This is a genomic window from Mycobacterium sp. NAZ190054 (assembly GCF_001545925.1).
Taxonomy (GTDB): Bacteria; Actinomycetota; Actinomycetes; order Mycobacteriales; family Mycobacteriaceae; genus Mycobacterium.
The window spans coordinates 1-53,286 of record NZ_LMVQ01000445.1 but is presented as its reverse complement, the minus strand read 5'-3'; the positions used below and the strand labels follow the sequence as shown (position 1 = coordinate 53,286).

Genomic DNA, 53,286 nt, shown 5'->3' with positions numbered 1-53,286 from the left:
TCGCGCGACGCGGACCCGGTGGCCGCCGACGTCGACGACGCGCTGGCCGAGGCCGGGCGCCGGCTGCGTGCCATCGTCGACGAGCACGGACCCGATGCGGTGGCGCTCTACGTCTCGGGCCAGATGTCGATCGAATCGCAGTATCTGGCGACCAAGCTGACCAAGGGCTTCCTGCGCACCGTCCACATCGAGTCGAACTCGCGGCTGTGCATGGCGAGCGCCGGCACCGGTTACAAGCAGTCGCTCGGCTCCGACGGGCCGCCGGGCTCCTACACCGACTTCGACCGCACGAACCTGTTCTTCGTGATCGGGTCGAACATGGCCGACTGCCATCCCATCCTGTTCCTGCGGATGGCCGACCGGCTCAAGGCGGGCGCCAAGCTCATCGTCGTGGACCCGCGCCGGACCACCACCGCGGACAAGGCCGACCTGTACCTGCAGATCCGGCCCGGCACGGATCTGGCGCTGTTGAACGGGATCCTGCATCTGCTCGTCGCCGACGGCGTCATCGACGAGGACTTCATCGCCGAGCACACCGAGGGCTGGGAGGCGATGCCGGAGTTCCTGGCCGACTATCCGCCCGATCGGGTCGCAGCCGTCACCGGGCTGGACGAAGGCGACATCCGCACCGCCGCAATGATGATCGCCGAGGCGGGGGACTGGATGACGTGCTGGACGGTCGGGCTCAACCAGAGCACCCACGGCACCTGGAATACCAACGCCATCTGCAATCTGCATCTGGCCACCGGAGCCATCTGCCGCCCGGGCAGCGGACCGATGTCGCTGACCGGTCAGCCCAACGCGATGGGCGGACGGGAGATGGGCTACATGGGGCCGGGTCTGCCGGGTCAGCGGGCGGTGCTGTCCGCCGAGGACAGGGCATTCGTCGAGCAGCAGTGGGGTCTGGAGCCGGGTACCGTTCGCAGCGACGTCGGACCGGGCACCATCGAGATGTTCCGGCGACTGAAAAGCGGTGACATCAAAGCGGTGTGGATCATCTGCACCAATCCCGTCGCCACCATGGCCAACCGCGACACCGTGATCGACGGGCTGCAGGCCGCGGAACTGGTGATCACCCAGGACGCCTATGCCGACACCGCCACCAACCGCTACGCCGACATCATGCTTCCCGCCACGCTGTGGGCCGAATCCGACCTGGTGATGGTCAACTCCGACCGCAACCTCACGCTGTTGCAGCAGGCCGTCCCGCCGTGCGGGGACGCGCGACCGGACTGGGAGCTGATCTGCGGAGTGGCCCGCCATCTCGGGTTCGGTGACGCGTTCGACTACAAGTCGAGTGAACAGATCTTCGACGAGATCCGGCGATTCAGCAATCCCCGCACCGGATACGACCTGCGCGGCGTCACCTACGAGCGGCTGCGCGAGACCCCGGTGCAGTGGCCGTGCCCGCCGGAGGACAGCCCCGGCGGCTCCAGCGACCGCAACCCGATCCGCTACCTCAACGACGGGGTCTCCCAGGACCTGTTCGTCGACGCCGACGGCCACCGCCCCCGGCTGGCCTTCGCGACCCCGTCACGGCGGGCCGTGTTCCACCCCCGGCCGCACATGGACGCCGCCGAGCTGCCCGACGACGAGTACCCGATGATCCTCAACACCGGCCGGCTGCAGCATCAATGGCACACCATGACCAAGACCGGCAAGGTCGCCAAACTCAACAAGCTCAACCCGGGCCCGTTCGTCGAGATCCACCCCGACGACGCCGCCGCGCTGGCGATCCGCGACGGCGGTGACGTCGAGCTGGTGACCAGGCGCGGCCGGGCCGTGCTGCCCGCGGTGGTCACCGACCGGGTGCGCCCGGGCAACACCTGGGTGCCGTTCCACTGGAACGACGAGCACGGCGAACACCTCACGGTCAACGCGCTGACCAACGACGCCGTCGACCCCGACTCGCTGCAGCCGGAGTTCAAAGTCTGCGCGGTGCGGCTGACACCGGTGCCGGCGGCGGGATCCCCGGTGCTGCCGGAGCAGACGCCTGACCTCACCGACGACGAAAAGCTCTATCTGACAGGGTTTCTCACCGGAATCCAGCAGGGCCTCCCGGGAGTACCGGTGCTGCCGGCCGGCGCCCCGCTCCGGCCCGGTACCCGGTTGTGGGTCGACGGTCTGCTGGCCGGGCGGTACTCGCGGACCGACGGCGCAGCGCCGCCGGTGGACGCGGCCACCGGTACCGACGGCGGCCCGCTGGTGCTGTGGGCCTCGCAGACCGGCAACGCCGAGGAGTTCGCCGGCAAGCTGGGCGAGCGGCTCCCGGGAGCCCGGCTGCGGGCCATGGACGACGTCGACCTCGCCGACCTGTCGAAGGCCGGGGAGGTCGTGATCGTCACCAGCACGTTCGGCGACGGCGGGCCGCCGGACAACGGGGCGCGCTTCTGGGAACGCCTGGAATCGCCGGAGGCGCCGTCGCTGGACGGGCTGCGCTACACGGTGCTCGGCATCGGCGACCGCGCCTACGACAACTTCTGCGGCCACGCCAGATCGCTGGACACCCGGTTGACCGACCTCGGCGCGTCCCGGGTACTCGAGCGGGCCGAATGCGAGGCCTACGACGACGAACCGCTGGAGCGCTGGGCGGACTCGGTCGTCGACCTGATGGCGCCGTCCGGCCCGCGAGGTGATGTAGCCGGCGATCTCGTCGACGAGCTCCTTGACCTCCTCGGGACTGCGGGCTTCGACGTTGAGTCTGAGCAACGGCTCGGTGTTCGACATGCGCAGGTTGAACCAGCGGCCGTCACCGAGGTCGACGGTCACCCCGTCGAGATGGTCGATCGCGTGGACGCGGCTGCCGAACGCCTGCAGCACGACGTCGACGACCGCGGGCGCGTCGGTGACGGTGTAGTTGATCTCGCCGGAGGATTCGTAGCGCTGGTAGTCGGCCATCATCTCCGACAGCGGGCGGTCCTGTTCGCCGAGCGCGGCGAGCACGTGCAGCGCGGCCAGCATGCCGGAGTCGGCGCCCCAGAAGTCGCGGAAGTAGTAGTGCGCGGAGTGTTCGCCGCCGAAGATCGCGCCCGTCTCGGCCATCAGTCCCTTGATATAGGAGTGGCCGACCCGGGAGCGCACCGGCGTGCCGCCGCGCTCGGACACCAGCTCGGGCACCGCGCGGGAGGTGATGAGGTTGTGGATGATGGTCGCGCCGATCTCGCGCTGCAGTTCGCGCGCGGCCACCAGCGCGGTCACCGCCGACGGCGACACGGCCCGGCCGGTCTCGTCGACGACGAAACACCGGTCGGCGTCCCCGTCGAAGGCCAGCCCGATGTCGGCGCCGACGGCGCTGACGTGGTTCTGTAGGTCGACGAGGTTGGCCGGATCGAGCGGGTTGGCCTCGTGGTTGGGGAACTCGCCGTCGAGCTCGAAGTACAGCGGCGACACCTTGACCGACGAGATCGGCCCCAGCACGGCCGGGGTGGTGTGGCCGGCCATCCCGTTGCCGGCGTCGACGGCCACGTGCAGCGGCCGCAGCGCGGCGATGTCGACGAGCGAACGCAGGAACTCGCCGTAGGCGGCGAGCACGTCGCGGTCGGAGGCGGTGCCGCGGCGACCGTCGTACTCCGGAACCCCGGCGATCACCTCGTCGCTGATCGTGGTCAGGCCGGTGTCCTTGCCGACGGGTTTGGCGCCCGCGCGGCAGAGTTTGATGCCGTTGTAGGCGGCGGGGTTGTGGCTGGCGGTGAACATCGCGCCGGGGCAGTCCAGCAGGCCCGAGGCGAAGTACAGCTGATCGGTGGACGCCAGCCCGATGCGGACGACGTCGAGCCCCTGCGCGGTGACTCCGTCGGCGAAGGCCTCGGACAGGACCGGCGAACTGGCCCTCATGTCGTGCCCGATGACGACCTGCGAGGCGGGCTCGGCCCCGTCGCGGACCAGCCGTGCGAACGCCGCCCCGACGTCGCGCACGAAACCTTCGTCGATCTCCTCGCCGACGAGTCCGCGCACGTCATAGGCCTTGATGACGCGCTGCACCGCCGCGGCGGGACGAGACATGAAGCTCCTTGGGACGAAGAGACTGTTGGTGATCAGCCTAGCCGTCGCGGGCCGTCCTCACGGCGACTCACCCGGGGATGATTCGCGGCGCGGGGCCGCTCAGTCCGTCGGGTCGGGCAGCACGCGCAGATGCCCGCGGCGACGCCCGTTGGTCTCGGGGCGGCGGGCCGGCGGGGCCATCAACGCGCCGCCGTGCACACCGGTGACCGGGTCGCTGAATCCAGGCGTGAAGCCCGCGGCAGGCGCGGTCGCCTCCCGGCCTTCTCGGACCGCGTCAGCCAACGCCACCAGATCGTCGTCGTCGGGATGCGACGGCAGCGGGCCGGCGTGACGGACCAGCTCCCACCCGCGGGGCGCGGTGATCCGGCCGGCATGCATCACGCACAGATCCCACGAGTGCGGTTCGGACACGGTGGCCAACGGGCCGACGACAGCCGTGGAGTCCGAATAGACGAAGGTGAGCGTCGCGACCGCATAATGCGGGCACCCAGGCCGGCAGCAGCGACGGGGAACATTCACAGGCGAAGGTTATCGTGCGCGATCGTCCCGGCTGCGGCGGACACGCGCAGCCGCGGGGCGCCCGAAGCCCAACCGTTACGATCTTTTTCGTGACGAGGCGCCACCATCGCGGGTCGCGGCGGGGCCGGGAGATGCGCGGGCCGCTGCTGCCGCCGACCGTTCCGGGTTGGCGCAGCCGCGCCGAGCGCTTCGACATGGCGGTGCTGGAGGCTTACGAACCGATCGAGCGGCGGTGGCACGAGAGGGTGTCGACGCTCGACGTGGCGGTCGACGAGATCCCGCGCATCGCGCCGAAGGATCCCGACAGTGTGCAGTGGCCGCCGGAGGTGGTCGCCGACGGCCCGATTGCGCTGGCCCGGCTGATCCCGGCGGGGGTGGACGTGCGAGGTAACTCCACTCGCGCGCGAATTGTGTTGTTCCGCAAGCCTATCGAGCGTCGGGCGAAGGACACCGACGAGCTGACCGAGCTGCTGCATGAATTGCTGGTGGCGCAGGTCGCCACCTACCTGGGGGTGGAACCGTCAGTCATCGACCCGACCCTGGACGACGACTAGCGACGGACGTCAGATGATGCCGCGCTTGAGGCGCCGGCGCTCACGTTCGGACAGACCGCCCCAGATGCCGAAGCGCTCGTCGTTGGCCAGCGCGTACTCCAGGCACGCGTCCTTGACCTCGCAGCCCTGGCAGATGCGCTTGGCCTCGCGGGTGGAGCCGCCCTTCTCCGGGAAGAAGGCCTCCGGATCGGTCTGGGCGCACAGTGCGCGCTCCTGCCACTGATCCTCGTCGGCCGGCTCGGTGTCGTCGCCGAAGTGATCGATGTGCTCGGGCACCAGGCTCAGCTGGGGACGCCCGTTGACTCCGCTTGACACCGGTCCGGTCTGGATGTGCGGCGCACTTCCCACCGAGCCGAGGAGCCTGTTGTCGAACCGCATCGGATCACCGAAGTCGGCCTGTTCAAATGCCATGTTCCCCTCCTCCACAGGTCTCGTAGATCCGTATTTGCCAGCCCCACTGTCGAACGTGCGGCCATCCCATTCGAACAAGTGATCGAATCTCGGTCTGCGACACCGGAACCGGCCGGAGAACCGCGAAATGACACTGGTGTGATTACACACGCGTTCGCTGCGCCGGTCAAGCGGTAGAACAGGAATTCATACCATTCCGTGACATGTTTCCGGCGCGTCGCGCTGTGGCGTGTCTATCACGTCCCGCCCGAGGCGCAGTTCCCGCTTCTGAAGGCCTAGTCTCGATCGTTGTGAAGGTCACGGTTCTTGTCGGTGGCGTGGGTGGTGCGCGATTCCTGCTCGGTGTCCAACATCTTTTGGGCTTGGGACAGTTCGGCACTCACGATACCAGTGAGCATGAAGTGACGGCTGTGGTGAACATCGGTGACGACGCGTGGATGTTCGGTGTGCGCATCTGCCCCGACCTGGACACCTGCATGTACACCCTCGGCGGCGGCATCGATCCCGAACGTGGTTGGGGCCACAAGAACGAAACCTGGAATGCCAAGGAGGAACTCGCGGCCTACGGGGTGCAGCCGGACTGGTTCGGCCTCGGCGACCGCGACCTGGCCACCCATCTGGTGCGCAGTCAGATGCTGCGCGCGGGCTATCCGCTCTCCGACGTCACCGAGGCCCTGTGCCGGCGCTGGTCCCCGGGTGCGCGGCTGTTGCCCGCCAGCGACGACCGCTGCGAAACCCACGTCGTGGTCACCGATCCGGCGGACGGTGAGAAGCGCGCGATCCACTTCCAGGAATGGTGGGTGCGCCACCGCGCCCAGATACCCACGGAGAGTTTCGCATTCGTCGGCGCCGATAAGGCCACCGCCGCACCCGGTGTCACCGACGCGATCGAGAACGCCGACATCGTGTTGATCGCCCCGTCGAATCCGGTGGTCAGCGTCGGCGCCATCCTCACCGTCGGCGGTATCCGCGGCGCGCTGCGCTCGACGAAGGCGCCGGTGATCGGCTACTCCCCCATCATCGCGGGGAAGCCGTTGCGCGGCATGGCCGACGCCTGCCTGTCGGTGATCGGGGTGCCGAGCACTTCCGAGGCGGTCGGCAACCACTTCGGTGCCCGGTCGGCGACCGGCATCCTCGACGGCTGGCTGGTGCACACCGGTGATCAGGCCTCGGTCGACGGGGTGCAGGTGCGTTCGGTGCCGCTGCTGATGTCCGATCCGGCCGCGACCGCCGAAATGGTGCGCGCGGGAATGGAACTGGCCGGGGTGTCGTGGTGAACGATCACGGTACCTCGGCACGGGTGGAGCTGCTGCCGGTCCCCGGGCTTCCGGAGTTCCGGCCCGGCGATGATCTGGCCGCGGCGATCGCCGAGGCGGCGCCGTGGCTGCAGGACGACGACGTCCTCGTCGTCACCAGCAAGGTGCTGTCCAAGACCGAGGGCCGCATGGTCGCCGCGCCGTCGGACCCAGAGGAGCGGGATGCGCTGCGCCGCAAGCTGATCGACAGCGAGGCGGTGCGGGTGTTGGCCCGCAAGGGCCGCACGCTGATCACCGAGAACGCGCTGGGCTTGGTGCAGGCCGCCGCCGGGGTGGATGGCTCCAACGTCGACTCCAACGAATTGGCGCTGCTGCCCGTGGATCCCGACGGCAGCGCGCTGCGGTTGGCGACGGCGCTGCGGGAGCGTCTCGGGGTGCGGGTCGGGGTCGTCGTCACCGACACGATGGGACGGGCGTGGCGCACGGGCCAGACCGACGTCGCGATCGGCGCGGCCGGCCTGACGGTGTTGCACGCGTACGCCGGCGAGCGCGATCAGCACGGCAACGAGTTGATCGTCACCGAGATCGCCGTCGCCGACGAGATCGCCGCCGCCGCAGATCTGGTCAAGGGCAAGCTGACCGCGGTCCCGGTGGCGGTGGTGCGCGGCCTGACGTTGCGTGACGACGGGTCCTCGGCGCGGAACCTGGTGCGCGCCGGTGAGGAGGACCTGTTCTGGTTGGGCACCGAGGAGGCCCTGGCGCTGGGCCGCTCGCAGGCCCAGCTGTTGCGACGCTCGGTGCGCGCGTTCAGCGACGAACCGGTCCCCGGGGAGCTGATCGAGGCGGCTGTCGGGGAGGCGCTCACCGCTCCGGCGCCGCATCACACGCGGCCGGTGCGCTTCGTGTGGGTACAGGACAGCGCGGTGCGGGTCGGTTTGCTGGACAAGATGAAGGACCGCTGGCGCGCCGACCTCAGCGGCGACGGCCGCGACCCCGATTCCGTCGAGCGTCGGGTCGGCCGCGGGCAGATCCTCTACGACGCCCCCGAGCTCGTGATCCCGTTCATGGTGCCCGACGGAGCCCACTCCTATCCCGATGCACAGCGCACCGCGGCCGAGCACACGATGTTCACGGTGGCCGCCGGCGCGGCGGTGCAGGGCCTGCTGGTGGCGCTGGCCGTGCGGTCGGTGGGCAGCTGCTGGATCGGCTCGACGATCTTCGCCCCCGATCTGGTGCGCGCGGAGCTGGGCCTGCCCGACGATTGGGAGCCGTTGGGCGCCATCGCGATCGGCTATCCCACCGAGCCGTTGGCGCCCCGCGGACCGGTGCCGACCGACACCCTGCTGGTGCGCCGATGACCTACCCCGCGAGCAGACACAAACCCACCCAATTTCGGCCTCCGCTGTGCGAGTTTGCGTCTGCTCGCCAGAAGAGTCGGGCACGCACGTGAGCCTGCACCAGTCGACGGTCGACGTGCTGACCGCATGGACTGCGCCCGACCCCGCGCAGGACTCGCTGCGGCACGCGGTGCTGGCGTTCCTGGCCGCGCGTACCGACGGCTGCCTGCGCGAGTGCGTGCCCGGCCACATCACCGGGTCGGCCCTGGTGCTCGACCACAGCGGGCGGCACGCGTTGCTGACGCTGCATCCGCGGATCGGGCGCTGGTTGCAGCTCGGCGGGCACTGCGAGCCCGAGGACGAGACGATCACGGCGGCGGCGCTGCGTGAGGCGGCCGAGGAGTCGGGCATCGACGGGCTCACGATCGATCCGGAACCGGCTGCGCTGCATGTGCATCCGGTGACGTGCTCGCTGGGCGTGCCGACCCGTCACCTCGACGTGCAGTTCGTGGTGCGCGCGCCCGAGGGCGCGGAGGCGGTGCGCAGCGACGAGTCGCTGGATCTGCGGTGGTGGCCGCTGGACGCGCTGCCGCAGGACTGCGATTTCGGCCTCACCCAGCTGGCCGCCGCCGCGAGCATGCGCCCGCGGTAGCCCGCACGCGCACCGCTACCGGGAATGCACGGGCACGATCCCGGGCACCTCTAGATGTCGGTCGAGAACCGGATGCCGCCGTCGGGAATCGAGATGCCCGGCCACACCCGGGCGCCGCGCAGCAGCTCACAGCGTGCGCCGATGTCCGCGCCGTCGCCGATCACGCCGTCGCGGATCAACGCCCGCGGCCCGATGTGCGCGCCGAAGCCGATGATCGACCGCTCGATCACCGCGCCCGCACCGACTTTCACGCCGTCGAAGATCACCGCGCCGTCCAGCCGGGCCCCGCCGGCGACCTCCGCGCCGCGGCCGACCACCGTGCCGCCGATCAGCAGCGCACCAGGCGCCACCGAAGCTCCGTCGTGCACAAGACTTTCCCCGCGATGGCCCTTCAACGCCGGTGACGGTGCGATACCGCGCACCAGGTCCGCCGAGCCGCGCACGAAATCCTCCGGCGTGCCCATGTCACGCCAGTACGTCGCGTCGACGTAGCCGCACACCCGCAGCCCGTCGGAGAGCAGCTGCGGGAAGATCTCCCGTTCCACCGACAGCGCACGGCCTTTCGGGATCGCGTCGATCACCGACCGCTTGAACACGTAGCAGCCCGCGTTGATCTGATCGGTCGGCGGGTCCTGCGTCTTCTCCAGGAACGCGGTCACCACGCCGTCCGAATCGGTTGGCACACAACCGAATGCGCGTGGATCGCCGACACGCACCAGGTGCAGCGTGACGTCGGCGTCGCGGGCGGCGTGCGAGTCCAGCAGCGCGCCCAGGTCGCAGCCGGACAGCACGTCGCCGTTGAACACCACCGCGGTGTCGTGGCGCAGCTTCGACGCGACGTTGGCGATGCCGCCGCCGGTGCCCAGCGGTTCGTCCTCGACGACGTAGTCGATCTGCAGACCGAACTTGGAGCCGTCGCCGAACTCCGACTCGAACACGCCGGCCTTGTACGAGGTGCCCATCACGACGTGCTCGATGCCGGCGTCGGCGATCCGCGACAGCAGATGGGTCAGGAACGGCAGCCCGGCCGTCGGCAGCATCGGCTTGGGCGCCGACAGCGTCAACGGGCGCAGGCGGGTGCCCATGCCGCCCACCAGCACGACCGCGTCGACCTCAGCAGGATTGACCATCAGCGCCGCCCTTTCGCGTGTGCCCGACTACGTCCCACGAGACTTCCGGCGGGAATTGCGCACGACCACGCTCGCGCGCGCTCCCAGAGCCCCCCGAAAGGCCCAGCGTAGCGGCGCCTGCCACCACTTCGGGTACCGATCTGCGAGAAAAGTGTAGGTGCTGACGTGGTGCGCGGCCAGGTTGCGGGCGGGGTCGCGGCCGGTGGCATGGCCCTTGGCGTGCAACACCTCCGCCGACGGCACGTACACGTTCTGCCACCCGGCCCGGCCGAGCCGGTCCCCCAGGTCGACGTCCTCCATGTACATGAAGTACCGCTCGTCGAAGCCGGAGATCTCGGCGAACGCCGAACTGCGCAGCAACAGGCACGATCCGGACAGCCATCCGACGATGCGTTCGCTGGGTTCGGCGCGATCCTGGCGGTAGGCCGCCGTCCACGGATTCGACGGCCACACCGGCCCGACCACGGCGTGCATGCCGCCCCGGATCACCGACGGCAGCTCGCGGGCCGACGGATACACCGCGCCGTCGGGATCGCGGATCAGCGGGCCCAGCGACCCGGCCCGCGGCCAGCGCGCGGCGGCCTCGAGCAGCAGGTCGATGCTGTTCGGCCCCCACTGCACGTCGGGGTTGGCGACGATGAAGAGGTCCGAGCTGGACGTCAGCCCGTATTCGGCGACGGCCCGGTTGACGGCGGTGCCGTACCCGAGGTTGGCGCCGGTGCGGAACAGCTTGGCGTACGGGTAGCGCTCGACGGCCTCCTCAGGTGCGCCGTCGGTGGACCCGTTGTCGGCCATGATCACGGTCACAGGGCGGTCGGTGGCGTGCGACAGCGTGGCCAGGAACCGGTTCAGGTGCGGGCCCGGCGAGTACGTCACCGTCACGACAAACAGTTCGTCGCTCACGGACGCACCACCGGTTCCACGGCGTAGAGAGTAACTACCGCGCCAGCGCGTCGGCCAACGCGTCACGCCACGGCCGCAGCGGTGTGAGCCCCGCCGCGGCCGACTTCGCCGATGACAGCGCCGAGTAGGCCGGACGCGGCGCGGGTCGCGGATGCCTGTCGCTGCCGACGGGCCGCACCCGGGACGGGTCCTGGCCGAGCTCGGCGAAGACGGCCTGCGCCTGCTCGAAGCGGCTGACCGCGCCGGCGTTGGCGGCGTGCAGCACCGGCGCGCGGATCGCGCCGTCGGCGATCTGCAGCAGCGCCTGACACAGATCCCCGACGTAGGTCGGCGACCCGATCTGGTCCGCGACCACGTCGACCGTGCCGTCCCCGAGTGCGGCCCGGCGCATCACCGCGGCGAAATCGGCGCCGTCGCCGCCCTGGTAGATCCAGGCGGTGCGCACGACGTGCGCGTCGGGCAACGCCGCCAGCACGGCCTGCTCACCGGCGAGTTTGGTGCGGCCGTACACCGACAGCGGCCCGGTCTCGTCGTCGATGTCGTAGGGACGCGACTGGGCGCCGCTGAAGACGTAGTCGGTGGACAGGTGGATCAACGACGCGCCGACCCGCGCGCAGGCGTGCGCGACGTTTCCGGCGCCGACGGCGTTGACCGCCCGGGCGCGCTCGGGTTCGGACTCGGCGACGTCGACCTTGGTGAACGCCGCGCAGTTGACGACGACGTCGCCGGCGGCGATGACACGCTCGGCGGCGGCGGAATCGGTGATGTCCCACTGCGCGGATGTGAGCGCCACCACGTCGCGGCCGGCCTGACGTGCCTGACCTGCCAACACGCGGCCCACCAGGCCGGCTGCTCCTGAAATCACGATTCGGCCGGTCACGTCACGAGTTTGGCACGCCGGTTCCAGCTGCACGGAATGCGGGCCGCTCGCCAGTAGCCTGGACAAATGCCTGCTGCTCACCTGGTCCGTGCCATTTCCGTGGCCGTGGCAGTCATCGTCGTCATCGGCACCGGCGTCGCGTGGGGCAAGATCCGCTCGTTCGAGTCGGGCATCAATCACATCAACCCGATCGCCCTCGGCGAGGGCGGCGACGACGGCGCGATCGACATCCTGCTGGTCGGTTCCGACAGCCGCACCGACGCGCACGGCAACCCGCTCAGCGACGAAGAGCGCGCCATGCTGCGCGCCGGGGACGAGGTGTCGACCAACACCGACACGATCATCCTGATCCGCATCCCGAACAACGGGGAGTCCGCGACGGCCATCTCGATCCCGCGCGACTCCTACGTCGAGGCGCCCGGCATCGGGAAGATGAAGATCAACGGGGTCTACGGTTCGGTGCACCTGGAGAAGATGAAGCAGCTCGTCGAGCAGCAGGGCGAGGATCCGGCCGTGGCCGAGCCGGAGGCCACCGCGGCCGGCCGTGAAGAGCTGATCAAGACCGTCGCGAACCTGACCGGCGTGACGGTCGACCACTACGCCGAGATCGGCCTGCTCGGCTTCGCACTGATCACCGACGCGCTCGGCGGTGTCGACGTCTGCCTGAACGCTCCTGTGTACGAACCACTTTCGGGCGCCGACTTTCCCGCCGGCTGGCAGAAGCTCAACGGTGCGCAGGCATTGAGTTTCGTCCGTCAGCGCCACGACCTACCGCGCGGAGACCTGGACCGGGTGGCCCGCCAGCAGGCGGTGATGGCGTCGATGGCGCACGAGGTGATCTCCAGCAAGACGTTGTCGAGCCCGACCACGCTGAACAATCTGGAGAACGCGGTGCAGCGGTCGGTGGTGCTCTCCGACGGTTGGGACATCATGGATTTCGTCGATCAGCTGCAGAAGCTGGCGGGCGGCAACGTCGCGTTCGCGACCATCCCGATCATCGAGGAGGCCGGCTGGAGCGACGACGGCATGCAGAGCGTGGTCCGCGTGGACCCGTCTGCGGTCAAGGACTTCGTGACCGGCCTGCTGCACGACCAGGAACAGGGTAAGACCGAGGAGCTGGCCTACAGCAACGACAAGACCACGGTCGAGGTGCTCAACGACACCGACATCAACGGACTGGCCGCCGCCGTGTCACATGTGTTGTCCGGCAAGGGCTTCAAAGAAGGGCACGTCGGCAACAACGAGGGCGTCAGGGTGGCGGAGACCGAGGTGCAGGTCGCCCAGACCGACGACCTCGGCGCCGAGGCCGTCGCCCGCGAGCTGGGCGGGCTGCCCGTCGTCGAGAACGCCGAGGTGCCGCCGGGCACGGTGCGGGTGGTGCTGTCCGCCGACTACACCGGCCCCGGCGCGGGACTCGACGGCAGCGACGTGACGCTGATGAGCGGCGACCCGTCCGCGTCGGGAATGCTCCCCGGCGCGGGCGAGGCGGCGCCGGCGCCGGCGCCGATCCTGACGGCGGGCTCCGACGACCCGGCGTGTGTCAACTGAGATGACGAATCTCAGTTCGGCGATCCTGGACCCGTTGATGGCCGCCAATCCGGCCGGTCCGCGCATCACCTACTACGACGACGCCACCGGTGAGCGCATCGAGCTCTCGACGGCGACGCTGGCCAATTGGGCGGCCAAGACCGGCAATCTGCTGCGCGACGAACTCGGTGCGGTGCCGGGCAGCCGGGTGGCGGTGCTGCTGCCCGCGCACTGGCAGACCACCGCGGTGCTGTTCGGGATCTGGTGGATCGGCGCGGAAGCGGTCTTCGGCGGGGAGGCCGATATCGCGCTGTGCACCGCGGACCGCATCGACGACGCCGATGCCGCGGTGGGTGTCGGTGAGGTCGCGGTGCTGTCGCTGGATCCGTTCGGCAAGCCGGTGCCGGACCTGCCCGTCGGGCTGACCGACTATGCGACGGCGGTGCGGGTGCACGGCGACCAGATCGTGCCGGAGCGCAGCCCCGGCGCGGCGCTGGAGGGCCGGTCGGTCGACGACGTGCTGGCCGCGGCGCAGGCCTCCGCGGCCGACCAGGGTCTCACCGGTGAGGACCGGGTGTTGTCGGCGGCGCGATGGGAGACCGCGGACGACGTGGTCGAGCGGCTGATCGCGTTGTACGTGGTCGGCGCGTCACTGGTGTTGGTGGCAAACCCGGATCCCACGCAGGTCGAACGCAGGCGGGAATCCGAGAAATTGACTCGTATCAGTCTGTGACCATATCGTTCCCGTAGCCTCACGCTGTTCACAGAATGACCACGGATACTTTTCGGTGCCGGACTAGGACGGTTTTGGCTAAGTCGGGCCCTTTCAACCAGCAGAGGAGCCTCAGCGCGAGGAGGGCTGTCGATGTTGTCGACCACCGCCGCGATCGCGGTCATCGTCGGGTTGAGTGCCTGGCACCTGTACAACCGGCGCCACCCGGGCTGGCAGGCCAGTGCGGACGGCCGTTTCTTCATCCGCTGCGGGTATCCCCTCGTCGCGGTCGCGACCTACTGGCTGACCACCGCGCCGACGGCCACCACATGGGAATGGGCGATGGGCAACGCGTGGGCGCTGGCCGCCGTGATGTCGTTCGTCGCCGGCTTCAACGCCCTCAACCGCGCCACCGCCGAGCATGCCCAGCTGGCCGTGCAGATCGAGACGATCGAGCCGGCCACCGGGCGCCTCCGCTACTGAAATCGCCACAGGCGCCACTTCCGCCTCTCTGATTGAAAAACGGCGCGAACGTGACGATTCAGCGAAGTGGCGGCGGGACCAAACCGAAGCTCTGATTTATTACGTGTTGTTGACGAACAAGTAATCCTGACCTTATCGTTTGTTTCCACCAGGCTGTTCTCGACTTTCGCGTGCCCACTCGGCACGTGTCGGCCGCTGCCAGATCTGGCAAATGTGTTCCGCGTCTGGCGAAGAGGCGGGGCAGCGTCGGTAGGGAGCGGCCAATGGAGACCATCACCGCGGTGGCGATCGTCGTAGCGTTGTCGGCCTGGCATCTGCACAACCGTCGCCACCCCGGATGGCTGGCCAGCTCGGCCGGCCGATGCGGGGTCTTCAGCGGTTATCTGCTGATCACCATCGCCGCGTTCTGGTTGGTGACCGCGCCGACCACCACCACGTGGGAGTGGGCGTTCGGAAACCTGTGGGCGCTGGCGGCGATGGTCGCGTTCGTATCGGGCTTCGATGCGCTCAACCGGGCGACGGCCGAGCACGCCGTGCGCTCGCAAAGCTTTGAGGCGGTCGACCCGTCCGAGGCCACGCTTCCTCGCCCTTAGCCTGCGCCATTCCCGACGGGCCGGATAGCGAAAGCAACCCGCCGAAGTAGCGCATCGCACCCTGTCGGGTTTCGCATCACCGGTATGCAGATTTGCACTTTCCGGACACGCTGACGCAGGCAAACCAGGCTGCCGGCTGCCGACAGACGAGGCGCATTTGCCAGCCTCCTTTCAGCCAGCACCCAGCATCGGTGGTGACCGAATTTTCTTCTGGTAGAGACTGGAAAAGCAGGTGTCATTTCTGTCCTGATTCCTGTTGACCGAACGTTTCGCCAACGTTTACGTAGACGTCAGTAAACGGGCGATGCTCGTGATCTACTTCGCGCATGAATTTCAGTAGCTGGGCCGCGACCGTCGTCGCCTCCCCCGCAATCGCCGCAGGAATCCTACTGGCCGTCCCCGCCGTCGCGCAGGCAGCACCCGATGACACCGGATCCAGTAGCAGCGAAAATACCGCTGCTACTGGTTCGGAGGACACGTCTCCCCGCCCCACGCAGGAGACGGACGACGACGACCGTGCCGTTCGCTCGAACGACGACGACTCCGACGACGAAGGCGCCGACAAGGACGCCGACGTCGACACCGAGGTCGAGGTCGAGGTCGAGGACGACGGAGAGACCTCACCCGGCCCGCACTACGTGCCGTCCAGTGTCCGGGAGCCCGATTCCGAGTCCTTGGTCTCCGTCACCGCCATCGACGACGACGAGGACGAGGACGACGAGGACGACGACGACGACCCGCAGGATCCCGAGGATGACGAGGATCCCGACGGTGACGACACCGACACCGTTGAGCTGGCCATCGATCAGCTGGCGCAGGCGCGCGAGGAGCTGCGCGCGGCCACCTGGGGTGACGGCAACGTGTTCGCCGGCCTGGCCGCGATCGTGCCGCAGATGTTGATGGGTGGCGCCCAGGCCAACCTTGAGCGCTGGATGGAGAACCACGCTCGTCTGCAGGAGGAGTTCGTCAACACGCTGGACAACCCGTTCGCGAACGCGATCATCCGAATGCGGTTGGAGAACAGCATGTATCGGCCGATCCGCGCACAGGATCAGATGGAACTCGCCGAGAAGCTGATGCCGATCATCGGGTGGTTCGGGCCACGCGACGCGGTGCTCGACATCAACACGCTGGTGCATGACGCCCGTGACAACGGCCTGGTCTACGAGGTCCTCGACCTCACGATGCAGTACAACGGCCGCCAGGTTCGCACAGAACCGGTCATCTACATCTCGGTCAACGGCGGAGAGCGCGTGCCGGTCCTTCTCGACAGCGGCTCGAACGGCCTGGTGATCGATCCCCGCTACGTCGGCTATGAAGGCATCGGGGAACCGGTCGGCCCGCAGGGCTCCGCGAGCTACGGGGACGGCAACGTCAGTTCTTACTACCACCCGTACAGCACGACCATTCGGGTCGGCGAGGACATCGACTCGGACGAGACCGAGGTACTCATCATCGATCTGGAGTCGGTCTACGACTTCACCGAATACAACGGCGATTATGTCGGTGTGCTCGGTATCGGCCCCAAGGCCGGGCCGGGTACGGTCAATGTGCTGGCCGCTCTGCCCGGTCTGCTCGGCCGGGGCCTGCTGATCGACGAGCGTCGCCGCCGAGTCATCTTGGGCCCCAACCCTTATGCCGCTCGAGTCACACTCGACGGCACGCCGAACACCGACGTCAAGGTCCAGGTCGGTGACAACGACATGGTCGACGTCGACGGCTGGATCGACTCCGGCGGAATCCTCGGCAACATCCCGAGCCGCGCGGTCGGCGGAGCGACGAGTGTGCCGGTGGGCACCCTGATCTCGGTCTACACCGACGACGGCGAGACGCTGCTGTACTCCTACCGGACCACGAGGGCGAACACCCCTGATGTCGGCGAGGACGGCGCTGAGGTCGAGTTCAACACCGGGTACCTCCCGTTCAGCTTGACCTCGATCTACTTCGACTACGGCGGCGACGGCAAGACGGTGTTCAACTACCGGTGACCCTGCGATGCGGGCACGGCGCTACCCTCGACGCCGTGCCCGCACCTCACCGTCCACCACTGAACATCGACCAACTCCGCGCCGCCATTTCCGATACCGGATGGCGGCGCGTCGACGTGGTCGAGGAGACCGGGTCGACGAACGCCGATCTGATCGCCCGGGCTGCGGCGGGCGAGGACATCGCCGGTGCGGTGCTGTTCGCCGAGTACCAGGCGGCCGGACGGGGGCGGCATGGCCGAAACTGGTCGGCGCCGGCCCGCTCGCAGATCTCGATGTCCGTCGGCGTGGACACCACCGGCGTCGCGGCGGACCGGTGGGGGTGGCTGCCGCTGCTGACCGGCCTCGCGGTCGCGCGGGTGGTTCGGGACGGCTTCGGTGTCGACGCAGGAGTCAAGTGGCCCAACGACATCCTGGTCGGCAGTGGGAAATTGGCGGGCATCCTCGCCGAGGTGTCCGCGCCGGTGATCGTCGTCGGCCTGGGCCTCAATGTGAGCCTGACCGCCGACGAACTTCCCGACCCGAACGCGGTGTCGCTGGCGATGCTCGGTCACGATGCCGACCGCACCGCGCTCGCGGCGGCGGTGCTGCGGGAGCTCGCCGTACAGCTGCGTCGCTGGCGCACCGCCGACGCCGCGTTGACCGCCGACTACCGCGGCGTCAGCACGACGATCGGCACCCGGGTGCGTGCGCTGCTGCCCGGCGACACCGAGATCGTCGGCGTCGCAACAGGAATCGACGACGCGGGCCGGTTGCTCATCGACGACAGCGGCTCGACGGTGACGGTGTCGGCCGGCGACATCACGCACGTGCGTCCCGCCGAGTGACGCGCGGAGTTTTCGCGAGCGCGCCTTTCGCGAGCGTGCACCCACGGTAGTGCCCCCGGGGCGAGAACTACCGTGGGTGCACGCCCGCGGTCAGCTCACTTCAGCAGGGCGCGGCTCATCACCACGCGCTGAATCTGATTGGTGCCCTCGTAGATCTGGGTGATCTTCGCGTCGCGCATCATCCGCTCGACCGGGAAGTCGACGGTGTAGCCGGCGCCGCCGAACAGCTGCACCGCGTCAGTGGTCACCTCCATCGCGACGTCCGAGGCCAGGCACTTCGACGCCGCCGAGATGAACCCGAGGTTGCCCTCGCCGCGCTCGGCACGCGCCGCCGCCGAGTACACCATCAACCGGGCCGCTTCGACCTTCATCGCCATGTCGGCGAGCATGAACTGCACAGCCTGGAAATCGCTGATCGGCTTGCCGAACTGCTTGCGGTCCTTCACATATTCGAGCGCGGCGTCCAGCGCGCCCTGCGCGATGCCCACGGCCTGCGCACCGATGGTCGGACGGGTGTGGTCCAGCGTCGCCAGCGCGGTCTTGAACCCGGTGCCCGGCTCACCGATGATCCGGTCACCCGGGATGCGGCAGTTCTCGAAGTACAGCTCGGTGGTCGGCGAGCCCTTGATGCCGAGCTTGCGCTCCTTGGGCCCGATGGTGAAGCCCTCGTCGTCGATGTGGACCATGAACGCCGAGATGCCGTTGGCGCCCTTGTCGGGATCGGTCACCGCCATCACCGTGTACCAAGACGACTTGCCGCCGTTGGTGATCCAGCATTTGGCGCCGTTGAGGATCCAGGTGTCGCCGTCGGCCTTGGCGCGGGTGCGCATCGCCGCCGCGTCGCTGCCGGCCTCACGCTCGGACAAAGCGTAGGACGCCATCGCCTCGCCGGAGGCGACCGACGGCAGCACCTGCTTCTTCAGCTCATCCGAGCCGCGCAGGATCAGCCCCATCGTGCCGAGCTTGTTGACCGCCGGGATCAACGACGCCGAGGCGTCTACGCGGGCCACCTCCTCGATGACGATGCACGCCGCCATTGAGTCGGCACCCTGGCCGCCGAACTCCTCGGGGACGTGCACCGCGTTGAAGCCCGACGCGACGAGCGCGTCGAGCGCCTCCTGCGGGAATCGCGAATTCTCGTCGACGTCGGCGGCGTGCGGAGCGATCTCCTTCTCCGCCAGCGCACGGATCGCCGATCGCAGTTCCTGATGCTCCTCGGGCAACTGGAACAGATCGAATGACGGATTTCCGGCCCAACTAGCCATCATCATCTCCTTGCTACTCGCCGGTAACTTTACCGTGCCTGCGGCGTGGGACGAAGTCGCCTCCCGTCGCCTCTCAGGGAAAACTCAGCCCGGGACTTGGTTCGCTCTCAGCGTCCGTGGGTACCGTCTTCGACATGCAGGTGTACATCGAGGGCCCCGCCTTCCGCCGTACCGCGCATTGTGAGTGTGGTTGGAACGCTACTCCGCGATGGCTGCGCGCTTCCGCGGTCGTCGATGCGGGTGTGCACGCGGCGCAGACGGGCCACATCCACGCCGGTTCGCCGGTCCAGGCCGCCGAGCCTGTCGTGGTGCTGCGGGCGTCGTAGGATGACCCCGTGACATCGCTCGGTGAGCGATGTCACGTCCGCATAGCAGCTGCCGAACTTGCATTCCGGCAGAGCTCCACTCGAACTTCTTCTGCTGGAATGCAATTTCGGCGGAAGGAGCCCCCTAATCCCCCATCAGCTTTCGCCGCAGCGCGTCGTCCTTCTCCAGCACCATCTGCTCCAGCGAGGCCTGGAAAGCCACCATACGATCCCGCAGCGCAGTGTCCGAAGCTGCGAGAATGCGCACCGCCAACAGCCCGGCATTGCGCGCGCCGCCGATCGACACCGTCGCCACCGGTACCCCGGCCGGCATCTGCACGATCGACAGCAGCGAGTCCATCCCGTCCAGCCGCGCCAACGGCACCGGAACACCGATCACCGGCAGCGGGGTCGCCGACGCGACCATGCCGGGCAGGTGTGCCGCACCCCCGGCCCCGGCGATGATCACCTGCAGGCCCCGGGCCGCGGCCTCGGCGGCGTAGGTCAGCATGCGGTTCGGCGTGCGGTGCGCCGACACCACACCGACCTCGAACGGCACTTCGAATTCGGCCAGCGCCGTGGCAGCGTCCGACATCACCGGCCAGTCGCTGTCGCTGCCCATGATCAAGCCCACCCGAGCTGTCATGCGTGAGGATCCCATCCGTCGGTCCACTCTGCGTGCGACAACCAGTGTGCCGCCCGCTCGGCACGCTCCCGCAGGGACTCCACCGACTCCGTGCCGCCGACGATGTTGACGTGCCCGACCTTGCGGCCCGGGCGTTCCTCCTTGCCGTACAGATGCACCTTGGCGTCCGGCATCCGCGCGAACAGGTGGTGCACGCGCTCGTCCATCGACATCGCGGGCGTCTCGGGGGCACCGAGCACGTTGCCCATCACCGTCGGCGCCAGCGCGGCGGTGTCCCCGAGCGGGTAGTCCAGCACCGCGCGCAGGTGCTGCTCGAACTGCGACGTGCGCGCGCCGTCCATGGTCCAGTGCCCGGAGTTGTGCGGACGCATCGCGAGTTCATTGACCATCAGCGCGCCGTCGACGGTCTCGAACAGCTCCACCGCCAGCACCCCGACAACCCCGAGAGAATCCGCGATCCGCAACGCCAATCCCGAAGCAGCAGAACCCAATTCCTCGGACAAACCGGGTGCGGGGGCCAGCACGGTGACGCAGATGCCGTCGCGCTGCACGGTCTCGACCACCGGCCACGCCGCGCCCTGCCCGAACGGCGAGCGCGCCACCAGCGCGGCCAGCTCGCGGCGCATCTGCACGCGCTCCTCGATCATCACGGCCACGCCGTCGCTCAGATACTGCGACACCACCGCGCGGGCCTCGTCGGCACCCGACGCCATGATGACGCCGCGGCCGTCGTAGCCGCCGCGCACCGTCTTGATGACCACCGGCCCGCCGACCTCGGCGCAGAACGCCACCGCGTCCTCGACCGAGGACACCTCCGCGAAACGGGGCACCGGAGCCCCGAGCGCGGACAGCCGCCGGCGCATCACCAGCTTGTCCTGCGCATGCACCAGCGCCGACGGCGGCGGCAACACGTTGACGCCGTCGGCGACCAGCGCGTCCAGCAGCTCAGTCGGCACGTGTTCGTGGTCGAACGTGAACGCCGTCGCCCCGGCGGCGACGCTGCGCAGCGCCGAGAGGTCGGTGTGCGAACCGAGCACGACGTCGGGGGTGACCTGGGCGGCGGATTCGTCGCTGCGGAGGGCCAGCACACGCAGCGTCTGACCGAGCGCGATCGCGGCCTGGGCCGTCATCCGGGCGAGTTGGCCGCCGCCGACCATTGCTACGACGGGCGGGGAAGCGTGAGTTCGTGACACGGCCTATATCGTGTCATGACCTACGCCACGTCCTTGACCTGCGGTTACCGAGCGATGCGACATCTCGGCAGCGGCTTACGTAAACTGCCTCATTGTGTCCTTTGCCGATGCGACGATCCGCCGCCTGCCGCGGCCGATCCGTCCCTACGCCGAACGGCACCATGAGCTGATCAAGTTCGCCATCGTCGGCGCGACCACCTTCGTCATCGACTCGGCTATCTTCTTCACGCTCAAGCTGACGATCCTGGAGCCCAAGCCGGTGACGGCGAAGATCATCGCCGGCATCGTCGCGGTGATCGCGTCCTACATCCTGAACCGGGAATGGTCCTTCCGCGACCGCGGCGGGCGAGAACGTCACCACGAGGCGCTGCTGTTCTTCGGTGTCAGCGGCGTCGGCGTGCTGCTGAGCATGGCCCCGCTGTGGATCTCCAGCTATGTGTTCATGCTGCGCGCGCCGATGGTGTCGCTGGCCGCGGAGAACGTCGCCGACTTCGTGTCGGCCTACATCATCGGCAATCTGCTGCAGATGGCGTTCCGGTTCTGGGCGTTCCGCCGGTTCGTGTTCCCCGACGAGTTCGCCCGCAACCCGGAGAAGGCGCTGGAGTCCACGCTCACCGGCGGCGGGATCGCCGAGGCGCTGGAAGACGAATACGAGCTGCGGCATCCCGAGAACACCGACAACGTCACGCCGATGCGGCCCAGCCGCCGACGCTGGAAGCAGCGTCAGATGGATTCCTCCGAACCCAGGGTGTCGAAGACCTCATAGTTCGGCGCTGCCGGTGCGACGGTCGGGACATAGCCTCAACACGTGCCGGGTCGACACCGCCGCCTGCAAGCGCAGCCGTGGGCCCTCGTCTTGGGCGGCGCGGTGGGTGCGCTGATCCGATTCGCCGCCGCCGAAGTGTGGCCGCAGCCGCATCAGGTGCTGATCTCGACGACGGTCACGGTCGGCTCGGCGTTCGCGGTGGCCACGTTTCTGGTCGCCCGCGGAGCCACCACGCCGTTGCCCAGTTTCGTGCTCGGGGTGTGCGCCAGCGCGGCCAGTCTGAGCGCCTATGCCGTGCTGACGGTCAGCCAGCCGCCGCTGCTGTCCATCGCGTTCCTGACGGTGATACCGGCCGCGGCGATCGCCGGGCTGATCTGCGGTCTGTCAGCGATGAAGGCGATGACGCGGTGACGTGGATTCTGGTCGCGCTCGGCGGCGCGGCCGGCACCGCGCTGGGCCTGTTGTTCACCCGCAGGCCGCTGGCGGCGACGGCCGTGGTGTGCGCGTCGATGGGCGCGTTCCACACCCAGTCGCATTCGACGGCGCTGACCGCGCTGGTCGGTGTCGGGGTGCTCGGTTCCGCGGCGAGCATGGTCGCGGTCAGCCTGGCGCGGCCGATCTGGCTGGGCGGCGACGCGGTCCTGCGCACCGCGTGGCGGGTGGTCCGGGGGTTGGCGGTGCACTGCACGGTCGGTGCGACGTTCGCGTTGTTCGGCTATCTCGCGCTACGCGCAGGCATCACGTTGGAGCGCAAACTTTCATAGGTCGTGCGCGAACTTCGGAATTACCAGCCCCAGAGCACATCCAGCAACGTAATATCCCGCCCGACAATATTTGCTCGTAAGGGGTGGGTCGTGGGCTATTCGAATTACATCGGTCGTGTCGGGGCGCTCGCTGTAGCGCTGGGGATCGGCGCGGCGGTGACATCCAGCCCTGTTGTGGCATGGGCCGAATCGGAAACAGACGGCAGCTCGTCATCCGAACGTACGACTTCGACCGAAACGGGTAGCCCGTCCGGCACCGAAGATGCTAATGGAGTAGCTCACGACGGTGCAGCCGTTGACTCCGGCGATGGCGAGATCGACTCCGAACCCAACGAGGACGGCACCGATCCTGGCTCCGATGACGACGATGTGGATGACGAGAATGACGCGGGAATCGACCTCGGTGGCCTCGATGATCTTGAGGGCGGCACCGGTGCCGGGGTGGATCCGGAGGTAAGTCCCGAAGAGCCGTCTGCACCCGACACCGGCGACGTCGAAGCACGCGACCGCGACAGATCAACAGCGGCCGACGTCACGGCCGACGACCACACCCCGCGGCCCACGGATGACGAGGATTCTCAGGCGCCCATCGAGGACACCGATCTCGAAGTGCCCGAGGTCGCGAACGAGGCGCCGATGACGCAACCCGCGCCGGTCACCGATGTCGCCGTCGACATCACCGAGGAAGCGCCGCACGAAGAACCCGAGCAGAACGGGGTGACGTCCGTGACGTCGCTTTTGTCGTCGGTGCTCGCGCCCTTCGGCGCCTCGGACAACCATGCGCCTGCCGATTCCCCGTTGGCGTGGGGTCTGCTCGCCTTCGCCCGGCGGCAACTCGGGCAGCGCAGCGAGCAGACCGGTGATGGGCTGCACATGGCGGCGGCACTGGACACCGCGGCAGCCGTCGATCCGAATGCCGCACCCACCGGTCGGGCCTGGGTGTTCTCACCGGGATGGCTGACGGGGCGCGTCTTCGGGCTGGTGTTCGGATCAGACAGTGATCGGGACAGGCTGACGTACACCGGTTCCACCAGTACGGGCAAGGGCACGGTCGTGGTCAACCCCCGGGGCTCGTTCACGTACACGCCCACCGAGGCGGCCCGGCATGCCGCAGCGAAAAGTGATGCCACCGACGACGATCGCACCGATTCGTTCGTCATCACCATCGACGACGGCAACGGCCACCTGACCGAGGTGCAGATCAACGTCGAGATCCGCCCGGCCAACAAGCGACCCGACGCCTCGGGGTCGGTCGGGCTGCCGAACATGGATACCGGTGCGGTCACTGGGGTTGTCGTGACCGATGACAGCGACGGCGACACCCTGACCTACCGGGTCAGCACATCCGGCAAAGGCAGCGTGGTCGTCAACGACGACGGCACGTTCGTCTACACGCCGACCGAAGCGGCTCGCGAAGCCGCCGGTAACCGAAGCTTTTGGTCGTTCGGCGCGCGGCGCGACACGTTCACCGTGACCGTCGACGATGGTCACGGCGGTACCGACACCGTGCGGTTCACCGTGCAGATCGCCGCGATCGACAACGAGGCACCCGAGTTCGACGACGTCGAGCAGCGTGACCCCGGCATTTGGACGGGCCGCGTGTCGGGCCGGGTGTTCGCCACCGACGCCGACGGCGACTGGTTGACCTATTCGGGTTCGACGGTGACCGACAAGGGCCGCGTCACCGTGTACTCGTCAGGTCGCTTCGTCTACACCCCCACCTCCGATGCGCGGCACGCCGCCGCGGCTGTCGGCGCAACTGCGGCCGACATGGTCGACACCTTCGCCGTCACGGTCACCGACGGGTTCGGCGGGTCTCTGGTCGTACCGGTCACGGTGAACATCGCTCCGCGCAACGTCGATCCGAGGATCACCAGGGCGGGCGCGACGAGGCCGGATGACGACGGGGTGGTCACCGTGACGGTGAGCGCACGCGACAGCGACGGTGACGAACTGACGTTCACCGCTCCGGCGTCGACGGCGAAAGGCACGTTGGTCAACAACGGCGACGGCACCTTCACCTATACACCGACCGCAGCGGCTCGCCAGGCGGCCGGAGCCGACGGCGCAACCCCGGCGGACCGGACCGACACACTGACCGTGACCGTCACCGACGGTCACGGCGGCAAAGACACCGCGACGGTCACGGTGCAGATCGCACCGTCGACAAGTACCAACGCCGATCCCACCGACGGGTCCTTCTCCGTCGACGCTCCGGGTGTCGACGGCGTCGTCACCGGTACGGTCACGGCCATCGACCCTGACGAAAATGCGCTGTCCTACAGCGGCTCCGGCACCACCTCGAAGGGCAGTGTCGTCGTCGATCCCGACGGCAGCTTCACCTACAGCCCGACACCGGAGGCCCGTCACGCCGCGGCGGCCGTGGGCGCGCCGGCTTCAGCGTTGACGGACTCGTTCACGGTGATGGTCGATGACGGACTGGGCGGCACGCTCGCTGTACCCGTGACGGTGACCATCGTCGGCGCGAACACCCCACCTGACGCAAGTTTCTCCGCCGGTAGCCCGGACCCCGAGACCGGCATCGTCGCCGGCATCGTCACTGCCACCGACGCGGACGGTGATACCCGAACCTATTCTGCCCCAGCGCTTTCCGCCAAAGGCGGTGAGATCACGCTGAACACCACCACGGGCCAGTTCAGCTACAAGCCCACCGATGTCGCGCGCGCCCAGGCGGCGCAGACACCCGGCACCGACACCGACACGTTCACCGTCACGGTCACCGACGGCCACGGCGGCACCGACACCGTCACGGTCTCGGTGACGGTCGCACCGCCGGTGGTGACGACGGCGGAGACCGCGCCCGGTGCACCGGCGGGAAGCGTCGTCGTCGCCTCCGACGGAACCCGCTACCAGGTGACGTCGGACTACGACGACCAGACCGGGCTCCCGACAGCGATCACCCGCGTGAGCGTTCTCGACGAGGACGGTCGGGTCATCGCCACCAGTGACGACATCCCCGGAGGAGTACTCGGCGCATCGTCGGCGGTCGCCCGTCCCGACGGCAGCCTGCTGTTGGTCACCACGGATACCACTACCAACATCAGCTATATCTCCGTGGTGAACGCGCAGGGTGTCGTCACCGATGCGGGAACAGCCAGCGGCATGGCCGCAGGCGCGATATCGCTGGCTGCCAACGGCACTGCGTTCTTCACGACGGTGGAGATTGAGACCGACGACGAGGGAAACCTGGTCGCGTTTTCGTATCGACTCGTGCGGGTGTCCGCGGCGAACAGCACGCAGACCTATGACGTGGACGGGTCGACGGCCGGAACTCCGGTGGTCACACCGGACGGAAGCGCCTATTTGGTGCGGTACGGCACCTCCGCCATCCTCGCCATCGACCCCGACGGAACGGCCACGTCGCATTTCGAGCAGCCGATCACCATGGCGACTCAGCCGGTGCTCGCGTCGGACGGCAACGTCTATGTGGCGGTGACCACCGCGAGCGGTCAGGCGAGCAACGTCACCGACATTCTGATGTTTACTGGTTCGACGCTCACGGTGCGTCAGGTTCCGGGTGTCCTCGGCTTCGGCGGCGCACCGATCACGGTGGGCCCGGACGGCAGCGTCCACGTGGTCACGGGCACCCAGAGCCAGACCGGCATGCAACTCTTCCTGTCGCGCGTCACCTCCACCGCGGTGCGGACGACGTCGTTCGACGGGAATCTCGCCAGTTTCGTGCGTGTTGCCGGGGACGGCACCGCATACGTGCAGGCGCAGCGGTTCGCCGGGAACGGCGTGGTGTACGAACTGAAGATCGTCGACATCGACGGCAGCGTGATTTCGGTGGCGATCCCCGGGCAGGTTGCCGCGCTACAGGTCAACGGCGGTAATCTGGTCGTCGCACCGGACGGAACCGCTTACGTGTCCTATCGATCCGAGACAGGCCGGTATCACGTCGCCGTGATCACACGGGGCGGGACGATCACGACCCGCGCGCTTCCGGTCGAGGTGACGGTGGACCAGCCGGTCAGCATCTCTCCGACCGGCGCCGCGTTCCAGCGGGTGACCCGCGTCGATGCTGAGACCGGGCAGTCTTTCGTGTCGGTGGTGTCCGTTGCGACAGGCGCGGTGTCGGACGAGATCCCCGGTGCCGGCGCCGCCACGATGGGTACGGATCCGATCGTCTTCGGGCCGGACGGCCGAGGCTACGTCTTCGCCGGCCAACAGGACGAGGACGGCGGCACCATCACCTCGGTGCTCGTCCTGCGCGCCGACGGCTCGACGCTTGAGACCTTCTCAGCCGCCGGAAGTGTGGTGGCCGGCCTGGAAGCCGGCGGGTTGACCGGAGTCCAGCCCCGGTTGGTGACATTCGCGCCGGATGGCACGGCGTACGTGACGATTTCGGACGGACCCGAGGTCACCGGGGGCACCAGCGAGGTGTGGGCGATCACCGGCGACGGTGCGGGCAAGGTCATCGAGGTTGCCTCCACACGGGTCGCCCTGGTCAGCGTCGGCACCGACGGGACCGCGTACTTCAGTGCGGGTTACGTCGACGAGGCCAGCGGGGACGTGGTGACCAAGGTGCACGCGATCGGTGACTTCCCGGTGGTCGGGGTGCCGGGGTTTGTGGTCGACGATGTTGATGACGAAACCGGCGCCGTGACAGGACATTTCAAGGTCTTCAGCCCTGGGGGCCGGCCGCTGAGCTATCAGCTCGACACCGTGGTGGACCCTGAGGTGGGCAGCCTGGAGGTCGACAGCGCCACGGGAGCATGGACTTTCACCCCGACTCAGGCTGCCCGGGAGGCAGCGTACTTCACCGCGGGCCAGGACCGACTGCCGTTCACCGTGACCGTCTCCGACGGCAGCACGGCGGTCTCGGTGGCCGTGTCCGCACTGATCAGCGAGCTGGCGCCCTACCAGGCGCCGGTGGTCGACGAGGCGGAGCCGTACACCGTGGCGCCGGGCGGGCCCGATCCGGCGACCGGTGCGATCGTCGGGCAGGTCAACGTCACCGATGACGAGGTGCTGACCTACTACGTGGTGACCCAACCCGACCCGGCGCTGGGGACGCTCGAACTGAACGCGCAGACCGGGCAGTGGACGTTCACGCCGACCGCGCGCACCCGCGTTCTGGCCCACGCGTTGGGGCAGCAGTCCGTGGAGGTCACGTTCGCCGTCGCGGCGACCGACGGAACGACCGCGACGGCGCCGATCGTGGTCACCGAACCGATCACCGGCTCGCCGGTCGCCGCAGTCCCGTTGCCGTCCGGTGAGATTCCGCTGCAGTCGTTCATCGATCCCGACACCGGTGACGGCTACTTCTTCACCTACGACGAGGAGCAGCAGGTCAGCCACCTCGCGGTCATCATCGCGCGGGACGGCAGTTACCGCATGCCGGCCAGCGCACCGGTCTCGGGTGCGGTGTTCGGCACGTTGACCGTGGGCGAAACCACCTATGTGGTCTCGGTGACGCTCGGTGCCGAACGCCAAACCTATCTGGCGCGGCTGGATGCTGACGGTTTGATACCGATCGCCGGCGCTATTGCGGGCGATCCCTTCGACATCACAGACATCTACAACCTCAAGCTTCGTCACTTCGCTTCGGGAAGTACGACCTATCTGGTGTCGCAATCCGGCGAGGCGGGTTCTGGTACCGAGCAGATCCACTTGACGGCCATCACCACGAACGGGATCGGTTCGACGACAACGGTTCCCGGCCACTTCCAGGATGTCATCACGAGCGGCGACAACACCTTCGTGGTGTCGTGGACAAGCGATCATGAGTTCAACTACGAAACCCATGTCACCTTGGTAGAGCCGAACGGCGTGACACCGGCAATGGTTCCGATGCCCGGGGGACTGTTCGATGATCCTGTGGTCCTCGGCGGTAACACCTATGTGCTGACCGAGTCCTATTCCGACGTCACCACCCACCACGTGAGCGCATTGACGGCTTCGGGGACCGTCTACGTGGGCGGCAGTCCCGGCCGCCTGATAGGCGATCCCTTCGTCATCGGTGGTAACCCGTACTTCTTCTCTCAGACCGACAGCGGAGACCCCCTCTACATCTCACAGATCCACCTTTCGACGTTCGGGCCGACACCCGGGAGCATGACGTATGTCGGCGACCCCGTCGCCGGGTATCTGGGCGAGGACGCCGGCCCATTCGTCATCGGTGACGACACCTATGTGGTGATGCGTGTGTTCGATGCGACCCTCGGTGACCAGACCCAACTCATGACGGTCGGCGCCGAAGGTCTGACGCCGGTCGGCGGGGGTATCGCCGTTGGGGGCGGCTCCCTCATCATGCTGGACGGGAACCCCTACGTGGCGACGTGGACCGACAACCCGACCGGCTACCAGGTGCAGCTGCTGGCGATCGGTCCGGGCGGATTGACGCCGGTCGGTGACCCTGTCGCTCTTCCCGAGGCGGATACTGTCTGGGACGCAAGAACGATTCTCATCGGCGACACCACCTACCTGGGGATTGAGGCTTCGGCACCCGGCGCTGGCTCGCAGATCCATTTCGTCCGCGTCGGAGCCGAGGAACTGACCCGAGTGGGAAGCCCCGTCCCCGGTTATTTCGAGAACGTTGTCGATCCGGTGGTGGTAGGTGACACCGCCTACGTGGTGACCGTGACCGGCGATGACGAGTCCGGCTACCAGACGCACTTGACGGCGGTGGGCCCTGCCGGCGTGACGCCGGTGGATGTTGACATTCCGGGCCAGGTGATCGAAACCTTCGGCGGGTACCCGGGGGTGACCATCGGTGAGACGACCTACCTGGTGACGGCGCGCGACGGCTCGTTCGTCGGTGACCAACAGTTCTATCTGACAGAAATCGGTCCCGGCGGTGTCATTCCACCCGGCGCGGCCCGCGCGGGCCTTCCGGGAGGTGAACCCCTCACCATCGATGGCAAGACCTATCTGGTTTCTGATGTCTATGTTGAGGTTCCCCAGCAGGACTACTGGACCCTAGGCCAGACCTACCTCACGGTCTTGGATCCGGACAGCGGAGCGCCTGCCGTCACGTATTCGATTGTCGGCGGTATGTCGAGGACACCTGTCCGCATCGGCGACACCACATACCTGGTGTCTTCCTCCACCGACGGCGACCCGGCAAGCATGGAGGAAACCCGGACTCACCTGTGGGCGATGACCGAGGACGGCCCCGTGCCGGTGGCGCAACCGTTCCCGTGGGCGGCGCAGGGGCTCGACAACGGCGTCATCCTGATCGGCGACACCACCTATGTGATGACGGGCGCGGGATTGTGGGCGGTCGACCTCGGCACGATCCAAAGCGGCCAGGAGGTCTGAGCATCAAGCAGCCGCCGCGTCGTACACCTCAGCAGCCGAGCACTTCGGCTTTCACCCATCCGCCGTACTGGTAGAGGTAGGTGTACTGCCACTGCGCCACCGAGAACGGGTAGTCGCGGGGCACGTCGCGCATGATCACGCTGCGCGTCGGGGACGTGAAGCACTGCTCGAAGATGCGGCGGGCCCGCGGCAGGTGGTAGCGCCAGCTGACGACGATGACGCGCTGCCAGCCGTGCGCGTCGGCCAGTTGTCGGGCCATCATCGCCTCGCCGAGGGTGGTGGACGGCTCCGGGGCCCGGCAGATCACCCGGATGTCGCTGCGCGGCCGGCAGGCCTTCCTCATCACCTTGTCTTCGGCGTGGTACGGGTTCGACAGCAGCACGGTCGGCGCATACCCCTGAGCCGCGAGGTCCAGCCCGTAGTTCTCCCGGCCGTCGTGTTCCCCGCCGAGCACGACGATCGCGTCGGCGCGGGCCAGCGGATCCGCACGCGCGTGCGCGAACAACAGCGTGCCGCTGGCTCCGTTGACGAACAGCAGAAGCACCAGCGCCGCCATCGACGCGGGAATCAGGAGGCGGCGGCGCCGGATCACCGCCACCACCGACCGCAGAACACCTTCTTCACGCTAAGGCAGCACGGGCCCGCGCGCAGGTCAGCTCGGCGACTCCTCGCTGCCGAGGGTGTCGAAAACCTCGTGGTACAGCAGCGAATGCACGCGTTCGACGCCCGGAATGTCCTGGAACTCCAGCGGGTCCTGCGCGGCGGATTCGATGATCAGCGTGCCGGTGCGGAAGATGCGGTCGATGAGCCCGTGCCGGAATTCGACGCTGTTGATCCGGGCCAGCGGGATGTCGATACCGGAGCGGGTGAGCAGGCCATGGCGGTACATCACGCGACGGTCGGTGATGACGAAATGGGTGGTCCACCAGTTCAGGAACGGCCAGATCGACAACCAGCCGACGAGGATCAACCAGATCGCCGCGATCACACCGAAGACGATGGTCTTGGCGGTCTGCTCCCAGTCGAGGGTGTTGACGTAGCCGGCCAGGAACGCGGCCGCCGCCGACGAGACGATCAGGATGAGCGCCGGGATGGTCAACCGCCCCCAGTGCGGGTGGCGGTGTAAGACGACGTGTTCGTCCTTGGCCAGCACGTTCTCCGGATAACCCACGGCAGCACTGTACTGGGGATCGGGAAAGTCGTCTGCAGTTCTGCGCGGTGACAACGGGATCGGCCGACCTCAGCGTAAGTTCTCAGGCGTGAATTGCAGGTGTGGTCATGAGCGCGAAGCTCACGAGCACTTCCGGGCCGGATCGGACTGCGGGTTGTGTGACTGCCCCCGTTTCCGGCCGTCGATCAGCAGTTGGCTGGCCGGACTGTTCCGCCGCTGAACCGGCATCCGCTACTTCTGCAGCAGCCCGCTCTCGTGATAGCCGGTGTCGGTGTTGACTTACCAGGGGTCGACGTTCTCGCCGAAACACCGCGCGACGCTGCGCAGGCGTAATGGCGCCAGAACTCGCCGACGCCCCACTGCCGGAAGTTTTCCGAGGGACGGTCGTTGAGCGGCAGGTTGGGCGCAACCGCGTCCACATCAGGCTGGTCAGGCCGCGCATGCCGCAGCGATATCCCGTCTGCCGCAACGGCTCTGGCCCTAGCAGCGGGTACCGGACGTAGTGCGCACCGACCAGCATCGCCGGGGCCTGGGCCAGACCGCCGATGTGAGCCGAGGCTTCGAAGATGCGCGGCGTTACTCCCCTGTGCACCAACTCCAGTGCGCCGGTGAGCCCGGGTGGGTCCGGCCCGAAATTCAACGGGCTCCCGGTCGTCATCGCGGCTGCCTGGGCATGTCTGCAGCGGTAGAAATCGGTAACCGAAATTCGCCTGAAGCACACCGCGAGAGCGGAAACACCTGGTAGTTCAAGCAACTCGCGCCGGCGGCGGGTGTGCCGGGAGGTGCTGAACCGTCAGTACGCGCCCGAGGAGCTGAGCATGGCCTTGACCGTCTTGATCGCGATCAGCAGGTCGGAGATCATCGACCAGTTCTCGACGTAGAACAGGTCGAGGCGGACCGAGTCCTCCCACGAGAGGTCGGAGCGACCACTGACCTGCCACAGCCCGGTGATGCCGGGGCGGACCAGGAGGCGCTTCATCGCGTGCTCGTCGTAGGACTGGACCTCACGGGCCAGCGGCGGGCGCGGGCCCACCACGCTCATGTCGCGCTTCAGCACGTTGATGAACTGCGGCAGCTCATCGATGCTGTACTTCCGCAGGATGCGCCCGACCGGCGTGACGCGCGGGTCCTGGCGGATCTTGAACAGGACTCCGCCTTCGCTTTCGTTGAGGGCGGCGAGCTTGTCGACCATCTTGTCGGCGCCGTGAACCATGGTGCGGAACTTGATCATCTCGAACGGCTTGCCGTCGAGACCGATGCGCTCCTGGCGGTAGAACACCGGCCCCCGGCTGGTCAGCTTCACCGCGAGGGCGACGGCCAGCAGGATCGGAAGACCCAGCAGCAGGACGGTGCCGGAGAACACGATGTCGAAGAAGCGCTTCTGAAAACGCTTGGCGCCGTTGTATTGCGGCTTCTCGACGTGGATCAGCGGCAGGCCGGCGACCGGACGCATCTGCAGTCGTGGGCCGGCGACGTCGACGACGCCGGGCGAGACCAGCAGATCGATGTCGAGCTTCTCAAGTTCCCACGACAGGTCACGGATGCCGCGGCCGTCGAGGCGCTCGGTCGCGGTGACCGCGACGGCGTGGCTGCCGGTGATGCGGACCGCGTCGACGACATCGGATTCGTCACCGTATGTCGGCACCGCTCCGACGCCGGGAATCTCGACCTTGGAACGATGCATAGGCCCGGGGATACAGGCGCCGACCACCTGGTACTCGGAACCCGGCTCGCGCGCAAGAGACTTGGTGAGGTCACGGACAGCCGACGGACTCCCCACCACCAGCACGCGGGTGATGCAACTGCCGCTCTTCAGGCGAGCCCGGATGACGGCCCGCCGGGCAGCCCAGCGCCCCAGCGCCAGGAACAACAGGCCAGCGGGTAGGGCGATCACGAGATATCCGCGGGCGATCTCGAGTTTGAACAACATCGAGACGATGGCGACCCCACCGAACACGGACAGTGTGGCGAGCCAGACTCGGCGATACTCCTCGGCTCCGGACCCGATCACCCGCGGCGAGCGCGAGCGGTTGATGGACAGAGCCAGCATCCAGAGGACAGCGATGCCGACGGACACGACGGTGTAGTCGATGTATCGGTACGACGCCATCGATTCGGTGAGACCCCCGAAACGCAGCCACTGAGCCAGGCCGACGGCGAGTACCACGCCGATGACGTCGATCGCCACAAGCCGCAGTGCATACCCTTGTTGCCACGTCGGAATCTTGCCCGGTATCGGTACGATGTTTGCTGGAGCAACCAGCTGATCATTGACCGCCGTCATCTATCCCCCCACATAATCTCCCCCTTGCGCTGGAACTTTATCCCAGGCAGCGCCAACATCTCAAGGCGATAACGGTGTTCGCTCAGCAATTTACAAAGACGTCACGGTCCGGCCACGTGCATACAAACAATTCACTCAGTAGCACAGCGCGCGAGCCCGTTGTTTGATGAACTGCGGAAGCGCTGTCGATTCCCCTGCTAACGCGCATCTCTCATATCCAGATACCTTTGCGGCCCACTCGGGCCAGCGGCCGCGAGGTTACAAGCCGTCACTTGCCGACCGGCGGCAAAGCTCCATGACCGGGGGCAAAAGTTCGGCGATCCGAGCGCCCACATCGGCGAACACGTCGGCGTCTTGCCCAATGGGGTCTCGAATATCTAGGCGTCCGCCCCATGAGCTGAGATGCGGCCTAAGCCCTGCCAGGTCGATCACCGAGCGCGCATCCAACTCCGTGACAAGCGCGGACGACTCTGCCAGCGTGAAGGTGCGACTGAGCTTGCCTGGCGCCAGCTCCAGCACTCTGTCACGGTGTTCTCGCGTCATAGTGAGGATCAAGTCTGCGTCTTTCGCAATCCTCGGAGAGAACTGGCGCGCCGCAAAACTTGAAGCACGGCCGCCCAAGCGCTCGAGCACAGCGGCAGCCTCGTGGTGGATAGCGCCATTAATCACAGCCCGCGTCCCAGCGCTGGATGCCACGAAATCAGGCACCTCCGTCCGGATCGCATACTCCATGGCCAGGCGCTCGGCAATCGGCGAACGGCAAATGTTGCCCGTACATACGAAGAGGACGTGCAGGACTAGCTCCTAGATTGGTTTACCCGACGACTGGTTTGCGACGAACCATAGATGATCTCGCCGGCGTTCTCCCCACGTACCTACCTATTGTTTTTAGTTGGTGCATCAAGGCGGCGGACGAACACAGCGAAATGCGGCACTAGCCACGAGAAGCCCCACAGAAGAGCGAGACTGGGTAGATATTGTCCGGCTCCTTGCGCACAATCTTCCCTTGAACTAGGACGCTTAGGTTTCCAGGACCGGGCCACGACTCGAAGTCCGTGTTTGCAGCGTCAGTCGCCACTGGAGCGATTACATCGAGCGGAACAACGCAACATCCAACGCGGACGTTTAGCTCGCCGACGGCTACGATGCCTTCCGGGGACGTCGGGAGGGAACCACATGAGCCGCCAGATTGCCGTGTTTGGAACGGGATACCTTGGTGCGACGCACGCCGCCTGCATGGCCGAGCTCGGTCACGATGTGCTCGGCGTCGATATAGATGCGGGCAAGCTCGCCAAGCTGAGCGCCGGGGAACTCCCCTTCTTTGAACCCGGCTTGCCGGAAGTTCTGCAACGGAACATCGCCTCCGGCCGACTGCGCTTTACCACCTCATATCTAGAGGCGGCCGAGTTCGCCGACGTCCATTTTATTGCGGTAGGTACACCCCAGAAGCAGGGCGAACTCGCTGCCGACTTGCGCCACGTAGATTCCGTCATTGAATCGTTGGCGCCCCTTTTAGCGAAACCCGCGGTGATACTTGGGAAGTCGACAGTCCCCGCTGGCACTGCGGCAAGATTGGGCGCCCGAGCGCGGGAACTTGCTCCGGCAGGCGACAAAGTCGAACTGGCCTGGAATCCAGAGTTCTTGCGGGAAGGCTTCGCAGTAGCGGACACTCTCCACCCGGATCGAATCGTTCTCGGTGTCGACCGCACGCGGCCGGGCATCGCTGAGGCGACAGCCCGAGAGGTGTACGCCACGCAACTCGAGGCAGGAGTTCCGTTCTTGGTCACCGATCTCGCAACGTCGGAACTGGTCAAGACATCGGCCAACGCCTTTCTCGCAACAAAGATCTCATTTATCAACGCCATCGCTGAGGTGTGCGAAGCTACCGGCGCAGACGTATCGGTTCTTGCCGACGCGATCGGACACGACGCTCGGATCGGCCGTCGATTCTTGAACGCAGGCATCGGGTTTGGTGGCGGCTGCTTACCCAAAGACATCCGTGCATTCATCGCGATGGCGGGTGAACTCGGCGCGGGTCAGGCATTCGCGCTGCTGCGCGAAGTCGACAGTATCAACATGCGTCGACGCAACAAGATGGTGGAGCTAGCCCGAGAAGCTGCCGGCGGATCATTCATTGGTGCGCGTGTAGCGGTGCTTGGCGCCGCCTTCAAGCCCGATTCTGACGACGTTCGCGACTCACCGGCGCTGAATATCGCTGGACAGATCCAATTACAAGGCGCCGCGGTTAGCGTATACGACCCAGAGGCCATGCAGAACGCACGCCAGCTCTTTCCGACACTTCAATACGCGCCTGACGTCGCATCAGCCTGCACCGGTGCCGACGTCGTATTAATCCTTACCGAATGGAAGCAGTTCGTATCCCTCAGGCCCGAAGAACTAGCTAAGTGGGTCCGTCAACGCAGCCTGATCGATGGTAGGAATTGCCTCGACCCCGAGCTCTGGCGGAGCAACGGTTGGACCTACCGTGCTTTAGGCAGGCCCTAGCCTCGGCATCTCGCGCGGCTGGGTGGCGGTTGGCCGCGCTCAGGATGGCGGTGTGGACCGGCTTCAAATTTCAGGAGCTCGTTGAGTTGTCCTGCGTCTCCGTGGTTGCTTTGCCAGGCGCAGTGTGTCTTTCGGTCAGGGTTGTGCGCCTGGATCAATCGAAGGTCGTGGACTAGCCCGCCGCGCAGAACAATTTCGCGACAATTGGTCATAAGGATCAGTATCCCCGGCTGATCACCACCACTAAGCCTGAATGCCGGTTGCGATCAGATGCCCTTCGTGTCACAGAGGATAGGGCTGGCATGCCCGCAGATTGGATCCGATCCAGGCACAAGGCCTATCGTTACTCCGCTGGGTGGACTTCTTCGTGTCCTGGTGAAATAGTTAGCGTCGATGTCATATCGGACCCTTTCGGGGCAGGTTTCCGCAGGGCACGCTGCTCGTCTGGACGGCGAGCGCGCGGCCGAAACCCCACCCCGTGTCGCGCTATTCGTCGGCTTACTACTGGGATTGTCGGCAGCCTTGCACGGCGTCGAAGGGATCGGGGGAATTCGTCCCTGGCATTTGCTAGTGGCAGTCGCGTTCCTCGTCGCCGTCGCAGGCGGGGGCGCAAAGCAATTAAGCACATACCGGCTGACCACATTGGATGTGCTGTTTGTCCTAAGTATTGTGGTCAGCGTTACTGTTGAGGCGATTACGGGGCCCGAACTGAATTACTCGCCCGACCTGATTCGGGCCGCGGGCGACATTTTTTATCTCGCTGGGTATGCAGCGGCACGCCTGGTGGTCCACAGTCGTGACGACCTCGCGGTCTTCCTCAAAGGCTTCGTCGTTCCAATGTTCCCGAATGCACTCGTGGCCGTCCTTCAGGTGCTTTCGGTAGGACCAGTCACTCAATTTGTGCTAGGAGTCACCAGCGCCGAAGGGCTTGAGCGCCGGGCAATCTCTGGTGGGCTCATTCGCGGCAGCGCGTTCGTCGGTCATTGGACTGGGCTCGGTTTCTACTTGAGCGGTTCCCTCGCGGCCGTCATGGTGCTGTGGGCATTACATCATACGGGTACTCGGGTTACCTCCAGAAGATTTCTTGTCATTGCCATGTTGGCCGGCCTGGCTGGCGCACTCTCCACACTAACTATTTCCGTTATCATTTCCGCCGCTCTTATCGTATTGGTCGGATTGAACATCACTGGTATCCGATTCGGCACGATGCTCGGTGCCATTACTGCGATGGCTGTCCTAACTATTGTCTTCCTTGAACCTCTCCAAGCGCGTTGGGAATCACAGTATGGCAACTCTGCCCTGCGGGCAGAAGGTTTCCTAGGTGAGCTTGTACCAAGCACCATCCTCTACCGGATCCAAATCTGGACAACGGAGACGCTGCCCGCGATCTCCGAAAGGCCTTGGCTGGGATGGGGACTTGGCGTCTACCAATTGAATGACCCTGGCCGAATCTACCCCTGGTCAATCGAGTGGCTGTCGCCCGAGTCGCAATGGTTCGCAACCCTGATGTCGGGTGGAATTGTTGTATCGGCACCCTTTTTCGCACTCTTAGCTGCAACTCTGGTTCTACTACTTCGTGGTGTTCGTGGAGAATTGAGCGACCTGGTTCGTCCTGTTACGACGCTTTATGTCCTTGCGGTCATTGCGGCCTTCACGGCGCCCGTGTTCACCGTTCGAGGACTCGCTCCCGTCCTGTGGCCCCTCATTGGTGCGGTCGTGGCGTTGTCTCAGTATCGGGCCAGCCAACCCCCGGAACGGGCAACGACTGAAGGAGCCAGCCAACAACCTGTGCTTTACAATTAACCAGGGAACCGCGTCTGGTTTTTCGAGTCAGATTGGACATAGTGTAAGCCGAAAAATAATGCAGTGGGCAGCGCCACGAGAAATCTGGAAATGACGCCCGAACCATTCGTGCGCGCGGCTAGAGTTGCGAACCGGCAAGGGGGGTTACTATCGCATGAGCAACTCCAACGAAACTCCGTTCTTTTCCATTGTTATACCTACGTACAACCGCTCAGAGGTAATTGGCCCAACGCTTAGCTCGGTGCAGGAACAGACTTTCAAGGACTTCGAATGCCTCGTGGTGGATGACGGCTCGCTGGACGGCGACCAACTATCCGCCGCCGTGGCGGCGCTAGGGGACGAACGTTTTCGGTATGTCCGCCAAAACAATGGCGGCGCTAGCAGCGCCCGCAATCATGGCTTTGATGTCGCACGCGGAGCCTACATCGCACTTCTCGACTCGGACGACCAATTTTTGCCGCACAAGCTCGAACGATGCAGTGAATTACTGCAGGATTTACACGGAGATATACTCCTATACTCCCAGATGGTTGTTGAGCGTGGACTCGAGAAAAAATGGATACGGCCGCTTCGGGGCCCCAGGCCTTCCGAACCGGTTGACGAATATATTCTGTGCACACCGGGAACGATCCGCACCTCCACTATTGTGGTATCTGCGTCTATTGCGCGGCAGGTCCGGTTCGACGAATCGCTGCCCTGGTTCCAAGACAGCGACTTCGCAATCCGAGTGGCGAACACTGGAGCACCAGTCGTTTTCATAAACGAGCCACTAATCGTTCTCGAAGACAAAGTCGGGTATTCGCGTGTATCGCGAGATGCCAACTACGCACCAGTCCTTGAGTACTTTGATCGAATGCGAGCAGCAGGCGAGATATCCGAGCGAGCCTACTGGGCCGGGCGTGGATGGCCATGTGCGCGAGTGGCGTCATCTTCAAACCGACCGTACGCGATGTGGCTCTATATGCAGGCTGCCGTACGGCGGGTTTTTCCCTGGCGACAAGGTTTTATCGTTGCAGCGCAGGTGATGCTGCCGTACCGCTTCTATCAGGCCGTAGCCAACCTTGTCGTGAGGCTGCGCGGGCGAAGGATGTCCTAAGCGTGACAACTATCGGCGTCGGTACTCAGGTAGCAGCAGGGCTATCCACGCCGCCCACCGGGAGATGCACAGGCCATCGGCTTCGCTGCGAAGTAAAGTTGCTCGCGGACGCGGAGCGATCGGCCGGTCACCGTATCGGCGCGCGTGCCGTTGAGGCGTGGCGGTTGGTCGAACTGGCTCAATCTGGTGCACCCCCCGCCAGTGCGGGCACAGGGATCCCTCTGGAGCTAATGTGAACCGCGTGGTCAGGTTTGGAGGTGGAACCCTGTCTACACGTCGCCTTCGCGTCCTCGAGTCAGTGCCCGCGCCTGGCCCGGATGTCAACTTTATAGATTCGATCGTCGCGCACGCACCCGACGACGTCGAGTTCAGATTTTTCTCTTGGCGGACAGCGCTATTCGGCCAGTTTGATGTCTTTCATGTGCACTGGCCCGAATATCTCATGCGTCATCGATATCGCTCTGCTGCCTTTGTCCGTCGAATCTTCTATCGGGTGTTTCTCTTTCGCCTTACCCTGAAGCGAATCCCCGTGGTCCGGACCGTACACAACATCCAGCCGCACGACTCAGGCGACGACTCCGAGTCCCGCCTTCTCGGACGTCTTGACCAGCTCACGCGGACGCACGTAGTCATGAACGACTGCACACCTGTCGCATGGCAAGGTCGAACCGTTCAGATTCCTCACGGCGACTACCGTGAACCCTTTGACCGTCTGCCCCGAGAGCCTAAGGTGCCCGGTCGCGTGCTGTTGTTCGGCAAGATCAGGCCGTACAAGGGTGTGGTTGAACTCATCCGCGCCGCCGAAGACATTACGGCGCCAGGAGTGGAGATTCGGATAGTGGGGCATCCGACTCCAGCGATGCGCGTAGAGGTCGAGTCTGAGCTTGCGAAGCCGGCGCGGCGTGGGGCCCAGGTGAGCGTGGATCTGCGCATGGTCCCTGACAGAGAGCTGGTCCGCGAGATCCTTCGCGCAGAACTGATCGTTCTTCCGTATCAGAATGCAGGTAACGGCAATTCGGGCGTGGCGATGCTTGCACTTTCACTCGACCGTCCCATCCTCACGCCTCGGTCGTGTGTCATGGAACGCCTCGCTGAGGAAGTCGGTGCGCAATGGATACATATGACGGATAGCGATATCTCCGGGACAGAGATCGAATCCGCTTTGGCCCGAGTTCGTGAGCTACCACTGGGTGCAAGCCCGCGCTTCATAGGGCGTGACTGGCCAACGATCGCCTCGTCTTATGCGGAGGTCTTCCGCACAGCCGCGTCAGATGCGCTATGAGCGGCACCTGCCGGAATCGGATCGAGGCTCGACGTTCGCAATGAAATTATGGCCGTCGGCTGCAACCTGTGCGTATCTCTCGAAGCCGTCGCGGCAATTTCCAATCGAGAGCGCCGGCCACGAACGAAGCCGGGGACGAGTGCGACCTTGGCCACGACTGCACGTACAGCTTTCGAGCAGTTCCTCCGCGATGGTGGTGAGATCGCTGCCATGGCAGTTGCCCCGGCAGCGGTTACAGCACACCACGAATCCCGCGCCTATCAGGTCGCTGGCTGAGACCACCGTGTCGTAGCTGTGACGGAGAAGTCGAGGGATACGACGGAACAGAGGTCGTTGGTGGACCGCCGGCCTTGGGCGGCAGTAACCGGTCGCCACTATGTGGATGCGAATGTCGACCATGGTGCAGTCGGAGATGGCGTTACAGATACCACAGCCGCATTACAGATGGCTTTTGACGCCGTTGCGGACGGAGGCACGATATTTGTTCGACCCGGCCGGTACCTGGTCATGTCGACACTTACCTCTGTTGGAAAGTCGATAAGCGTCAGCGCTGACGGTGCGACGTTCCTTCAAGGCGCTGCGGGGGGCGTGCTGCGAATCGAGGGTGAGTGGGAAACCCTCTATGCCGTCTCAACGTTCGACGCCGACGTACAGTTTGACGACGACTCGAGTAAAGGGATTAACGGCACCACGTTCACCCTCGCTAGTGCCCCAGGTTGGGAAGCTGGCGACATCGTAAAGGTGATCGCCGATGATGTGATCCCCGGCGCCCGCCCAAACACCGGGGTTAAAGATCGCGTCGGCCAGTTTTTCATGGTGTTCGCGGCCCGCGGTGATGAGATCACCGTGCAAGGGCGTCCTATAGATCCCATGGTGACGAACGTGCGGGCGGCTCGGATGGTCAAGCACACTGCCAGGGTGGCCGGCTTGCGGATCGAGTCGAACGATCCCGAGAACTACGGCGGACATGCTGCACTGTTCCGGTCGCTGTACGCACCACAAATCGAGATGACGTTCGGATCGTTGGGCAGCATCGCGTGCTGTACACAATCCTGCTATGCGCCGACCGTGAAAGTCGTTGTCGACAAAGCACCCAACGACGCGGCCGGCCTCAAACTGGGGTACGGGCTTTTGGACAAGTCAAGCGCTTTCGGTTCGTTCGACATCAACGCCGGCCACGTGCGTCACGCCTACACCGACGATTCTGAGCGCATCTCTCCCGGCGACCCTGATGTCTATCGGTACGGTCGCCCTTTCGGGCACAGCGTGACAGGCCGCGCGCACCACACAGCGTCATCGGCGTGGAACACCCATTCGACGGCGATGGGCATCCGTTTCAATGATTGCGGTGCATACGAATGTCACGCAGCGTTCGGCCTACGCGGTGTCGAGAACCGGATTTCGGACGGAGAAGCAATCTGCTGCACCCGCGGTGTGAGCATCTACGACGAGGACGGCTACAACGGCGGCGGCCGCAGCGATTCCCACGGTCATGTCATCGACGGGCTGACGATCCGCCACCCACGACCGTACGATGCCGCCATAGGGCAGATCGACATCGTGGTGAACGACAGCTCACTGAGTGCGGACCATGGGTTACGGGACACTGTTCCCTCGGTGGTACGAAACGTTCATATAGACGGTGCGACCGGAACCATCCTCAACGTGAAGAACCAAACCGTGCGGGTGGACAACCTGACGGCGGTCGCACCTATGGCCCTAGCTTCCGGAACGGTCGCAATCGTCACCAACAACGCAGACCTAACCCTCACGTCGGTGGAGTTGGATTACCGCAACAACACCTCTGGGGAGAACCTGGTCGCCGTCACCAACACAGGCGTAGCGTCTTCCATCAAGGGCCGAGACCTCTACTGGCGGTACGGCTCTGAACTCTCATCTCGGATCCTGTACTTCGGCAACGGGTTAAGCACCACGTGTTGGGATCTAGAGAACGTCAAGGTCGACTACAACATCACCAACTTCATTTCTGGTGGCGGCGCCGCCGGTTCCACCGTTGACTACTTGGCGATCGCCACCGGGCATTCGCGAGCGTACAACTTCGCTTCCGGCTCCGGTATTGAAGCGACCTCCCTCCCCCCGCTTCTTGCGCAAGCTAAACAACCTGTTGTGTGGCTGCGGTGCGGCTCACTAGGGGGCGTGGACCGGACGTTGGCGAAGCTATCCCCGGGCGCGTACAGGGGCCAGCAGCTCATCGTGGCCAACGCCGCCAAAGGTAGCGCGAAGAACGTCATCATCGGGCATGGTGAGACCCGTTATCTGACGAACAACTTCGACAGCACCAAAGCCGTTCTCCGCCCCGGCGATTCAGCGACCTGGTTCTGGGACGGGGCTGTATGGCAACAGCTTCGGGCACCAACGCTGACCGGTACGGCATCGCTCAGTTTCGGGTCGGTAGCGGCGCAGTCCTTCGCCGACATGAGCATTACCGTCCCTGGGGCATCGCTGGGTGAGCCTGTCGCATTAGGGGTTCCGGTAGCAGCGATCACCGGAGGAATCATGTACTCGGCGTGGGTTTCAGAGGCGAACACGGTTACGGTACGGGCGCACAACTACACCGCAGGGGCGCTGGATCCGGCCACCGGCACGTTCAAAGCGACGATCGTTCGATGACCTCCAAACTGACCGGCGGTACGAACTACTAACGTGCAGTTGAAAACCCGCTCAAACTAACGAGGCGAGTAATCGTCGACCCGCACACTGCCGCGTCGGCGCACGAAGGATGACGCAGGCTTTCGATCTGAAGTCGGGACTACCGTCTCGTCGGGACAATCTCCCACGGCGATGAACATCGTGATCATCTCCGAATCATCAATCGCCAGCAACTTTCGTACCGCGCATTGATCCTTGTAATACATCATCGCATTCAAGGGCACCGCAGCGAGCCCTTCGAACTCGAGTCCGTACAGCACCGACATCGAGAAAAGACCGCCGTCAACGAACGCCTCGTTTCTCTCCACCGGACTGAGGAATGTGTTGTTCGACACGGTGATGGTGAGAAGGACTTCGGGCATCTGCCGCTGACCAAAACCCCTCTGATGCTGCAGCACTTGGGCTGCGAGCGCCTTATCGTCAACCCAGTAGACACGCCAACCTTGGCGGTTACACACCGACGGCGTCTTCTCTGCAGCACGGAGTGCCGCCATCACCTTCGAGTGGTCGATTGCGCGGCCGGAAAACTGGCGCACGCTGCTGCGGCCAAGTGCAAGCTCGTAGAAATTCTTCTCGTGGTTGCGTTCCTTGTCTGCGCGCCTAACAACTTTGGTTCCTGCAGCGCCTTTGTCAACGTTTGCATCAAGAAACTCATCACTCACAATCTCTGCAAGGAACGACACATCGTGATCATGCTTCGAATGAAACTCGCGGTATCGCTGAAGAATGGACAGTCCTTGCTCGTACGCAAATCCTTCGAGTGAGTGTCCGGCAGTCCGATATACAACCAGTGCATCATTGAGGTCAGACAGCGCTTTGCGGCCAAACCCAGGCCGAAAGTCCGCGGTGCGTGAAAGGCCTTTTTCTATAGCGTGGACGTTGTACATGATTCGGGATACAACCTGCTCGTAATTGGTGTCGAACACCGAAAAAGATGCTGTTCGGGAGAAGCGGGCAATATCTTTATGGGCAAGATATCTCAATCGAACCTTTTGCAGCATCTTTTTGATCTGCTGTTTCGGCTTAGTCGTGTTGGTTTTCACGGCAGTTCCTGGTTGGTCGTTGCGATAACATTCTCGGCGAGGTACTTTTTCGACCTCCTGCGCTCGGTCAAAAGCAACGCATCAATTGCGGTGTCATCGACTGGTGTTAATAGCAAGTCATCAATCATTTGAGCACTGGTGATTCGCCGCGAGGCTAAGCCGAAGGATTCGAGCAGATAACTCAGCTTCTCTTCGTTACCATAACTACCCGCAGTGCTGGTCCGGATAATGGTTCCAAATGGACGATGATTAATGATAGAGAAGATCGTGCCGTGAAAAGTGTCAGTGACGATGGCAAGCGCGTCGCGGAAGTAAGCTAGCAATTCGAACGGGCTGCACTCTACAAACGCGTCCCCGCATTCCTGGACCCCCCCAAACGTCAGAATTTTCGCACCGGCCCGGCGAGCGAAATCTCGTAGAGCCGCATTCTCGTCGGATGCTAACCGCCCGGAATATCCGTATACGATAATGTAAGGATCCGCATGCAGTCGGCCAGACGGCACGTGTTTGTCATTTACCAAATCGTATGCGAGTGCAGGGTCTACGTGTATTTGCGCTTCGAGACCGATTAGCCTGTTAATGATTTCCCGGGAGTTGCGATCACGCACAGACAATGCATCAAATCGAGCTAAGTCGGCACTGATATTGGCCTCAATACCGGCGGAACAGATCTTTGCGTATGTCGTGTTACCAAAGGACGCAGCGTAAGAAATCAACCGACGTGCCGGTGTGCCATGACCGAAGAGATCGCGGGAGTATCCTACATTAGTGTTGGATTGGACGCAATTGAACACTTCGTCGCTGCCAATAACTTGACAGTCAAGGTTTAGATCGTAATTTGGCGTGGGCTCTATTCCCACGGCGGGGAAGTACCGCCGCGCATAGGAACGCTTGTGATCGAAGAAGCGCAGCCTGTCCCTGAGCGGGGCGTCAACCGCGTTGTACTCACGGAGTTTTGAGATCACTCGACCGAACTTCGACGATGGTGCGCTGGCGTCGTGGACTAGCACGCTGCCCTTCCGGTAATCCCGAAACGACACCTGCGTGCCGGGCACTACCTCCTCGATCAATCGCCGAAGGCTGTACGCCTGCAATGTCGAGCCATAATTGTGGATCCGCTGCATCGACATGATCCCAACGCTTTTCACAAAGAATCCCCCTCGCCAGATGTACAGGCGCCTCGCAGTCGGGCTAGGAAACCACCCGCCCACAATGCTGAGCAGCATCGCACCGCCGAAACGTAGGCTACCGGCGCAACGGCCCCGATGCACCACCGCCATGAGCGATATGCCGTTGACACACCTCCCCGGATATGTGCCGAGCGGGACCTAATCGTGGTTCTTCAGAAGAAATTGCCCTTGTTCGGTGTTGATTCTTGTCCGACATCATGGGCAGGAGATCCACATTTCGCTTCGCGTCAATCGACATCCCCAGGCAAGGATAATTATCCGATGCTACCGCCTCCTCCGGAGGGGCGCTGACCTCACCTATGGAGCGATCACCGTGCCCAAAAACACTCACCGCGGCCGACTTGTCTCGGGCGCGTTCTTACGTCGCGTCGTCTACCGCTTCCCGAATGATGCCGACGCTCGAGTTTCAGTGGAACGGAAAAAACACCGGCACCAATAATGGCGTCGCGACCATAACAAACAGCGTAAGTACAGCACCTAAGCGCGCGAAGTCAAGGTATCGATAACCGCCCATTGCCCATACCATAGTGTTGGTCTGGTAGCCGATAGGGGTTAGGAAGGAAAGACTGGCGCCGAAAATGACGACCACCGCGAAAGGCATAGCGTTTACCCCACCCAGTTCGGCGATTGAGATGGCGATTGGAAACATTAGCGCTGCTGCCGCAGTATTGGAAACAACCTCGGTAACGATCATAGTGGCCGCCAGGACCGCGGCCAGCAATCCGTAATCTCCGAGGGGTGCGGCTGACTTAACGACCATATTCGCCAAAAACGAGGCGAGGCCGCTTTGCTCAACAGCAATGCCAAGACCAAAACTGGCTGCCATCAACAGCAGTACATTGGCGTCAACGAATCGGCGAGCGTCTTGAAGTGTGACAATTCGTGCGACTATCAGCCCGAAAGCGATGAGGAGCGACGCCTGTAACAAATCTAACAGTCCGGTACCGGCTAGTACTATCAACGCAGCGATCGTCAACTCGACAGTCTTGGCGTGTTCGCGCCTTATCGGCCTATCTTGATTGAGTGGCGACACGACCGCGAAATCACGATGCTCGCGATAGCGCTGACGGAAGTCAGGCCCTGCGAGCACTAGGAGAACATCGCCCGCTCGTAGTCGAACATCGCCAAGTTTGCCGTCGAGCTTCTCACTAGCTCGGTGAATGGCGACAACAGCAGAGCCGTAGCGTCGGCGAAATCCCGAAGCTTTTAGGCTCGATCCGACGAGTGGGGACCCTGATCCAATTACAGCTTCCACGAATTGGCGCTGCGGATTGCGCGCGAGATCGTCGAAGTGACGGGCTTCAGCGGACACCAGACCCGACATCCTTTGCAAGTCCAACACCCTGGCAAGGTTCCCGACGAAAACGAGCCGATCTCCAGCGGCCAATGCCTCGTCGGGACTAACCGCGGAAATCAGCCTGCCTGCGCGTTCGACCTCGACTAGAAACACGCCATCAAGATTGCGTAAACCTGCTTCAGCGACTGTGGCGCCGACGAGGGTGCTGTCAGCAGTAATCGTCATCTCCACCGTGAACTCACGTTCCGACTCGGCGAGGATCTCGCCTGGCGTCGCGCGTTCCTTTAGCAGATGCGGACCGAGCATGACCATAAGCAGAATGCAGCCGATGGTGAGCGGAAGCCCTATCCCGAGAATCGAGAAGATACTAAGTCGGCCCAGTCCAGCTTTATCGATAAGGTCGTTGACGAAAAGGTTGACTGATGTACCAATCATTGTCATTGATCCACCAAGGATCACCGCATAGCTCAGCGGCATCAGATACAGCGACGGTGAACGGCCCGTGCGTCTGCACCAACGGACGATTCGGGGCGCCAGCATCGCGACTAGGGGCGTATTGGCTATAAATGCCGATACAGCGGCAGACGGGCCGCACACGCGAAGCAACTCGCGCCGAGGTCGACTTCGGGTGGCTCCGCCGAGGAGTCTCGACGTCGCACCCTCGAAGGCTCCGGTGATGTCAGCGGCACCGGCCAGTACATAAAGAGCGGCGACGATCGCGAGGGATTCATTGGCGACGCCCGCCAGTAGCTGATCGTTATCAATGATGCCCAGGAAGTACAGCGTCAGAACGGCTCCACCCATTACAAGGGTGGGACGGAACCGGTCCGCTATAAGAAATCCGACAGTAGCGATGACCACACAAAGCGTAATCCACGCGTCCGTCGTCACACTTCCCCCTATCCAGTCCCGCCGTGGACGTGCACGCGTTTTGCGCCAACCAACGTATGCGTGCCTTGATACCGTAGCGGCGAAAGCGTAACGACGATCGGTTGAAGCCACCGGCTCGCTGAAGCATCGGGAGCTGCGTGCGCCACACGGCACCTTGCACATTCCCGGCCAATCAATCCTCGCTGCCGCGGGCTTCGGAGAAACCTGCGTGCCGGCTGCAGAATCAAGGATTGCCATGCACCAACTTGTCCGGAGCCGGCCGGTGAACGCACAAGAAGCTGCAGGCATCCCACTCGGTCAATCTAGGCCCCTGTCCTACGCTGGACCGGGGCTGACCGCCGGTGCATGCCAAAACATGCTTCCCGACAGTCACTTTCGATAACCGGACGCAATTCAAGCGGCGCTGCGCTCGATGTCAAGTGTCTCGACATCGCATTTCGAAACGGAGACCGGAGACCAACGCGTCCAAACCGCCATAGTTTCGCCGACGGTATGGTCGTTTCCCGCCGGGTTTCCGACAACACCCCCGATGGTCACTTTCGAACACTGTCAATACTCGCTGCCGGCAACACTATTGGGTCAGACGGTGTGGATCCGCCATCACCGCGGGACCGACGAGGTGGTCATCTGCGCTCTCGATGACAGCCGTCCGATCGGGGTGGCGCGGCACCAGCGTGCCACCCCGGTAGCCCTGCCATCGACGATGCTCATTTCCCCGACCACCGTGACAGGGTTCCCGTGGACTACCGCGTGCGGGGTCCGCACCGCCTCCGAGCAGACCTTTCTGTCGCTGGGGCCGGATGCGGTGTGGCTCAAGAAGCCGCTGCCGTCGGGACGGAACGGACCCTGCAGAAAATGGCCCACGCCGTCGAACTGTCCGCGTTGGTCGGCCGCGCTGATCTCGACTGGGCACTCGGACATGCGGCCGTGCACGGCCGGTTCGCCACCGGTGACCTTGGCTCCATGCTGGCCGCCAGGGACTTGGACCTTGTACGTCGTGGCGCCGACGAAGACACCTCCTTGGCGCAAGGCACGAGTGGATGGACTTGTTTGGCCGCAGCGTCATCGACGGGGGAGGCAGGAATCGCATGACCACCACCACTACCGCGCCGCCATTGCCCACCGACGTCGAAGCGTTGATGCGTGGGCTGCGGTTGTCGCACCCCCGGGCGATCGCCGCTACCGCTGGCCGGCCCCGCTCCATGCTGGCCGCCCGCCGCAAAGCGGCCGGCTCCCGCGGGTGGTGGCGACCGTCGGTCCCACAGTTCCTGATCGCCACGACGAACACGGCGCGGGTACTATTCGTGGCCACGAATAGTACCCAGATCCCGATGCTGCGGCCTACGGCGGCGAAGTCTTCCGGTTTTCGACCCGATGTTCCGTTGGAAACCGTCTAATAAACGGTCTCGCGTCCACTACATGGGGCCAGGTTCCCGGCGGTTTTTGACTAGTGCTGAACTGCTCGGGTCGGCGCGGCTGTATGAATAAAGTTCGTGCCACATCCCGTCCGAGCCTATCTTGCCAGGTGGAAGGAAGCTCACTGCTGTTCACGCAGTTGTTTCAAGTAGTCGGCCCTGTTGACATTTTTCATCGAGCAGAACAAGTCGATATCTCCTTGATATCGTTGCTCGAAACCGCCAGTCAATTCGTCGTCGAAAAACGCATCATAACGCGGAAATGCCGGCATAGTTCTAAGCTCGCCGAGTGTGAGGAACTTCGCGGGTTTCATGGTGTAGTCGTAGTCCTCATCGGAATATGGCGTCTTCTTATCCACGCTCGGATTCCGAGTCTTTGGCAGGGTAACGTTCAGGCCTCGGTTCGTTAAAAAGGCTAATAGATCAGTCATCTCACTGACATCGAAATAGTGATCAAACCGAATATTCCGAAGATAGGAGGCCTGTGAACGGTAGTGCCTGTCGCTTCTCCAGTCAGGCACCTTAAACACGTAGCCGGCAAAACTCGCGAAGCTGAGATCGTCCTTCGTGATCCGCTTTCCCAGCACGGACGAAGCATCCTGGCAGAACCGTTCAATCTGCGCTTCGTCTCGCGTGTTTGCCTTGGCGAATTTGTCCAGAAAGCAACTCACAAGGCGCTTGGCTGGATCTCGTAGCGCAACAATTTTCGTATAATCACCACTTCTGAGAAGGCGGCGTTCCCGAAGGGTTCCTTCCCGCGTAGCTACTTCTGCAGGAAACTTCTTACGAGTTAAGTACTCGAGGGCAGTTTCGGCAACAGGATCGAAGTCTTGGGTGTTCGGATCGTTTCGGAGAAGTACTGATCTTAGATAAGACGTCGCGTTCTTGGGAATCGGGCAGTAGATTAGTTTATGCATATCAGAGTACATGATCCCCGTCGAACGAGTGGGCTTCGGACCACCGATATTGCTAATAGCTGCCTTCAAAAGGGGTTTTCTATACAAAGTTTCCAGCCTTCGAACGAAATTTCGGTGTTTGATGTGCTGTCTGCCGATGCAAAAGCGTTAGCGTGAATCCTAACTGGGTGGTGGAATATTCGAGCGAGAGCACCAAAATCGTCCTCGGCGGCAGCGGTACAACGTTGTTAACCTACGGTGGTCGGCCGCATGGGGCTCGCAGTTGGACTGCGATGGCAGATTTTATTGCACGACGCAAGAAGATTTGAAAACCGTGCCACCACCCGGATTTTCGATGTCATCATAAAGGTGGCACTGGAATGCTCAGCGCTTACCTCCCCCGGTGTGAATTGTGTTTTCGCCGCTCGTTACGTGCCTACCCCAATCGGCGTCGGTCTCTCCCGCCCTGAACTCGACACGGAGAGAATAGCAGCATTGCCTGAGGTGGGCGAGGCTGAAGCATGTCGTGCCTGGATTCCGCCGATAAGCGGGCCAGACCTTCTCCTAGGGATCGCCTAGGCGTGGAACAGCGCAGTGTCGCCGTACTATCGGAGTCTCTGCACAGGGCTGAGGCTTTATTCGGTAGTTAGCGGTCGACGGTTATCGCGCTTGAGGTGAGTTGATATATAAGTCGGCGGGGAAGGACGAGCGCAGAGCTTCTATGTCGAAGGAGGGGGGACGCTCTCCACCCATCGCGACAGCTTCCTCCACGCATTCAGCCACAGAATACGTCTCGCGGCCGGTGCCCATATAGTAATCATCGTATTTGAGCGGCGGTTCAACTTTGGATCGCACCAAACGAGCCGGAATGCCGAAAGACTCTGCGAGCACAATTGCGTGCAGGGAGGAACCGCATACGAACTCGCTTGCGGCGATTTGGCGGATTACATCGTGTGGAACGCCTAGGGGACTCACTACCTCGGGACCGTCCATAGTGCCTGCATCATTGTAGTTCGGCACTATTGTCAGTGGTCGGAGGTGAACGCTCGGGCTACTTGAAAGGTAATATTCTCGTGGCCAATAACGCGACCATAATAACGCTGGGTCTCCGTACACTGGAGGGACCAAAGAGCCCACCGACATCAGCATCTCTCGCGTTCGCGGACCCCGAACTGCCCGGACATCTAGATGCGGTGCGGCACCTGTATCCATATTCTTCCCATTGACGCCTGTACCCCAAATGACATCGCCCGGTTTGGTCTTCGCCATAATCGATCCCACGGTGACGAGACGTCGATTCTCGGCTGGCTCGCGAAGGCCGAGCTCTGAAACGATTTGAGCAACTAGCATGGGCCCAATAAGGTCACCGAAGTTGGTCAGTGGCCTTCGAGGTCTTAGGCGTCCAGATAGTCCCGGGCGTCTGCGCATTGGGTTGAAATGTACAACCTCAACCGGCACTACTCGACCCTCCCGATCGGCGGAAAACCAAAGACCTATGGAGACTTTACATAGTTGCGGCGACCAGCACGAACTGCAATCTGTGTGGGCGACTCCAGGTGGCGGGTCGGTAAAGAATGCGGTGACCAACACGTCGTCGGCGGTAGTCCAGCTATCCTAGGGGTCCGGTCGAACCTTGTGCAGGATCGGCTTGCCGAATGCTCAGTCGCAGAGAGCGCCCAGGCTCATCGCCGGCGACCCACGCGCGGTCGTGGCGTTCGCAATCGTGTGCCAATGGGCATAGAAACTTCCTTTGACGGTACGGCACGACAAGTCACGGTGACTGGTGGATCGAGTAGGGCGCAGTATTTGGCACCGGGACCGCTGCATAAGACAGAACAATACTTCGAATGCTCCGGTGGGCTCTGAACCGTTGGGAAGTCCGGTAACTTGTGGCAGCGTTTTCGCCTGTCTTCATCCCCCAATACAGAATATTCAGCGAAAACGGCTAGGCCTTAGATCGCACCGCGCGCGCAAGAGTCGAGCGCACGATCCGCAATTCCTGGCGGAGCCGTGGAACGAGAATGATGGCGCCGGCTGCAACAGCCACGAACGTCGCAAGTATTAGCACGAGTTGCGCCGGCGCCACGAGAGAGTCCGAAATCCGGCTTACCACGAGGCCAGCGGCGGTGGCTACCGCGTACATGGAATACGCGGCGACCGGTATTTTCACGAGCTTACGCCTGCTAAGTCCCGCGCGGGGAGCAGCGATGAACGTGTACAGGGCCCACATAAGAGCTTGTCCGGCGGCGGAAGCACACGCAATGCCGACTATCCCGAATGGGATTCCAGCAAAAAGCAGTGCGACCATGATGCTGCGCCCCACCAGCGAGAATCGCAGTTGATAGCCTACAAGCCCTTTGGTCTGGAAAACGAACATGTAATTGTATGTAAGCGCTTGGAAGATTCCACCTAACGCAAGGGCAAGAAACACCGGTTTCGCTGGGTCCCATCCCGGTCCGAGGGCAATGTCAACTATCGGATCTGCACCTGCTGCAAGGGCAAAAAAGATCCCGCCCACAGCATATGCGAAGAGAAGTTGTGCCCGGAGAACATAGGCCTCAAACCGTGGGTGATCGTCTTGAAGTATAGAAAGAATCGGGAAAAGCACTCGCCCGGCCGGCCCTGCGATCTGTTGCGAGGGAAGTTGAAAGAGCTGGTAAGCGCGCGAATAATACCCCGTGGTGGTGGCCCCGAAATATCGACCGACGATGATATTGTCAACATTCGTTGAAACGTATGTAGCGAGGCGGATTCCGAGAGTGCCTGCGCCAAATGCGTAAAGTGCCCGCATTGGCGCCCGTCCGGGCCAACCTGGGAACCAACGTGCCGAACAGACGAGAACAGCGAGTGTCGCTGCTGCGAGCGTGATGGGCTGTAAAACCAGCGACCAAACTCCAAACCCGGCCAGCGCAGCTGCGACCGCTACTGCCAGGGCGATTGCGGGAGCAACTATGTCGGTAATCGCAAGCCATCCGAAGCGCAGGTCGCGGCCGAGCTGCGCACGGAATTGACTACCAATGGCATTAAGCAGAAGGGTTGCTGACAGAGCTTGAGCGATGGGAGCAACCTGCGCTTCATCGTAGAACGATGCGAGTGGACCACTGAGCAAGAAGACAGTCAGTGTCAGTACAACGCCGATGGCAACGTTCGTCCAGAACAGGTTCGAACGTTGCCTGTGTGTGATGGACTTTGCCTGGATCGTCGCCGCCGATAGGCCGAAATCGCCAAGAACGAGTGCAATGTTCGCCACGGCTGTGACCATGGCCACTAGGCCAAAGTCTGATGGGGCCAGCAGACGGCTGAGGATTACGACACCGCTTATCTGGATGGTGATACGTACGGCTTGGCCTCCAATGGTCTTCGCCGCACCACGGGCCGCAACATCTGCAAGGCTCACCAAAATAGCCTAACGGTGAGCGAGCTACGGCGTCGTCTGGCAGCCGCCGTACGCTCGCCATTCTGATCTCGGCGACCGTCCCCGTGGGTTGAAACTCGTTGTCTCGTCATGATGTTGCGACTCTTCGCGAAGTTGGGTTAAGCCGTCGCTAGCTCGGTCGCTTCCTGCCCAAACGAAGAGCTAGGCAAAGTCATTCGACCTCCGAAACGGGAAGGCCTAGAGACTGGGACTGTCAGATAAACGGTGGATCTGACTTGGCATCGGTTAGTTGCCAGTCGGAGTGATCCGGCCGTTGAAGGTGATCGCGAACGCGTTCAATGCGGGCTTCCACCTCACTGCCCATCGTGCCTTA

Annotated in this window: 39 protein-coding genes and 3 pseudogenes; 23 read left to right on the top strand and 19 right to left on the bottom strand. The window is 64.2% G+C overall.

The features are described from left to right. Positions 1–2,625: pseudogene (locus tag ASJ79_RS23870) on the top strand (molybdopterin-dependent oxidoreductase); the annotation flags it as partial. Here the strand turns inward: ASJ79_RS23870 and ASJ79_RS31550 are convergent. Then, positions 2,623–4,002, bottom strand: a pseudogene (locus ASJ79_RS31550) (phosphomannomutase/phosphoglucomutase); the annotation flags it as partial. The pseudogenes ASJ79_RS23870 and ASJ79_RS31550 overlap by 3 nt on opposite strands. 99 nt (positions 4,003–4,101) lie before the next feature. After that, positions 4,102–4,521: a DUF3499 domain-containing protein gene (locus tag ASJ79_RS23860; RefSeq protein ID WP_067960774.1), complete on the bottom strand. Its 420-nt coding sequence runs from the start codon at positions 4,519–4,521 to the stop codon at positions 4,102–4,104. Between the two features lie 131 nt (positions 4,522–4,652). Between ASJ79_RS23860 and ASJ79_RS23855 the strand changes: the two genes are divergently transcribed. Further along, positions 4,653–5,075, top strand: coding sequence for a metallopeptidase family protein (locus ASJ79_RS23855; RefSeq protein ID WP_067960772.1), 423 nt, complete (start codon positions 4,653–4,655; stop codon positions 5,073–5,075). A gap of 9 nt (positions 5,076–5,084) precedes the next feature. Here ASJ79_RS23855 and ASJ79_RS23850 read toward each other — a convergent pair whose 3' ends face one another. Continuing rightward, positions 5,085–5,354, bottom strand: coding sequence for a WhiB family transcriptional regulator (locus tag ASJ79_RS23850; RefSeq protein ID WP_197420352.1), 270 nt, complete (start codon positions 5,352–5,354; stop codon positions 5,085–5,087). 422 nt (positions 5,355–5,776) lie between these two features. On the opposite strand from ASJ79_RS23850, the gene cofD reads away from it, so the two are divergent. The 3 genes from cofD (at position 5,777) to ASJ79_RS23835 (ending at position 8,731) form a co-directional block, all read left to right on the top strand. Continuing rightward, positions 5,777–6,763 carry a 2-phospho-L-lactate transferase gene (gene cofD, locus ASJ79_RS23845; protein WP_067960768.1) on the top strand — a complete coding sequence of 329 codons (987 nt, stop codon included), beginning with the start codon at positions 5,777–5,779 and terminating at the stop codon, positions 6,761–6,763. Then, positions 6,760–8,100, top strand: coding sequence for a coenzyme F420-0:L-glutamate ligase (locus ASJ79_RS23840; RefSeq protein WP_067960786.1), 1,341 nt, complete (start codon positions 6,760–6,762; stop codon positions 8,098–8,100). Before cofD ends, ASJ79_RS23840 begins: the two co-directional genes overlap by 4 nt. Before the next feature lie 88 nt (positions 8,101–8,188). Next, positions 8,189–8,731: an NUDIX hydrolase gene (locus tag ASJ79_RS23835; protein WP_067960766.1), complete on the top strand. Its 543-nt coding sequence runs from the start codon at positions 8,189–8,191 to the stop codon at positions 8,729–8,731. Between the two features lie 50 nt (positions 8,732–8,781). Here ASJ79_RS23835 and ASJ79_RS23830 read toward each other — a convergent pair whose 3' ends face one another. The 3 genes from ASJ79_RS23830 to rfbD are packed head-to-tail and all read right to left on the bottom strand — an operon-like array spanning position 8,782 to position 11,644. Beyond that, complete coding sequence (locus tag ASJ79_RS23830) at positions 8,782–9,861, bottom strand: sugar phosphate nucleotidyltransferase (RefSeq protein WP_067960762.1); 1,080 nt, start codon at positions 9,859–9,861, stop codon at positions 8,782–8,784. Between the two features lie 27 nt (positions 9,862–9,888). Beyond that, a complete protein-coding gene (locus ASJ79_RS23825; RefSeq protein ID WP_067960759.1) occupies positions 9,889–10,764 on the bottom strand; it encodes a glycosyltransferase family 2 protein in 876 nt (291 codons plus the stop codon). A gap of 34 nt (positions 10,765–10,798) precedes the next feature. Next, on the bottom strand, positions 10,799–11,644 hold the full coding sequence (gene rfbD / locus ASJ79_RS23820; RefSeq protein WP_067960755.1) for a dTDP-4-dehydrorhamnose reductase: 846 nt from the start codon (positions 11,642–11,644) through the stop codon (positions 10,799–10,801). Between the two features lie 66 nt (positions 11,645–11,710). On the opposite strand from rfbD, the gene ASJ79_RS23815 reads away from it, so the two are divergent. The 6 genes from ASJ79_RS23815 to ASJ79_RS23790 all read left to right on the top strand — a co-directional run bounded on the left by ASJ79_RS23815 (position 11,711) and on the right by ASJ79_RS23790 (position 17,771). Next, entirely contained in the window at positions 11,711–13,192 is a 1,482-nt protein-coding gene (locus ASJ79_RS23815; RefSeq protein ID WP_067960752.1) for an LCP family protein, read from the top strand. A 1-nt stretch (position 13,193) separates the two neighbouring features. Continuing rightward, entirely contained in the window at positions 13,194–13,904 is a 711-nt protein-coding gene (locus ASJ79_RS23810) for a TIGR03089 family protein (protein ID WP_067960749.1), read from the top strand. A gap of 132 nt (positions 13,905–14,036) precedes the next feature. Beyond that, the gene (locus tag ASJ79_RS23805; RefSeq protein WP_067960746.1) at positions 14,037–14,366 is read left to right on the top strand and encodes a hypothetical protein; all 330 of its coding nucleotides are present in this window, start codon (positions 14,037–14,039) and stop codon (positions 14,364–14,366) included. A 263-nt stretch (positions 14,367–14,629) separates the two neighbouring features. After that, a complete protein-coding gene (locus ASJ79_RS23800; protein WP_067960745.1) occupies positions 14,630–14,959 on the top strand; it encodes a hypothetical protein in 330 nt (109 codons plus the stop codon). 326 nt (positions 14,960–15,285) lie between these two features. Further along, positions 15,286–16,947: a PecA family PE domain-processing aspartic protease gene (locus ASJ79_RS23795; RefSeq protein ID WP_067960742.1), complete on the top strand. Its 1,662-nt coding sequence runs from the start codon at positions 15,286–15,288 to the stop codon at positions 16,945–16,947. 35 nt (positions 16,948–16,982) lie between these two features. Continuing rightward, positions 16,983–17,771 carry a biotin--[acetyl-CoA-carboxylase] ligase gene (locus ASJ79_RS23790; protein ID WP_067960740.1) on the top strand — a complete coding sequence of 263 codons (789 nt, stop codon included), beginning with the start codon at positions 16,983–16,985 and terminating at the stop codon, positions 17,769–17,771. A 95-nt stretch (positions 17,772–17,866) separates the two neighbouring features. On the opposite strand, the gene ASJ79_RS23785 is transcribed toward ASJ79_RS23790, so the two are convergent. Next, positions 17,867–19,036, bottom strand: coding sequence for an acyl-CoA dehydrogenase (locus tag ASJ79_RS23785; protein WP_067960782.1), 1,170 nt, complete (start codon positions 19,034–19,036; stop codon positions 17,867–17,869). A 134-nt stretch (positions 19,037–19,170) separates the two neighbouring features. On the opposite strand from ASJ79_RS23785, the gene ASJ79_RS23780 reads away from it, so the two are divergent. Continuing rightward, on the top strand, positions 19,171–19,362 hold the full coding sequence (locus tag ASJ79_RS23780; protein ID WP_156448609.1) for a hypothetical protein: 192 nt from the start codon (positions 19,171–19,173) through the stop codon (positions 19,360–19,362). 124 nt (positions 19,363–19,486) lie between these two features. Here the strand turns inward: ASJ79_RS23780 and purE are convergent, their stop codons facing one another. Together purE and ASJ79_RS23770 are read right to left on the bottom strand one after the other, a co-directional pair. Next, positions 19,487–19,987: a 5-(carboxyamino)imidazole ribonucleotide mutase gene (gene purE, locus ASJ79_RS23775; protein ID WP_067960736.1), complete on the bottom strand. Its 501-nt coding sequence runs from the start codon at positions 19,985–19,987 to the stop codon at positions 19,487–19,489. Continuing rightward, positions 19,984–21,144 carry a 5-(carboxyamino)imidazole ribonucleotide synthase gene (locus tag ASJ79_RS23770; protein WP_067960734.1) on the bottom strand — a complete coding sequence of 387 codons (1,161 nt, stop codon included), beginning with the start codon at positions 21,142–21,144 and terminating at the stop codon, positions 19,984–19,986. The genes purE and ASJ79_RS23770 overlap by 4 nt, the downstream gene beginning before the upstream one ends. A 130-nt stretch (positions 21,145–21,274) precedes the next feature. On the opposite strand from ASJ79_RS23770, the gene ASJ79_RS23765 reads away from it, so the two are divergent. The 4 genes from ASJ79_RS23765 to ASJ79_RS23750 all read left to right on the top strand — a co-directional run bounded on the left by ASJ79_RS23765 (position 21,275) and on the right by ASJ79_RS23750 (position 29,994). Next, on the top strand, positions 21,275–21,946 hold the full coding sequence (locus ASJ79_RS23765) for a GtrA family protein (RefSeq protein WP_067960732.1): 672 nt from the start codon (positions 21,275–21,277) through the stop codon (positions 21,944–21,946). 42 nt (positions 21,947–21,988) lie between these two features. After that, a complete protein-coding gene (locus ASJ79_RS23760; RefSeq protein WP_067960729.1) occupies positions 21,989–22,357 on the top strand; it encodes a chromosome condensation protein CrcB in 369 nt (122 codons plus the stop codon). Then, positions 22,354–22,710, top strand: coding sequence for a hypothetical protein (locus tag ASJ79_RS23755; RefSeq protein WP_067960727.1), 357 nt, complete (start codon positions 22,354–22,356; stop codon positions 22,708–22,710). Before ASJ79_RS23760 ends, ASJ79_RS23755 begins: the two co-directional genes overlap by 4 nt. Positions 22,711–23,079: 369 nt before the next feature. Beyond that, positions 23,080–29,994, top strand: a complete 6,915-nt coding sequence (locus ASJ79_RS23750) for a VCBS domain-containing protein (protein ID WP_067960724.1) — start codon at positions 23,080–23,082, stop codon at positions 29,992–29,994. Between the two features lie 28 nt (positions 29,995–30,022). Here the strand turns inward: ASJ79_RS23750 and ASJ79_RS23745 are convergent, their stop codons facing one another. From ASJ79_RS23745 to ASJ79_RS23730, 4 genes are all read right to left on the bottom strand, one after another. Further along, a complete protein-coding gene (locus ASJ79_RS23745) occupies positions 30,023–30,550 on the bottom strand; it encodes a YdcF family protein (RefSeq protein ID WP_082754032.1) in 528 nt (175 codons plus the stop codon). Between the two features lie 96 nt (positions 30,551–30,646). After that, positions 30,647–31,165 (bottom strand): PH domain-containing protein, encoded by a 519-nt coding sequence (locus tag ASJ79_RS23740; RefSeq protein WP_067960722.1) that lies wholly within the window; start codon positions 31,163–31,165, stop codon positions 30,647–30,649. Positions 31,166–31,958: 793 nt separating this feature from the next. Then, entirely contained in the window at positions 31,959–33,449 is a 1,491-nt protein-coding gene (locus ASJ79_RS23735) for a sugar transferase (RefSeq protein WP_067960719.1), read from the bottom strand. A gap of 258 nt (positions 33,450–33,707) precedes the next feature. Then, the gene (locus tag ASJ79_RS23730) at positions 33,708–34,244 is read right to left on the bottom strand and encodes a low molecular weight phosphatase family protein (protein ID WP_082754030.1); all 537 of its coding nucleotides are present in this window, start codon (positions 34,242–34,244) and stop codon (positions 33,708–33,710) included. A gap of 381 nt (positions 34,245–34,625) precedes the next feature. Between ASJ79_RS23730 and ASJ79_RS23725 the strand changes: the two genes are divergently transcribed. The 6 genes and pseudogenes from ASJ79_RS23725 (at position 34,626) to ASJ79_RS23710 (ending at position 42,766) form a co-directional block, all read left to right on the top strand. Then, complete coding sequence (locus ASJ79_RS23725; RefSeq protein ID WP_067960712.1) at positions 34,626–35,954, top strand: UDP-glucose/GDP-mannose dehydrogenase family protein; 1,329 nt, start codon at positions 34,626–34,628, stop codon at positions 35,952–35,954. Positions 35,955–36,524: 570 nt separating this feature from the next. Next, a complete protein-coding gene (locus ASJ79_RS23720) occupies positions 36,525–37,757 on the top strand; it encodes an O-antigen ligase (protein WP_067960708.1) in 1,233 nt (410 codons plus the stop codon). A gap of 154 nt (positions 37,758–37,911) precedes the next feature. Next, positions 37,912–38,853: a glycosyltransferase family 2 protein gene (locus ASJ79_RS31545; protein ID WP_082754028.1), complete on the top strand. Its 942-nt coding sequence runs from the start codon at positions 37,912–37,914 to the stop codon at positions 38,851–38,853. Positions 38,854–39,151: 298 nt separating this feature from the next. After that, complete coding sequence (locus tag ASJ79_RS23715) at positions 39,152–40,135, top strand: GDP-mannose--glycolipid 4-beta-D-mannosyltransferase (protein ID WP_156448608.1); 984 nt, start codon at positions 39,152–39,154, stop codon at positions 40,133–40,135. 294 nt (positions 40,136–40,429) lie between these two features. Continuing rightward, positions 40,430–40,705: pseudogene (locus ASJ79_RS35245) on the top strand (glycosyl hydrolase family 28-related protein); the annotation flags it as partial. Between the two features lie 18 nt (positions 40,706–40,723). Further along, entirely contained in the window at positions 40,724–42,766 is a 2,043-nt protein-coding gene (locus ASJ79_RS23710) for a hypothetical protein (protein ID WP_231751004.1), read from the top strand. Between the two features lie 56 nt (positions 42,767–42,822). Here the strand turns inward: ASJ79_RS23710 and ASJ79_RS31540 are convergent, their stop codons facing one another. The 3 genes from ASJ79_RS31540 to ASJ79_RS23695 all read right to left on the bottom strand — a co-directional run bounded on the left by ASJ79_RS31540 (position 42,823) and on the right by ASJ79_RS23695 (position 47,226). Then, positions 42,823–43,848, bottom strand: coding sequence for a nitroreductase family protein (locus ASJ79_RS31540; protein WP_082754026.1), 1,026 nt, complete (start codon positions 43,846–43,848; stop codon positions 42,823–42,825). Further along, positions 43,845–44,978: a polysaccharide pyruvyl transferase family protein gene (locus ASJ79_RS31535; RefSeq protein WP_197420351.1), complete on the bottom strand. Its 1,134-nt coding sequence runs from the start codon at positions 44,976–44,978 to the stop codon at positions 43,845–43,847. The genes ASJ79_RS31540 and ASJ79_RS31535 overlap by 4 nt, the downstream gene beginning before the upstream one ends. Positions 44,979–45,444: 466 nt before the next feature. Beyond that, on the bottom strand, positions 45,445–47,226 hold the full coding sequence (locus tag ASJ79_RS23695; RefSeq protein WP_197420350.1) for an SLC13 family permease: 1,782 nt from the start codon (positions 47,224–47,226) through the stop codon (positions 45,445–45,447). A 1,088-nt stretch (positions 47,227–48,314) separates the two neighbouring features. Between ASJ79_RS23695 and ASJ79_RS34425 the strand changes: the two genes are divergently transcribed. Then, the gene (locus ASJ79_RS34425; RefSeq protein ID WP_231751003.1) at positions 48,315–48,623 is read left to right on the top strand and encodes a hypothetical protein; all 309 of its coding nucleotides are present in this window, start codon (positions 48,315–48,317) and stop codon (positions 48,621–48,623) included. 140 nt (positions 48,624–48,763) lie between these two features. Here the strand turns inward: ASJ79_RS34425 and ASJ79_RS23680 are convergent, their stop codons facing one another. From ASJ79_RS23680 to ASJ79_RS31515, 3 genes are all read right to left on the bottom strand, one after another. Then, positions 48,764–49,627 carry a sulfotransferase family 2 domain-containing protein gene (locus tag ASJ79_RS23680; RefSeq protein WP_156448607.1) on the bottom strand — a complete coding sequence of 288 codons (864 nt, stop codon included), beginning with the start codon at positions 49,625–49,627 and terminating at the stop codon, positions 48,764–48,766. A gap of 570 nt (positions 49,628–50,197) precedes the next feature. After that, positions 50,198–50,806, bottom strand: coding sequence for a polysaccharide pyruvyl transferase family protein (locus ASJ79_RS35240; protein ID WP_197420349.1), 609 nt, complete (start codon positions 50,804–50,806; stop codon positions 50,198–50,200). A gap of 676 nt (positions 50,807–51,482) precedes the next feature. Continuing rightward, positions 51,483–52,934: a lipopolysaccharide biosynthesis protein gene (locus ASJ79_RS31515; protein WP_197420348.1), complete on the bottom strand. Its 1,452-nt coding sequence runs from the start codon at positions 52,932–52,934 to the stop codon at positions 51,483–51,485. Positions 52,935–53,286: the final 352 nt, after the last annotated feature.

Coding starts and splice junctions, on each gene's coding strand:
- ASJ79_RS34425 (WP_231751003.1), top strand. CDS start 48,315: ATGACCACCACCACTACCGCGCCGCCATTGCCCACCGACGTCGAAGCG.
- ASJ79_RS31535 (WP_197420351.1), bottom strand. CDS start 44,978: ATGTCGATGCAGCGGATCCACAATTATGGCTCGACATTGCAGGCGTAC.
- ASJ79_RS23745 (WP_082754032.1), bottom strand. CDS start 30,550: ATGGCGGCGCTGGTGCTTCTGCTGTTCGTCAACGGAGCCAGCGGCACG.
- ASJ79_RS23780 (WP_156448609.1), top strand. CDS start 19,171: ATGCAGGTGTACATCGAGGGCCCCGCCTTCCGCCGTACCGCGCATTGT.
- ASJ79_RS23770 (WP_067960734.1), bottom strand. CDS start 21,144: ATGGTCGGCGGCGGCCAACTCGCCCGGATGACGGCCCAGGCCGCGATC.
- ASJ79_RS23795 (WP_067960742.1), top strand. CDS start 15,286: ATGAATTTCAGTAGCTGGGCCGCGACCGTCGTCGCCTCCCCCGCAATC.
- ASJ79_RS23830 (WP_067960762.1), bottom strand. CDS start 9,861: ATGGTCAATCCTGCTGAGGTCGACGCGGTCGTGCTGGTGGGCGGCATG.
- ASJ79_RS23725 (WP_067960712.1), top strand. CDS start 34,626: ATGAGCCGCCAGATTGCCGTGTTTGGAACGGGATACCTTGGTGCGACG.
- ASJ79_RS35240 (WP_197420349.1), bottom strand. CDS start 50,806: ATGGCGAAGACCAAACCGGGCGATGTCATTTGGGGTACAGGCGTCAAT.
- ASJ79_RS23810 (WP_067960749.1), top strand. CDS start 13,194: ATGACGAATCTCAGTTCGGCGATCCTGGACCCGTTGATGGCCGCCAAT.
- ASJ79_RS23805 (WP_067960746.1), top strand. CDS start 14,037: ATGTTGTCGACCACCGCCGCGATCGCGGTCATCGTCGGGTTGAGTGCC.
- ASJ79_RS31545 (WP_082754028.1), top strand. CDS start 37,912: ATGAGCAACTCCAACGAAACTCCGTTCTTTTCCATTGTTATACCTACG.
- ASJ79_RS23735 (WP_067960719.1), bottom strand. CDS start 33,449: ATGACGGCGGTCAATGATCAGCTGGTTGCTCCAGCAAACATCGTACCG.
- purE (WP_067960736.1), bottom strand. CDS start 19,987: ATGACAGCTCGGGTGGGCTTGATCATGGGCAGCGACAGCGACTGGCCG.
- ASJ79_RS23855 (WP_067960772.1), top strand. CDS start 4,653: ATGCGCGGGCCGCTGCTGCCGCCGACCGTTCCGGGTTGGCGCAGCCGC.
- ASJ79_RS23800 (WP_067960745.1), top strand. CDS start 14,630: ATGGAGACCATCACCGCGGTGGCGATCGTCGTAGCGTTGTCGGCCTGG.
- ASJ79_RS23815 (WP_067960752.1), top strand. CDS start 11,711: ATGCCTGCTGCTCACCTGGTCCGTGCCATTTCCGTGGCCGTGGCAGTC.
- ASJ79_RS23785 (WP_067960782.1), bottom strand. CDS start 19,036: ATGGCTAGTTGGGCCGGAAATCCGTCATTCGATCTGTTCCAGTTGCCC.